58 protein-coding genes (2 of these 58 cut by a window edge) are annotated in these 56,351 nt (G+C 71.1%); 43 read left to right on the top strand and 15 right to left on the bottom strand.

Going from position 1 to position 56,351, the window contains the following annotated elements; all coding sequences use genetic code 11:
- The 11 genes from murD to ACWD0J_RS01925 form a co-directional block, all read left to right on the top strand.
- A protein-coding gene (gene murD / locus ACWD0J_RS01875) for a UDP-N-acetylmuramoyl-L-alanine--D-glutamate ligase (RefSeq protein WP_451493736.1) crosses the window boundary here: on the top strand, positions 1-262 show its 3' end. 1,163 nt of this gene lie to the left of the window's left edge; the window shows 262 of its 1,425 coding nt (coding positions 1,164-1,425); its start codon lies beyond the left edge, outside the window; it ends in the stop codon at positions 260-262.
- A 91-nt stretch (positions 263-353) separates the two neighbouring features.
- On the top strand, positions 354-1,709 hold the full coding sequence (ftsW, locus tag ACWD0J_RS01880) for a putative lipid II flippase FtsW (RefSeq protein ID WP_451493737.1): 1,356 nt from the start codon (positions 354-356) through the stop codon (positions 1,707-1,709).
- A gap of 6 nt (positions 1,710-1,715) precedes the next feature.
- Positions 1,716-2,813, top strand: a complete 1,098-nt coding sequence (gene murG, locus ACWD0J_RS01885; protein ID WP_451493738.1) for an undecaprenyldiphospho-muramoylpentapeptide beta-N-acetylglucosaminyltransferase — start codon at positions 1,716-1,718, stop codon at positions 2,811-2,813.
- 118 nt (positions 2,814-2,931) lie between these two features.
- Complete coding sequence (gene ftsQ, locus ACWD0J_RS01890) at positions 2,932-3,726, top strand: cell division protein FtsQ (RefSeq protein ID WP_451493739.1); 795 nt, start codon at positions 2,932-2,934, stop codon at positions 3,724-3,726.
- Positions 3,727-4,009: 283 nt separating this feature from the next.
- On the top strand, positions 4,010-5,206 hold the full coding sequence (ftsZ, locus tag ACWD0J_RS01895) for a cell division protein FtsZ (RefSeq protein ID WP_451493740.1): 1,197 nt from the start codon (positions 4,010-4,012) through the stop codon (positions 5,204-5,206).
- Positions 5,203-5,940 carry a peptidoglycan editing factor PgeF gene (gene pgeF, locus ACWD0J_RS01900; protein WP_451493741.1) on the top strand — a complete coding sequence of 246 codons (738 nt, stop codon included), beginning with the start codon at positions 5,203-5,205 and terminating at the stop codon, positions 5,938-5,940. The genes ftsZ and pgeF overlap by 4 nt, the downstream gene beginning before the upstream one ends.
- Positions 5,941-5,946: 6 nt before the next feature.
- On the top strand, positions 5,947-6,666 hold the full coding sequence (locus ACWD0J_RS01905) for a YggS family pyridoxal phosphate-dependent enzyme (protein ID WP_451493742.1): 720 nt from the start codon (positions 5,947-5,949) through the stop codon (positions 6,664-6,666).
- A gap of 129 nt (positions 6,667-6,795) precedes the next feature.
- Positions 6,796-7,455 (top strand): cell division protein SepF, encoded by a 660-nt coding sequence (locus ACWD0J_RS01910; protein ID WP_451493743.1) that lies wholly within the window; start codon positions 6,796-6,798, stop codon positions 7,453-7,455.
- Between the two features lie 71 nt (positions 7,456-7,526).
- Positions 7,527-7,811, top strand: a complete 285-nt coding sequence (locus ACWD0J_RS01915; RefSeq protein WP_362662074.1) for a YggT family protein — start codon at positions 7,527-7,529, stop codon at positions 7,809-7,811.
- Between the two features lie 46 nt (positions 7,812-7,857).
- Complete coding sequence (locus ACWD0J_RS01920) at positions 7,858-9,081, top strand: DivIVA domain-containing protein (RefSeq protein WP_451493744.1); 1,224 nt, start codon at positions 7,858-7,860, stop codon at positions 9,079-9,081.
- 270 nt (positions 9,082-9,351) lie between these two features.
- Entirely contained in the window at positions 9,352-9,558 is a 207-nt protein-coding gene (locus ACWD0J_RS01925) for a hypothetical protein (RefSeq protein WP_451493745.1), read from the top strand.
- 60 nt (positions 9,559-9,618) lie between these two features.
- Here ACWD0J_RS01925 and ileS read toward each other — a convergent pair whose 3' ends face one another.
- Positions 9,619-12,756: an isoleucine--tRNA ligase gene (gene ileS / locus ACWD0J_RS01930; RefSeq protein WP_451493746.1), complete on the bottom strand. Its 3,138-nt coding sequence runs from the start codon at positions 12,754-12,756 to the stop codon at positions 9,619-9,621.
- A 605-nt stretch (positions 12,757-13,361) separates the two neighbouring features.
- On the opposite strand from ileS, the gene ACWD0J_RS01935 reads away from it, so the two are divergent.
- The 5 genes from ACWD0J_RS01935 (at position 13,362) to ACWD0J_RS01955 (ending at position 18,354) form a co-directional block, all read left to right on the top strand.
- Positions 13,362-14,519, top strand: a complete 1,158-nt coding sequence (locus ACWD0J_RS01935; protein ID WP_451493747.1) for a TraR/DksA family transcriptional regulator — start codon at positions 13,362-13,364, stop codon at positions 14,517-14,519.
- Positions 14,520-14,589: 70 nt separating this feature from the next.
- Positions 14,590-15,201, top strand: a complete 612-nt coding sequence (gene lspA, locus ACWD0J_RS01940) for a signal peptidase II (protein WP_451493748.1) — start codon at positions 14,590-14,592, stop codon at positions 15,199-15,201.
- A 63-nt stretch (positions 15,202-15,264) separates the two neighbouring features.
- Positions 15,265-16,209 (top strand): RluA family pseudouridine synthase, encoded by a 945-nt coding sequence (locus ACWD0J_RS01945; RefSeq protein WP_451493749.1) that lies wholly within the window; start codon positions 15,265-15,267, stop codon positions 16,207-16,209.
- Positions 16,206-16,673 (top strand): GNAT family N-acetyltransferase, encoded by a 468-nt coding sequence (locus ACWD0J_RS01950; protein ID WP_451493750.1) that lies wholly within the window; start codon positions 16,206-16,208, stop codon positions 16,671-16,673. Before ACWD0J_RS01945 ends, ACWD0J_RS01950 begins: the two co-directional genes overlap by 4 nt.
- A gap of 94 nt (positions 16,674-16,767) precedes the next feature.
- The gene (locus ACWD0J_RS01955; RefSeq protein ID WP_451493751.1) at positions 16,768-18,354 is read left to right on the top strand and encodes a Na+/H+ antiporter; all 1,587 of its coding nucleotides are present in this window, start codon (positions 16,768-16,770) and stop codon (positions 18,352-18,354) included.
- A gap of 121 nt (positions 18,355-18,475) precedes the next feature.
- Here ACWD0J_RS01955 and ACWD0J_RS01960 read toward each other — a convergent pair whose 3' ends face one another.
- Complete coding sequence (locus ACWD0J_RS01960) at positions 18,476-19,612, bottom strand: mechanosensitive ion channel family protein (RefSeq protein ID WP_451493752.1); 1,137 nt, start codon at positions 19,610-19,612, stop codon at positions 18,476-18,478.
- Positions 19,613-19,731: 119 nt separating this feature from the next.
- On the opposite strand from ACWD0J_RS01960, the gene ACWD0J_RS01965 reads away from it, so the two are divergent.
- Positions 19,732-20,301: a dienelactone hydrolase family protein gene (locus ACWD0J_RS01965; protein WP_451493753.1), complete on the top strand. Its 570-nt coding sequence runs from the start codon at positions 19,732-19,734 to the stop codon at positions 20,299-20,301.
- A 19-nt stretch (positions 20,302-20,320) separates the two neighbouring features.
- On the opposite strand, the gene ACWD0J_RS01970 is transcribed toward ACWD0J_RS01965, so the two are convergent.
- From ACWD0J_RS01970 to ACWD0J_RS01990, 5 genes are all read right to left on the bottom strand, one after another.
- Entirely contained in the window at positions 20,321-22,003 is a 1,683-nt protein-coding gene (locus ACWD0J_RS01970; RefSeq protein WP_451493754.1) for an alkaline phosphatase D family protein, read from the bottom strand.
- 187 nt (positions 22,004-22,190) lie between these two features.
- On the bottom strand, positions 22,191-22,544 hold the full coding sequence (locus ACWD0J_RS01975) for a hypothetical protein (RefSeq protein WP_451493755.1): 354 nt from the start codon (positions 22,542-22,544) through the stop codon (positions 22,191-22,193).
- Positions 22,545-22,762: 218 nt separating this feature from the next.
- Positions 22,763-23,584: a DsbA family protein gene (locus tag ACWD0J_RS01980; protein WP_451493756.1), complete on the bottom strand. Its 822-nt coding sequence runs from the start codon at positions 23,582-23,584 to the stop codon at positions 22,763-22,765.
- Between the two features lie 95 nt (positions 23,585-23,679).
- Positions 23,680-24,375 carry a hypothetical protein gene (locus ACWD0J_RS01985; protein WP_451493757.1) on the bottom strand — a complete coding sequence of 232 codons (696 nt, stop codon included), beginning with the start codon at positions 24,373-24,375 and terminating at the stop codon, positions 23,680-23,682.
- Between the two features lie 68 nt (positions 24,376-24,443).
- Positions 24,444-25,793, bottom strand: coding sequence for a DUF2252 domain-containing protein (locus ACWD0J_RS01990; protein WP_451493758.1), 1,350 nt, complete (start codon positions 25,791-25,793; stop codon positions 24,444-24,446).
- Between the two features lie 170 nt (positions 25,794-25,963).
- On the opposite strand from ACWD0J_RS01990, the gene dnaE reads away from it, so the two are divergent.
- Complete coding sequence (gene dnaE, locus ACWD0J_RS01995; protein ID WP_451493759.1) at positions 25,964-29,503, top strand: DNA polymerase III subunit alpha; 3,540 nt, start codon at positions 25,964-25,966, stop codon at positions 29,501-29,503.
- Between the two features lie 113 nt (positions 29,504-29,616).
- Here the strand turns inward: dnaE and ACWD0J_RS02000 are convergent, their stop codons facing one another.
- Positions 29,617-29,778, bottom strand: a complete 162-nt coding sequence (locus ACWD0J_RS02000; protein ID WP_451493760.1) for a hypothetical protein — start codon at positions 29,776-29,778, stop codon at positions 29,617-29,619.
- Between the two features lie 241 nt (positions 29,779-30,019).
- Here ACWD0J_RS02000 and ACWD0J_RS02005 point away from each other — a divergent pair, with 241 nt between their 5' ends.
- The 4 genes from ACWD0J_RS02005 to ACWD0J_RS02020 all read left to right on the top strand — a co-directional run bounded on the left by ACWD0J_RS02005 (position 30,020) and on the right by ACWD0J_RS02020 (position 33,981).
- Complete coding sequence (locus tag ACWD0J_RS02005) at positions 30,020-31,240, top strand: NYN domain-containing protein (protein WP_451493761.1); 1,221 nt, start codon at positions 30,020-30,022, stop codon at positions 31,238-31,240.
- Positions 31,241-31,363: 123 nt separating this feature from the next.
- Positions 31,364-32,338, top strand: a complete 975-nt coding sequence (locus ACWD0J_RS02010) for an ABC transporter ATP-binding protein (protein WP_451493852.1) — start codon at positions 31,364-31,366, stop codon at positions 32,336-32,338.
- 82 nt (positions 32,339-32,420) lie between these two features.
- Positions 32,421-33,242 (top strand): ABC transporter permease, encoded by an 822-nt coding sequence (locus ACWD0J_RS02015; protein WP_451493762.1) that lies wholly within the window; start codon positions 32,421-32,423, stop codon positions 33,240-33,242.
- Positions 33,243-33,276: 34 nt separating this feature from the next.
- Positions 33,277-33,981 carry an AAA family ATPase gene (locus tag ACWD0J_RS02020; RefSeq protein ID WP_451493763.1) on the top strand — a complete coding sequence of 235 codons (705 nt, stop codon included), beginning with the start codon at positions 33,277-33,279 and terminating at the stop codon, positions 33,979-33,981.
- A 146-nt stretch (positions 33,982-34,127) separates the two neighbouring features.
- Here the strand turns inward: ACWD0J_RS02020 and ybaK are convergent, their stop codons facing one another.
- The 4 genes from ybaK to ACWD0J_RS02040 all read right to left on the bottom strand — a co-directional run bounded on the left by ybaK (position 34,128) and on the right by ACWD0J_RS02040 (position 38,141).
- Entirely contained in the window at positions 34,128-34,631 is a 504-nt protein-coding gene (gene ybaK / locus ACWD0J_RS02025) for a Cys-tRNA(Pro) deacylase (protein ID WP_451493764.1), read from the bottom strand.
- 37 nt (positions 34,632-34,668) lie between these two features.
- Complete coding sequence (locus ACWD0J_RS02030; protein ID WP_451493765.1) at positions 34,669-35,409, bottom strand: LON peptidase substrate-binding domain-containing protein; 741 nt, start codon at positions 35,407-35,409, stop codon at positions 34,669-34,671.
- Between the two features lie 11 nt (positions 35,410-35,420).
- Positions 35,421-36,443, bottom strand: coding sequence for a hypothetical protein (locus ACWD0J_RS02035; protein ID WP_451493766.1), 1,023 nt, complete (start codon positions 36,441-36,443; stop codon positions 35,421-35,423).
- Positions 36,444-36,563: 120 nt separating this feature from the next.
- Positions 36,564-38,141 carry an oxidoreductase gene (locus tag ACWD0J_RS02040; protein WP_451493767.1) on the bottom strand — a complete coding sequence of 526 codons (1,578 nt, stop codon included), beginning with the start codon at positions 38,139-38,141 and terminating at the stop codon, positions 36,564-36,566.
- A 172-nt stretch (positions 38,142-38,313) separates the two neighbouring features.
- On the opposite strand from ACWD0J_RS02040, the gene hisD reads away from it, so the two are divergent.
- The 10 genes from hisD (at position 38,314) to ACWD0J_RS02090 (ending at position 45,988) form a co-directional block, all read left to right on the top strand.
- Positions 38,314-39,639 carry a histidinol dehydrogenase gene (hisD, locus tag ACWD0J_RS02045; protein ID WP_451493768.1) on the top strand — a complete coding sequence of 442 codons (1,326 nt, stop codon included), beginning with the start codon at positions 38,314-38,316 and terminating at the stop codon, positions 39,637-39,639.
- Complete coding sequence (locus ACWD0J_RS02050) at positions 39,636-40,742, top strand: histidinol-phosphate transaminase (RefSeq protein WP_451493769.1); 1,107 nt, start codon at positions 39,636-39,638, stop codon at positions 40,740-40,742. Before hisD ends, ACWD0J_RS02050 begins: the two co-directional genes overlap by 4 nt.
- The gene (hisB, locus tag ACWD0J_RS02055; RefSeq protein ID WP_451493770.1) at positions 40,739-41,332 is read left to right on the top strand and encodes an imidazoleglycerol-phosphate dehydratase HisB; all 594 of its coding nucleotides are present in this window, start codon (positions 40,739-40,741) and stop codon (positions 41,330-41,332) included. The genes ACWD0J_RS02050 and hisB overlap by 4 nt, the downstream gene beginning before the upstream one ends.
- Positions 41,329-41,493, top strand: a complete 165-nt coding sequence (locus ACWD0J_RS02060; protein WP_451493771.1) for a hypothetical protein — start codon at positions 41,329-41,331, stop codon at positions 41,491-41,493. The genes hisB and ACWD0J_RS02060 overlap by 4 nt, the downstream gene beginning before the upstream one ends.
- Positions 41,484-42,134: an imidazole glycerol phosphate synthase subunit HisH gene (hisH, locus tag ACWD0J_RS02065; RefSeq protein ID WP_451493772.1), complete on the top strand. Its 651-nt coding sequence runs from the start codon at positions 41,484-41,486 to the stop codon at positions 42,132-42,134. Before ACWD0J_RS02060 ends, hisH begins: the two co-directional genes overlap by 10 nt.
- The gene (priA, locus tag ACWD0J_RS02070; RefSeq protein ID WP_451493773.1) at positions 42,134-42,862 is read left to right on the top strand and encodes a bifunctional 1-(5-phosphoribosyl)-5-((5-phosphoribosylamino)methylideneamino)imidazole-4-carboxamide isomerase/phosphoribosylanthranilate isomerase PriA; all 729 of its coding nucleotides are present in this window, start codon (positions 42,134-42,136) and stop codon (positions 42,860-42,862) included. The genes hisH and priA overlap by 1 nt, the downstream gene beginning before the upstream one ends.
- The gene (locus ACWD0J_RS02075; RefSeq protein WP_451493774.1) at positions 42,859-43,257 is read left to right on the top strand and encodes a RidA family protein; all 399 of its coding nucleotides are present in this window, start codon (positions 42,859-42,861) and stop codon (positions 43,255-43,257) included. Before priA ends, ACWD0J_RS02075 begins: the two co-directional genes overlap by 4 nt.
- Positions 43,254-44,009, top strand: a complete 756-nt coding sequence (gene hisF, locus ACWD0J_RS02080) for an imidazole glycerol phosphate synthase subunit HisF (protein WP_451493775.1) — start codon at positions 43,254-43,256, stop codon at positions 44,007-44,009. The genes ACWD0J_RS02075 and hisF overlap by 4 nt, the downstream gene beginning before the upstream one ends.
- A gap of 120 nt (positions 44,010-44,129) precedes the next feature.
- Positions 44,130-44,717 carry an ArsR/SmtB family transcription factor gene (locus ACWD0J_RS02085; protein ID WP_451493776.1) on the top strand — a complete coding sequence of 196 codons (588 nt, stop codon included), beginning with the start codon at positions 44,130-44,132 and terminating at the stop codon, positions 44,715-44,717.
- Between the two features lie 14 nt (positions 44,718-44,731).
- Positions 44,732-45,988, top strand: a complete 1,257-nt coding sequence (locus tag ACWD0J_RS02090; RefSeq protein ID WP_451493777.1) for an MFS transporter — start codon at positions 44,732-44,734, stop codon at positions 45,986-45,988.
- 7 nt (positions 45,989-45,995) lie between these two features.
- On the opposite strand, the gene ACWD0J_RS02095 is transcribed toward ACWD0J_RS02090, so the two are convergent.
- Both ACWD0J_RS02095 and ACWD0J_RS02100 read right to left on the bottom strand, forming a co-directional pair.
- On the bottom strand, positions 45,996-46,394 hold the full coding sequence (locus ACWD0J_RS02095; RefSeq protein ID WP_451493778.1) for a VOC family protein: 399 nt from the start codon (positions 46,392-46,394) through the stop codon (positions 45,996-45,998).
- A 10-nt stretch (positions 46,395-46,404) separates the two neighbouring features.
- Positions 46,405-47,040, bottom strand: a complete 636-nt coding sequence (locus ACWD0J_RS02100) for a TIGR03085 family metal-binding protein (protein ID WP_451493779.1) — start codon at positions 47,038-47,040, stop codon at positions 46,405-46,407.
- Between the two features lie 83 nt (positions 47,041-47,123).
- Here ACWD0J_RS02100 and hisI point away from each other — a divergent pair, with 83 nt between their 5' ends.
- From hisI to lgt, 11 genes are all read left to right on the top strand, one after another.
- Positions 47,124-47,516, top strand: coding sequence for a phosphoribosyl-AMP cyclohydrolase (gene hisI / locus ACWD0J_RS02105; RefSeq protein ID WP_451493780.1), 393 nt, complete (start codon positions 47,124-47,126; stop codon positions 47,514-47,516).
- A gap of 11 nt (positions 47,517-47,527) precedes the next feature.
- The gene (locus ACWD0J_RS02110; protein WP_451493781.1) at positions 47,528-49,006 is read left to right on the top strand and encodes an anthranilate synthase component I; all 1,479 of its coding nucleotides are present in this window, start codon (positions 47,528-47,530) and stop codon (positions 49,004-49,006) included.
- Between the two features lie 70 nt (positions 49,007-49,076).
- Positions 49,077-49,715: a TIGR02234 family membrane protein gene (locus ACWD0J_RS02115; RefSeq protein ID WP_451493782.1), complete on the top strand. Its 639-nt coding sequence runs from the start codon at positions 49,077-49,079 to the stop codon at positions 49,713-49,715.
- A gap of 101 nt (positions 49,716-49,816) precedes the next feature.
- Entirely contained in the window at positions 49,817-50,068 is a 252-nt protein-coding gene (locus tag ACWD0J_RS02120) for an HGxxPAAW family protein (RefSeq protein ID WP_451493783.1), read from the top strand.
- Positions 50,069-50,150: 82 nt separating this feature from the next.
- A complete protein-coding gene (locus ACWD0J_RS02125) occupies positions 50,151-50,591 on the top strand; it encodes a DUF2752 domain-containing protein (RefSeq protein ID WP_451493784.1) in 441 nt (146 codons plus the stop codon).
- Between the two features lie 176 nt (positions 50,592-50,767).
- Entirely contained in the window at positions 50,768-51,577 is an 810-nt protein-coding gene (gene trpC / locus ACWD0J_RS02130; RefSeq protein WP_451493785.1) for an indole-3-glycerol phosphate synthase TrpC, read from the top strand.
- 23 nt (positions 51,578-51,600) lie between these two features.
- A complete protein-coding gene (trpM, locus tag ACWD0J_RS02135; RefSeq protein WP_451493786.1) occupies positions 51,601-51,774 on the top strand; it encodes a tryptophan biosynthesis modulator TrpM in 174 nt (57 codons plus the stop codon).
- 104 nt (positions 51,775-51,878) lie between these two features.
- Entirely contained in the window at positions 51,879-53,165 is a 1,287-nt protein-coding gene (gene trpB, locus ACWD0J_RS02140; RefSeq protein WP_451493787.1) for a tryptophan synthase subunit beta, read from the top strand.
- Complete coding sequence (gene trpA / locus ACWD0J_RS02145) at positions 53,162-53,980, top strand: tryptophan synthase subunit alpha (RefSeq protein ID WP_451493788.1); 819 nt, start codon at positions 53,162-53,164, stop codon at positions 53,978-53,980. The genes trpB and trpA overlap by 4 nt, the downstream gene beginning before the upstream one ends.
- 98 nt (positions 53,981-54,078) lie before the next feature.
- Positions 54,079-54,855 carry a thioredoxin domain-containing protein gene (locus ACWD0J_RS02150; RefSeq protein ID WP_451493789.1) on the top strand — a complete coding sequence of 259 codons (777 nt, stop codon included), beginning with the start codon at positions 54,079-54,081 and terminating at the stop codon, positions 54,853-54,855.
- A 93-nt stretch (positions 54,856-54,948) separates the two neighbouring features.
- Positions 54,949-55,938 (top strand): prolipoprotein diacylglyceryl transferase, encoded by a 990-nt coding sequence (lgt, locus tag ACWD0J_RS02155; RefSeq protein ID WP_451493790.1) that lies wholly within the window; start codon positions 54,949-54,951, stop codon positions 55,936-55,938.
- 115 nt (positions 55,939-56,053) lie between these two features.
- Here lgt and ACWD0J_RS02160 read toward each other — a convergent pair whose 3' ends face one another.
- Positions 56,054-56,351 carry the final stretch of an HpcH/HpaI aldolase/citrate lyase family protein gene (locus tag ACWD0J_RS02160; RefSeq protein WP_451493791.1) on the bottom strand. The gene runs 533 nt beyond the window's last position, so the window shows 298 of its 831 coding nt (coding positions 534-831); its start codon lies beyond the right edge, outside the window; the stop codon is at positions 56,054-56,056.

Consider the following 56,351-nt stretch of genomic DNA (forward strand, 5'->3'; position numbering starts at 1 on the left):
CGGGGCCGTCCTGATCGGCGCGGACCGCGCCCTCATCCGGGAAGCCCTTGCGCGACACGCCCCGGAAGTACCCGTCGTCGACCTCGACCGGACCGACACTGGGGCGATGCTCCAGGCAGTCCGGGAGGCGAAGCGGCTCGCGGCCGAGGGTGACACGGTACTGCTGGCCCCGGCCTGTGCCTCCATGGACATGTTCGCCAACTACAACAAGCGCGGTGACGCGTTCGCGGAGGCGGTTCGCGAACTCGGCGCGGGCACCTGACGGCGGGCCTCGGCCACGGCGGGTGCATCGGGACCCTTGGAGGGACGCGTGACTCGGATGTGGCCCGGGCTCGACCGGGCGGGAGACGCCGATGCCCGGTAGCCGTACCGGGCGGCCGCCCGTGCAGCGGGCCGTCCGGCGCCCCGCGACCGCTCGCGCACCGCGCGAGAACCCCGTCCTGCGCCTGTACACGCGCGCCCGCCGCGCCTGGGACCGGCCGCTGACCGCCTACTACCTGATCCTCGGCGGCGCTTCGCTGATCACCGTGCTCGGTCTGGTCATGGTCTACTCGGCCTCCCAGATCACGGCGTTGCAGATGTCCCTGCCGGGCTCCTACTTCTTCCGCAAGCAGCTCCTCGCGGCCGTCATCGGCGGGGTGCTGCTGCTGGCCGCCTCCCGGATGCCGGTGAAGCTGCACCGGGCGCTCGCCTATCCGATCCTGGCCGGTGCCGTCTTCCTGATGGCCCTGGTGCAGATCCCGGGGATAGGGATGTCGGTCAACGGCAACCAGAACTGGATCGCGCTCGGCGGCTCCTTCCAGATCCAGCCCAGCGAGTTCGGCAAGCTCGCGCTGGTGCTGTGGGGCGCCGACCTGCTCGCCCGCAAGCAGGACAAGAGGCTGCTGACCCAGTGGAAGCACATGCTGGTGCCGCTGGTGCCGGTCGCCTTCATGCTGCTCGGGCTGATCATGCTGGGCGGCGACATGGGCACGGCCATCATCCTGACGGCGATCCTGTTCGGCCTGCTGTGGCTGGTGGGGGCGCCGACCCGGCTGTTCGCCGGGGTGCTGTCGATCGCCGCGATCCTCGGGGTGATCCTCATCAGGACCAGCCCGAACCGCATGGCCCGGCTGCAGTGCATCGGCGCCACCGAGCCCAAGTCCGGGGTGGCCGACTGCTGGCAGGCCGTGCACGGCATCTACGCCCTCGCCTCCGGCGGACTCTTCGGTTCCGGGCTCGGTGCGAGTGTGGAGAAATGGGGTCAACTCCCGGAAGCCCACACGGACTTCATCTTCGCCGTGACCGGTGAGGAACTGGGCCTCGCGGGCACGCTGTCGGTACTCGCCCTCTTCGCGGCTCTAGGCTATGCGGGTATCCGCGTGGCCGGACGCACGGAGGACCCCTTCGTGAGGTATGCCGCGGGAGGTGTGACCACCTGGATCACCGCTCAGGCGGTGATCAACATCGGTGCGGTGCTCGGCCTGCTGCCGATCGCCGGCGTCCCCCTCCCGCTGTTCTCCTACGGGGGCTCCGCCCTGCTGCCGACCATGTTCGCCATCGGGTTGCTGATCGCCTTCGCGCGTGAGGATCCCGCTGCGCGGATGGCGCTTTCTCTGCGGCAACCCCGCTTTGGTAGAAAGCGGGCGGGAGGCCCTGTGCGGGGGCCTCGGAGATGGAACACGATGAGACGGCGTGCCTCGGCGGCGCGTTCGTCCGGAGAGCGGTGAATTTCGGTGCATGTCGTACTCGCCGGTGGGGGGACCGCCGGCCACATCGAGCCCGCGCTCGCCCTCGCGGACGCCCTGCGCAGGCAGGACCCGACCGTGGGAATCACGGCCCTGGGCACGGAGCGCGGCCTGGAGACCCGTCTCGTACCGGAGCGGGGCTACGACCTCGCGCTGATCCCCGCGGTACCACTGCCACGCAAGCCCACCCCCGAGCTGATCACCGTCCCGGGCCGGCTGCGCGGCACGATCAAGGCGGCCGAGCAGATCCTGGAGCGCACCAAGGCGGACGCCGTCGTCGGCTTCGGCGGCTACGTGGCCCTGCCGGGCTACCTCGCGGCCAAGCGCCTCGGCGTGCCGATCATCATCCACGAGGCCAACGCCCGTCCCGGCCTCGCCAACAAGATCGGCTCGCGGTACGCCGCCAAGGTCGCGGTGTCCACGCCGGACAGCAAGCTGCGGGACGCCCGCTACATCGGCATCCCGCTGCGCCGCTCCATCGCCACCCTGGACCGGGCCGCCATGCGTCCGCAGGCGCGCGCCGCCTTCGGGCTCGACCCGAACCTGCCGACGCTGCTGGTCTCCGGCGGCTCGCAGGGCGCGCGCCGGCTCAACGAGGTGGTCCAGCAGGTCGCTCCCTACCTCCAGCAGGCCGGGATCCAGATCCTGCACGCCGTCGGCCCGAAGAACGAACTGCCGCACGTGCAGCAGATGCCGGGGATGCCCCCCTACATCCCGGTACCGTACGTGGACCGGATGGACCTCGCGTACGCCGCGGCCGACATGATGCTCTGCCGCGCGGGCGCGATGACCGTCGCCGAACTCTCCGCCGTCGGGCTCCCGGCCGCCTACGTCCCGCTGCCCATCGGCAACGGCGAACAGCGGCTCAACGCCCAGCCGGTGGTCAAGGCCGGCGGCGGACTGCTCGTCGACGACGCGGAACTGACGCCCCAGTGGGTGCAGCAGAACGTGCTGCCCGTCCTCGCCGACCCGCACCGGCTGTACGAGATGTCCCGCGCCGCCGCCGAGTTCGGCCGCCGGGACGCCGACGACCTGCTCGTCGGCATGGTGTACGAGGCGATCGCCGCCCACCGTGCACACCGCTAGGAAACGCATCGGCGGGTGAGCCGAAGGGGCGCGCCGGTGTCGAGAGGCCGAGCACGGACGGGCTCTCGGCACCGGCTGACGCGCCCGGAGGTGAACCGGGCCAGGAAAAGGAGTGCGCGTGGCCGGATCGACGACCGCCGAGCGCGGTGAACGCCGGCAGGAGTCGTCCGGCCCGCCGCCTGCCCGGCGGTTCACGCCGCCCCGACTTCGTACGATCATCATCCTCGCCGTCGCGCTGGTGCTCCTGGCGGCGGGTTCCGTCTGGCTGCTGTACGGCTCGCCATGGCTGCGTGTGGAGCGCGTATCCGTTTCCGGCACCCGGGTCCTGACGCCCGCACAGGTGCGCGAGGCGGCCGACGTACCGGTCGGATCGCCGTTGATTTCCGTCGACACCGATGTGATGGAGGCGCGACTGCGCCGGAAATTGCCCCGAATTGACGCGGTTGACGTAGCGCGTTCCTGGCCGCACGGAATCGGGCTGAAAGTGGCCGAGCGTACTCCCGTCCTGCTGGTGCAAAAGGGCCGAAAGTTTGTCGAAGTGGACGAGGAGGGAGTCCGATTCGCCACGGTTTCGCGAGCCCCGAAAGGTGTCCCCGCACTGGAATTGACGCTCTCCCAGCCGGGTCCGCGCGCCGCGAGCCTGCGCCGCTTCGGCGAGGACCGGCTGGTGCGCGAGGCGGTCCGGGTGGCCGGTGCGATTCCGGCCGCCGTCGCCCGTGTCACCCGCACCGTCAAGGTGCGTTCGTACGACGACATCTCGCTCGAGTTGAGCGGTGGTCGTACTGTCGCGTGGGGAAGCGGCGAGAAGGGGAGCGCGAAGGCCCGTACACTCACGGCTCTCATGAAAGCCTCCCCCGATGCGCGGCACTTCGACGTCAGTGTTCCCACGGCGCCTGCGTCATCAGGGAGTTGACGCACATCTGCGCAGGCCAGCACCCTGGTTGGGCAGCGCTATGGCTGATCACATAGGGTGAAAAGAAAAACGGGAGGTTCGGCGTGTTCGTTGAACGTGCGCCACTTGTCGACTTAGTGTCCTGTTCAGAAGACTCCAGGGAACAGACACACTGGTAACCCTAAACTTCAGGGTTAGGGTTCGGGTCGGCGTTCAGGACCGTCCCATTCGGCATCTGTCGTCGGACCGCGGGTTCACACCCGCGAGGCGGCGGCAACGTAATTCGAGGCGAGAGGCCTTCGACGTGGCAGCACCGCAGAACTACCTCGCAGTCATCAAGGTCATCGGTGTCGGCGGCGGTGGTGTCAATGCCATCAACCGGATGATCGAAGTCGGTCTCAAGGGCGTCGAGTTCATCGCGATCAACACCGACGCACAGGCACTGTTGATGAGCGACGCCGACGTCAAGCTCGACGTCGGCCGCGAACTCACCCGCGGACTCGGAGCCGGAGCCAATCCGGCTGTCGGCCGCAAGGCCGCCGAGGACCACCGTGAGGAGATCGAGGAGGTCCTCAAGGGGGCCGACATGGTCTTCGTGACGGCCGGTGAGGGCGGCGGCACCGGCACCGGCGGCGCCCCCGTCGTGGCCAACATCGCCCGCTCGCTGGGCGCCCTCACCATCGGCGTGGTCACGCGCCCGTTCACCTTCGAGGGCCGGCGCCGGGCGAACCAGGCCGAGGACGGCATCGCCGAACTCCGCGAAGAGGTCGACACCCTCATCGTCATCCCGAACGACCGGCTGCTGTCCATCTCGGACCGCCAGGTCTCGGTCCTCGACGCCTTCAAGTCGGCGGACCAGGTCCTGCTCTCCGGTGTTCAGGGCATCACCGACCTCATCACCACCCCCGGCCTGATCAACCTCGACTTCGCCGACGTCAAGTCGGTCATGTCCGAGGCGGGTTCCGCCCTCATGGGCATCGGCTCGGCCCGCGGCGACGACCGCGCGGTGGCCGCCGCCGAGATGGCGATCTCCTCGCCGCTGCTGGAAGCGTCCATCGACGGCGCCCGGGGCGTGCTGCTCTCCATCTCCGGCGGCTCCGACCTCGGCCTGTTCGAGATCAACGAGGCCGCCCAGCTGGTCAGCGAGGCGGCCCACCCCGAGGCCAACATCATCTTCGGCGCCGTCATCGACGACGCCCTCGGTGACGAGGTCCGGGTCACGGTGATCGCGGCCGGCTTCGACGGCGGTCAGCCGCCGTCCAAGCGGGACAACGTCCTCGGCTCGGCCTCGTCCTCGGCCCGGCGCGAGGAGCCCACCCCGGTGCGGCAGCCCGAGAGCCGCCCGAGCTTCGGCTCGCTCGGCAGCGTCACCCCGAAGGAGGAGCCGGAGCCCGCACCGGAGCCGGTGGCCGACATCCCGGTCTCCCCGCCGGTCCCGCCGTCCCGGGCCTACACGGACAGCGCGGCCGAGGAACTGGACGTGCCGGACTTCCTGAAGTGATAGGACAGCGCTCCGCAACGAGCACCGTGAACGGCGCGCACTTCGCCTTCACCGACAGGTGGGGCGGGGTGAGCGCCGTTCCGTACGAGGAGCTCAACCTCGGCGGAGCGGTCGGCGACGACCCCGGCGCCGTACGGACCAACCGCGAACTGGCCGCCACCTCCCTCGGCCTGGACCCCGCTCGGGTGGTCTGGATGAACCAGGTGCACGGCAGCGACGTCGCCGAGGTCGACGGACCGTGGACCGCCGGGCTCACGCCGGAGGTGGACGGTCTGGTGACCGCCACCCGCGGCCTCGCGCTGGCCGTCCTGACCGCGGACTGCGTGCCGCTCCTGCTGGCCGACCCGGTCGCCGGAGTGGTGGCCGCCGCTCACGCGGGACGGCCCGGCCTGGTCAAGGGGATCGTGCCCGCCGCCGTCGAGGCGATGGAGTCACTCGGCGCCGATCCCTCCCGGATCACCGCCCGCACCGGACCCGCCGTCTGCGGCCGGTGCTATGAAGTGCCGGAGGAGATGCGCGCCGAGGTCGCCGCGGTCGAACCCGCCGCGCACGCCGAGACCGGCTGGGGCACGCCCGCGGTCGATGTCACTGCCGGAGTGCACGCGCAACTGGAGCGGCTCGGGGTGCGCGACCGGGAGCAGTCGCCGGTGTGCACCCGGGAGTCGAAGGACCACTTCTCGTACCGCCGCGACCGGACCACGGGTCGGCTCGCGGGCTATGTCTGGCTGGACTGATGGGGCATGACGGACCGTAAGGGCGAACTCGCCACGAACCTGGCGAAGGTGGAGGCGCGTATCGCCGCCGCGTGCGCTTCCGCCGGGCGGAAGCGCGAAGAAGTGACCCTGATCGTGGTCACCAAGACGTATCCCGCGGACGATGTGCGGATCCTGGCGGAGCTCGGGGTGCGGCACGTGGCCGAGAACCGGGATCAGGACGCGGCACCCAAGGCCGCCGCCTGCGCGGATCTGCCCCTTTCCTGGCATTTTGTCGGCCAGTTGCAGACCAACAAGGTGCGCTCTGTGGTCGGTTACGCGGATCTCGTGCAGTCTGTCGATCGTTCCAAGCTGGTGACGGCGCTGTCCAAGGAGGCCGTGCGGGCCGGGCGCGAGGTGGGCTGCCTGATCCAGGTCGCCCTCGACGCGGGAGAGAACGAACGAGGAGAGCGAGGTGGCGTGGCACCCGGCGGCATCGCGGAACTGGCCGGTCTCGTCGCCGGCGCTCCGGGTCTGCGGCTCGACGGACTGATGACCGTCGCTCCGCTCACCGGCGAGTACGCGGGTCGCCAACAGGCGGCGTTCGAGCGGTTGATGGATTTGTCGACTGACCTGCGCCGAGCTCATCCGGCTGCGAACATGGTCTCGGCAGGGATGAGTGCGGACCTCGAACAGGCCGTGGCGGCCGGAGCGACACATGTACGCGTCGGCACTGCGGTACTCGGAGTCCGCCCCAGGCTCGGGTAACGTCGCCAGGAAGTCGGACCACAGCAGAAAATATGGTCATTACCGCTGGACAGCGGGCATAACGACCTCGTGGATCGCGGGCACTTGGCAGTAGTCAGTCGATCCACCACAGAGCGGAGGACTCAGAGAATGGCCGGCGCGATGCGCAAGATGGCGGTCTACCTCGGCCTCGTGGAGGACGATGGGTACGACGGCCGCGGTTTTGACCCCGATGACGACTTCGAACCCGAACTGGACCCTGAGCCCGAGCGGGACCGCCGACGGCATGAGCCGTCGCACCAGTCGCATGGATCACATCAGTCTCATCAGGCACTTCAGTCTGAAAGGGACGAATCGGTACGAGTGGTGCAGTCCCCGGTGGCGCGCGACCCGGTGCCCCGATCCACTTCGCTAGCCGCGGAATCCGGGCGTCCGGCGCGCATCGCGCCCGTGGCATCCATCACACAAGAACGCGCAAGCCTGGAGAAGAACGCACCGGTGATCATGCCCAAGGTCGTGTCGGAACGAGAGCCTTACCGGATCACCACGCTCCACCCTCGGACCTACAACGAGGCCCGTACCATCGGGGAACACTTCCGTGAGGGCACCCCGGTGATCATGAATCTGACTGAGATGGATGACACAGACGCCAAGCGACTTGTCGACTTTGCGGCCGGTTTGGTGTTTGGTCTTCACGGCAGCATCGAGCGGGTGACGCAGAAGGTGTTCCTGTTGTCGCCTGCTAACGTCGATGTCACGGCGGAGGACAAGGCCCGCATCGCAGAGGGCGGGTTCTTCAACCAGAGCTGAGACGCAGGACCGGAAACAGCAGGACAAGCAGTACCCGGCAGCATGGAACAGGGGAGAGGGAAGCACAGCAAATGAGCGTGGTTCTGGATGTCGTCTACATCGCGCTGATGTGTTTCCTCATCGTGCTCATCTTCCGGTTGGTCATGGACTACGTCTTCCAGTTCGCCCGCTCGTGGCAACCCGGCAAGGCGATGGTGGTCGTTCTGGAGGCCACCTACACTGTCACTGATCCACCGCTCAAGCTTCTGCGGCGGGTCATCCCGCCGTTGCGTCTCGGGGGCGTGGCGCTCGACCTGTCCTTCTTCGTACTGATGATCATCGTCTACATCCTGATCTCCGTCGTGAGCCGGCTGTGAACGATACGGTCTTGCCGAATGCCGACGACTACGTTGAGGTGAAGAGATGCCGTTGACCCCCGAGGACGTGCGGAACAAGCAGTTCACGACCGTCCGCCTCCGAGAAGGCTATGACGAGGACGAGGTCGATGCCTTCCTCGACGAGGTCGAAGCCGAACTGACCCGCCTGCTCCGCGAGAACGAGGACCTGCGCGCCAAGTTGGCCGCCGCCACGCGCGCTGCTGCCCAGAATCAGCAGAACATGCGCAAGCCTCCCGAACAGCAACAGGACCAGCAGCAGGGGATGCCCCAGCAGGGGCAGGGGATGCCTCAGCAGGGTATGCCCCAGCAGGGCATGCGCGGTCCCGGCGCTCCGGTGCCCGCCGGCATATCTGGCCCGCCGCAGCAGCAGATGGGTGGCCCCATGGGCGGCCCGCCCCAGCTGCCGAGCGGTGCGCCGCAGCTGCCCGCCGGCCCCAACGGCGGCCAGGGCGGCCCGCAGGGTCAGGGTCCGATGGGCCAGGGGCCCATGGGTCAGGGTCCGATGGGCCAGGGTTCCATGCAGGGTTCGATGCAGGGCTCGATGGGCCAGGGTTCCATGGGTGGTCAGCCCCCCATGCAGCAGCAGATGGGCGGCCCGATGGGTGGCCCCATGGGCGGTCCGATGGGCGGCCCCGGGCAGGGCCCCGGCGGCGACAGCGCCGCCCGTGTCCTCTCGCTGGCCCAGCAGACCGCCGACCAGGCGATCGCCGAGGCCCGTTCCGAGGCCAACAAGATCGTCGGCGAGGCGCGTTCGCGTGCCGAGGGTCTTGAGCGTGACGCCCGTGCCAAGGCCGACGCCCTGGAGCGGGACGCGCAGGAGAAGCACCGCGTCGCGATGGGCTCGCTGGAGTCCGCTCGCGCCACGCTGGAGCGCAAGGTCGAGGACCTGCGCGGCTTCGAGCGCGAGTACCGCACCCGGCTGAAGTCCTACCTGGAGTCGCAGCTGCGTCAGCTGGAGACCCAGGCCGACGACTCGCTGGCCCCGCCGCGCACTCCGGCGACCGCGTCCCTGCCGCCGTCCCCGGCGCCGTCCATGGCTCCGGCCGGTGCGAGCGCCCCGTCGTACGGCGGTGGCAACCAGGGCATGGGCGGTGGCCCTTCGCAGGGCGGTCCGTCCTACGGCGGACAGCAGCAGATGTCTCCGGCGATGACCCAGCCGATGGCGCCGGTACGGCCGCAGGGCCCGTCGCCGATGGGGCAGGCTCCCTCGCCGATGCGTGGCTTCCTCATCGACGAGGACGACAACTGACGGCCTCTAGTACGCCTTAGGCGTCGGCAGCGTTCAGGGCGAGGCCCCGGATTTTTGATCCGGGGCCTCGCCCTTTTCGCGCGCCGATCGCGGTGTCAGCGGGCGGTAGCGGCGTGCGCGGTAGGGGCGAGGGACAGGTGCGGGAGTACCGGCAGGCGGACCCGGAGACGCTGCGGCGTCGGCAGGTGTGGGCGGGCGTGGGCGGGCGAGGCCGGTACGCGACTGGTGGCGGCGGGGCTGCTGGTGGAGGCGGGGACCAGAGGCGCGGTCGTGAGCTTCGGCGCGGTGGGGACGGCCGATTCCGGTGACGACGACGCTGGCGGGATCTGTGTGGACTGGCTCGCGGGGCCGGTGCTGCGGGTGGCGTCGGGGGGCGCCGCGCATGGTCAGGGCCGGGGGCTTCACGCCGGGGAGAGTCCGGGTGACCTTGACCTGATGGCCGGGTCGCTGTATGTCGTACGGCTGCGTGATCGCTGAGGAGGGCCCGGCCCCCTCGGGGAGACCGGGCCCTCCTGCTGCCGTGTGCTTACGCCTTGCTCACGCCTTGCGCAGGCGGAAGGTGAGGGACAGGCCCTCGTCGGTGAACGGTCCGCCGTAGGAGTCGTCCGCCTCGCCCTGGGCGAAGTCCGTGGCGAGGACCTCGTCGGCGATCAGCTCGGTGTGCTCGCTGAGTGCCGCGATCACCGCCGGGTCCGTCGCCGTCCAGCGCAGGGCGATGCGGTCGGCGACGTCCAGGCCGCTGTTCTTGCGGGCCTCCTGGATCAGCCGGATCGCGTCACGGGCCAGGCCCGCCTGACGGAGTTCCTCCGTGATCTCCAGGTCCAGCGCCACCGTGGCGCCCGAGTCGGACGCCACCGACCAGCCCTCGCGCGGGGTCTCCGTGATGATCACCTCGTCCGGGGCGAGGGTGACCGTCTCGCCGTCGACCTCCACGGACGCCGTGCCCTCGCGCAGGGCCAGCGACAGTGCCGCCGCGTCCGCGTTCGCGATGGCCTTCGCCACGTCCTGGACGCGCTTGCCGAACCGCTTGCCCAGGGCGCGGAAGTTGGCCTTCGCGGTGGTGTCGACCAGGCTGCCGCCGACCTCGCTCAGCGAGGCCAGCGCCTCGACGTTCAGTTCCTCGGTGATCTGCGTGTGCAGTTCGGGGTCGAGGGAGGCGAAACCGGTCGCGGCCACCAGGGCGCGCTTCAGCGGCTGACGCGTCTTCACACCCGACTCCGCGCGGGTGGCACGGCCCAGTTCCACGAGCCGCCGGACCAGGACCATCTGCTTCGACAGCTCCGGGTCGATCGCGGACAGGTCGGCCTCCGGCCAGGAGGACAGGTGCACCGACTCCGGGGCGCCCGCGGTGACCGGGACCACCAGGTCCTGCCAGACCCGCTCGGTGATGAACGGGGTCAGCGGGGCCATCAGCTTGGTGACCGTCTCCACGACCTCGTGCAGCGTGCGCAGCGCGGCCTTGTCGCCCTGCCAGAAGCGGCGACGCGAGCGGCGGACGTACCAGTTGGACAGGTCGTCGACGAACGCCGACAGGAGCTTGCCGGCGCGCTGGGTGTCGTAGGACTCCAGGGACTGCGTGACCTGGTCGGTGAGCGCGTGCAGTTCGGACAGCAGCCAGCGGTCCAGGAGCGGGCGGTCGGCCGGAGCCGGGTCCGCCTCGGAGGGCGCCCAGCCCGCCGTACGGGCGTACAGGGCCTGGAAAGCGACGGTGTTCCAGTACGTGAGGAGGGTCTTGCGCACCACTTCCTGGATCGTGCCGTGGCCCACCCGGCGGGCCGCCCAGGGGGAGCCGCCGGCCGCCATGAACCAGCGGACCGCGTCCGCGCCGTGCTGGTCCATGAGCGGGATCGGCTGGAGGATGTTGCCCAGGTGCTTGGACATCTTGCGGCCGTCCTCGGCGAGGATGTGGCCGAGGCAGACGACGTTCTCGTACGACGACTTGTCGAAGACCAGGGTGCCGACCGCCATCAGCGTGTAGAACCAGCCGCGGGTCTGGTCGATGGCCTCGCAGACGAACTGCGCCGGGTAGCGGGACTCGAACAGGTCCTTGTTCTTGTACGGGTAGCCCCACTGCGCGAACGGCATCGAACCCGAGTCGTACCAGGCGTCGATGACCTCCGGCACGCGTGTGGCCGTCTTCTCGCAACTCGGGCAGGCGAAGGTGACGTCGTCGATGTACGGGCGGTGCGGGTCCAGGTTCGACTGGTCGGTGCCGGTCAGCTCGGTGAGCTCCGCGCGGGAGCCGACGACGGTGAGGTGGTCGTCCTCGCAGCGCCAGATCGGCAGCGGGGTGCCCCAGTAGCGGTTGCGGGACAGCGCCCAGTCGATGTTGTTGTTCAGCCAGTCTCCGTACCGGCCGTGCTTGACCGTGTCCGGGAACCAGTTGGTGTTCTCGTTCTCCTGGAGGAGGCGGTCCTTGATGGCGGTGGTGCGGATGTACCAGGACGGCTGTGCGTAGTAGAGGAGCGCGGTGTGGCAGCGCCAGCAGTGCGGGTAGCTGTGCTCGTACGGGATGTGCCGGAAGAGGAGGCCGCGCTGCTGGAGGTCCTCGGTCAGCTTCTCGTCCGCCTTCTTGAAGAAGACGCCGCCGACCAGCGGGACGTCCTCCTCGAAGGTGCCGTCCGGGCGGACCGGGTTCACGACCGGCAGGCCGTACGCACGGCAGACCTTGAGGTCGTCCTCACCGAAGGCGGGGGACTGGTGGACCAGACCCGTGCCGTCCTCGGTCGTGACGTACTCGGCGTTCACGACGAAGTGGGCCTCGGCCGGGAACTCGACGAGCTCGAACGGTCGTTGATACGTCCAGCGCTCCATCTCGGCGCCGGTGAAGGTCTCGCCGGTGGTCTCCCAGCCCTCGCCGAGCGCCTTGGCGACGAGCGGCTCGGCGACGACCAGCTTCTCCGCACCGTCCGTGGCGACGACGTAGGTGACCTCGGGGTGCGCGGCGACCGCCGTGTTGGACACCAGGGTCCAGGGGGTCGTCGTCCACACCAGGAGCGCGGCCTGGCCGGCGAGCGGACCGGAGGTGAGCGGGAAACGGACGTACACGGACGGGTCCACGACCGTCTCGTAGCCCTGCGCCAGCTCGTGGTCGGACAGGCCGGTGCCGCAGCGCGGGCACCAGGGGGCGACGCGGTGGTCCTGGACCAGCAGCCCCTTGTCGAAGATCTCCTTGAGCGACCACCAGACGGACTCGATGTACTCGGGGTCCATGGTGCGGTAGGGGTCGTTCAGGTCGGCCCAGTAGCCCATGCGGGTCGTGAGCTCTTCGAAGGCGTCGGTGTGCCGGGTCACGGACTCGCGGCACCTGGCGTTGAACTCGGCGATGCCGTACGCCTCGATGTCCTGCTTGCCGGAGAAGCCGAGCTCCTTCTCCACCGCCAGCTCCACCGGCAGGCCGTGGCAGTCCCAGCCCGCCTTGCGGGCCACGTGGTACCCGCGCATGGTGCGGAAGCGGGGGAAGACGTCCTTGAAGACGCGGGCCTCGATGTGGTGGGCGCCCGGCATGCCGTTGGCGGTGGGCGGGCCCTCGTAGAACACCCACTCGGGGCGGCCCTCGGACTGCTCCAGGCTCTTGGCGAAGATCTTCTGCTCGCGCCAGAAATCGAGCACCGCGTGTTCGAGCGCGGGCAGGTCGACCTGGGCGGGCACCTGGCGGTACGTCGGCGTTGTCATCAGCGGGCTTCCTCCGGCGGACTTGCTGCCTTCCGTCCGGAGGGACGAGAGCTGTGTCATGCCCTGCGCCGTTTTCGGCGCGCTCCCGCGGTACCACCCTCCTTGGCCCGCCGGTGCGCCGTACGCACTGGTGAGCCCCCTCATTGGGGTCGCGATGCCGGTTCTACCGGCCGCTGCCGTTCGGCTGCGGCTTTCTTCCGGCGGCTCCGGGGTGATCTTCACGTCGCGCTCGCCCCCGGGCTTCCACCGTCCCCGGGTCGCTCTGGGCTGCGTACGCCGCTACTCGTCCCCATCCACGCTTTTCGCTCCGCCCAGTGTACGGCGCCTCAAGGACAGCGGCCGACCGGTTTTCCGGCGGCCGGGCGGCGGGCGTCAGGCGGCGCCCGAGTGACCCGAATGGCGAGGTGCGTCTGTTCGGACCCCTGGGACGGCTCGCGCGGCGGATTACCGGGCGGGGAGCTGGGCACAACGCATGCAGGTTTGCCGCGCGGCATCCGCGAGGCGGGCGAATCGGGCGGTGTGCCCCGTTGCCGCGGGCCTGGAGTCGATTTATCGTCCCAGCACGATTCGCGTGCAAGATCACAATATGTGAAGGGGCCGCGGCCATGGTGGCGAAGAAGACCGCCGTACAGCAGTCGGCGTCCGGGTCCACGGGTGCCTCCGGCGGTGCGGCCAAGGACGTCGGGGGGAAGAAGAGCGCACAGGGGGGTGCTGCCGAGCGGGCGGCCGGAGCCGTGAAGGCGGTGGGCACGGCGGCGAAGAAGGCGGTCGGCAAGAAGACCGTCGCGAAGAAGGCGACCGCCAAGAGCAGGGAGAGGGGGGCGGAGAAGTCCGCGGCGAAGAAGGCGGCGACGAAGAAGCCGGCACCGGGGAAGACGGCCGCCGCGAAGAAGGGCGCGGTGAAGAAGAGCACCGTGACAACGGCGGGGAAGAAGTCCGCTGCGAAGAAGGTCACCGCGAAGAAGGTCACCGCTTCGAAGGCGACCCCTTCCGCGCAGGCGGCGGAGGAAGAAGGAGCGGAGAGACCGCCGGCCAGGGAGACGGCAGCCGGGAAGAAGCAGGCGGCGGCGGAGAAGGCCGTGACCAAGAAGACCGCGGCCATCAAGGCGGCGGCCGAGAAGCAGACCGCTGCCCGCGAGGGCACCTCCACGCGGAGCGCTCCCACGAAGAGCGCCTCCACGAAGAGCGTAGCCAGGACGGCTGCGGGCAAGAAGAGCACGGCCAAGAAGAGCACGGCCAAGAAGGCGGGCGCGGCGCAGGCCGCGAAGCAGACGGGAGCCACGACGGTGGTTGCGAAGAAGACCCCTGGCACGGCCACGGCGGGGAAGACCGCCGTACCCAAGGCGCGCATCGCCGCGGCGGAGCCCGGCGAGCTCGCGGTACGTCCCGGCGAGGACCCGTGGACCCCGGAAGAGGCCGCGGAGGCACGCGCCGGACTCCAGTCCGAGGCGACGCGGCTGAGCGACGAGATCACCGCCTCCGAGCAGTCCCTCGTGGGCCTGATGCGCGACTCCGGGGACGGTGCCGGCGACGACCAGGCGGACACCGGCACGAAGAACATCACGCGTGAGCACGAGATGGCCCTCGCGGCCAACGCGCGCGAGATGCTCGTCCAGACCGAGCGCGCCCTGGAGCGGCTCGACGCGGGCACCTACGGCCTGTGCGAGAACTGCGGCAACCCGATCGGCAAGGCGCGCATGCAGGCCTTCCCGCGGGCCACGCTGTGCGTCGAGTGCAAGCAGAAGCAGGAACGCCGGTACTGACCAGTACCGAGGTGCCGGTGGGCGTGCCGTACCCTCGTCCTCAGTCAGGTACCTAGGTCGAGGGACTCACGTGGCAGAGGCGGAGCGCATCATCGGTACGCCGGACTCCCCGGAAGGGGCGGGGGCCGAGCCGGAGCGGTCGTCCGGTCCGGATTCCGGTCCGGACGGGCAGGAGAGCGCGGGCACGCGGCCCAGGGGCAAGCGGCGCATCGCGGTCCTGTTCGCGGTGGCCGCCGTCGCGTACGCCCTCGACCTGGTCAGCAAGATGATCGTGGTCGCCAGGCTGGAACACCACGCGCCCGTCGAGATCATCGGGGACTGGCTGAGGTTCGAGGCCATCCGCAACGCGGGTGCCGCCTTCGGCTTCGGCGAGGCCTTCACCGTGATCTTCACGGTGATCGCGGCGGCCGTGATCGTGGTGATCGCCCGGCTCGCGCGCAAGCTCTACAGCGTGCCCTGGGCGATCGCGCTCGGCCTGCTGCTCGGTGGCGCGCTCGGCAACCTCACCGACCGGATCTTCCGTTCGCCGGGCGTGTTCAAGGGCGCGGTCGTCGACTTCATCGCGCCCAAGCACTTCGCCGTCTTCAACCTGGCCGACTCGGCGATCGTGTGCGGCGGCATCCTGATCGTGCTGCTGTCGTTCAAGGGCCTCGACCCGGACGGGACCGTCCACAAGGACTGAGCCCGGCGGGGTTGTCCACAGGCTCCGTGCGGGGGTGCCCGGCCCGTCCGGCATACTCGACGGGTGAGCACCATTCCCGAGATCCGAGCCCTGCCCGTGCCCGACGGCCTGGAGGGCGAGCGCGTCGACGCCGCCATCTCCCGCATGTTCGGCTTCTCCCGTACGAAGGCCGCCGAGCTCGCCGCGGCGGGAAAGGTCACGGTCGACGGCTCGGTGGTCGGTAAGTCCGAGCGGGTGCACGGCGGGGCCTGGCTCGAGGTCGAGATGCCGCAGGCACCCGCGCCGGTGCAGGTGGTCGCCGAGCCGGTCGAGGGCATGGAGATCGTGCACGACGACGATGACGTGGTCGTGATCGTCAAGCCGGTCGGTGTCGCCGCCCACCCCTCGCCCGGCTGGACCGGGCCGACCGTCATCGGCGGGCTGGCCGCCGCCGGGTACCGCATCTCGACCTCGGGCGCCGCCGAGCGCCAGGGCATCGTGCACCGCCTGGACGTGGGCACCTCCGGCCTGATGGTCGTGGCCAAGTCGGAGTACGCGTACACCTCGCTCAAGCGCCAGTTCAAGGAGCGCACGGTCGACAAGCGCTACCACGCGCTCGTCCAGGGCCACCCCGACCCGACCAGCGGCACCATCGACGCGCCCATCGGCCGTCATCCCCAGCACGACTACAAGTGGGCGGTCACCGCCGAGGGCAAGCCCTCCGTCACCCACTACGACCTCATCGAGGCGTTCCGCGCGGCCTCCCTGCTCGACGTGAAGCTGGAGACGGGGCGCACCCACCAGATCCGCGTCCACATGGCCGCCCACCGCCACCCCTGTGTCGGCGACCTGACCTACGGCGCCGACCCGACGCTCGCCAAGCGGCTGGGGCTGACCCGCCAGTGGCTGCACGCCGTCCGGCTCGGCTTCGAGCACCCCGGGGACGGGCAGTGGGCGGAGTTCGCCTGCGACTACTCCCAGGACCTGCAGCAGGCCCTGGACCAGGTCCGCGAGGAGACCTACGCGTGAGCCCGTCGTACGTGCTGCGGGTCGCCGAGGACCCCGCCGACCGGGAAGCCTGCTTCGCGGTGCGCAAGGAGGTCTTCGTCGGTGAGCAGGGCGTGCCCGAGGACATCGAGTACGACGCGTACGACGCCGGCGCCCTGCACGTTCTGGCGATGCGGGAGGACGGCGTACCGCTCGGGACCGGGCGGCTGCTGTACGGCGAGGCCGCGGCGGCCAGGACCGACGGCGACCCGGCGGTGGGATCACTCGGCCGGCTGGCGGTGACGAAGGCCGCGCGCGGGCTCGGCGTGGGCGCCGCCCTGGTCCGGGCCGTCGAGGACGCGGCACGCGCGCGTGGGCTCACGGCGGTGGACCTGCACGCGCAGACCCACGCGTTGGGGTTCTACGAGCGGCTGGGGTACGTGGCGTACGGTCCGGAGTTCCTGGACGCGGGGATCCCGCACCGGGCCATGCGGCGGGTTCTGTAACCGGCCGGGAGCTGCGGATCGGCCGGTGGCCTTGGTGGCGTGGCAGGCTTGAGGTCCGCTGTGTGACCGCCGAGACGACCCCGGAGCACTGACCGTGGATCAGTTGGCCCTGCTGTTCGCGCTGTTGCTCGGCGCCGTGGTGAGTGTCCCGGTCGGGGAGCGGCTGCGGCTGCCGGCGCCGGTGCTGATGACGCTCTTCGGGATCGTCCTGGCGCTGGCCGACTTCGTGCCGAACGTCGACATCCCGCCGGACCTCATCCTGCCCCTGCTGTTGCCGCCGCTGCTGTACGCCGCCGTCCGGCGCACGTCCTGGCGGCAGTTCACGGCCAACGTACGGCCGATTCTCCTGCTGGCCGTGGCGCTGGTGTTCGTCACCACCGTGTGCGTGGCCGTCGTCGCGAACGCGATCGTGCCGGGGCTGCCGATCGCCGCCGCCGTCGCGCTCGGCGCGCTGGTCGCGCCGCCCGACCCGGTCGCCGCGACCGCCGTCGCCGGGCAACTCGGGCTGCCGCGCCGCCTGGTGTCCATCCTGGAGGGCGAGGGACTCTTCAACGACGTCACGGCCATCGTCCTGTACCACGTGGCGATCGCCGCGGCCGTGAGCGGGACCTTCTCGCCGTGGGAGGCCGGACTGGACCTGGTGCTGTCCGCCGTCGTCGCGGTGGCGGTCGGACTGGCGCTGGGCTGGGGCGCCAACCGGCTGATGGCCCTGCTCGACGACGCCACCTTGCAGATCGGGCTCACGCTGCTGGTGCCGTACGCCGCCTACGTGCTGGCGGAGGAGTTCCACGGCTCCGGGGTGCTGGCCGTGCTCACTACCGCGCTGTTCCTCGCCGAGTACGCCACCGACGCGGACGACGTGCTGACCCGGCTGGCCGGGCACACCTTCTGGAACATCGTCGACACGCTGGTCACGGGCGTGGCGTTCGGGCTGATCGGGCTGGAGCTGCACAACGCGATCCGGACGGCGTCCGGGCGGTGGGGCGAGATGCTCGGGTGGGCGGCGGCGATCGTGGGTGTGGTCGTGTTCGTGCGGTTGCTGTGGTTGCTGCCGGCGACCTGGCTGACCCGGCGACTGCATGCGAAGCGGGACTACGACGAGGACATCCCGACCAGTTGGCGGGAGACCGTCGTCATGTGGTGGTCGGGGATGCGCGGGGTCGCGTCGGTCGCGCTGGCGCTGGCGATTCCCCTGAAGACCGATGACGGATCCGCCTTTCCCGGGAGGGACGAGATCGTGTTCATCGCGTTCGGGGTCATCATGGCGACGCTCGTCCTCCAGGGGCTGACGCTGCCGTGGCTGGTGAAGCGGCTCGGGGTGCGGGCGGACACGGACCGGGAGAAGGCGTTCGAGAAGGCGTTGGCGGTGCGGGCGGCGAAGGCGGCGAAGCGGCGGCTGAGGGAGATCGAGGCCGTGGAGGAGCTGCCGGATGAGCTGGCCGAGCAGATGATGCGGCGGGCCTTCGAGATCGGCGTGCGGATCAGTCCGGACATGGCGGAGGACGAGCGGCGGGAGGCGCATCAGCAGCGGGTGCGGAGGGTGAAGCGGGTGCGGCGGATCCAGGGGGAGATGCTGAGTGCGGCGCGGCATGAGGTGCTGGCGGCGCGGAGTGAACCCGGGGCGGACCCGGAGGTGGTGGACCGGGTGCTGCGGCATCTCGATGTGCGTAGCTTGAAGTGATTGCCCCGTGGGCGTGGGCGTGGGCGTCGTGCCGGTGTCGGTGTCCGGATCGGTGTCGGCATCGGTGCGGCGGCGGCCACGGGTCCGGGTCCCCCCGTCGGCCCGCGGCCGCCGCCCCGGATCAGCGGCCCGTCAGCGGTGGTTCGTGGGCGCGGCGCGGGCCCACGCCGTCACGGTGCCGGTGCGGACCGCCGTTGCCGTTGCTGGTGCCGTTGCTGCGGCTGCGGGGGAGGGCCGCGTCCGCCGTGTTGACGCGGGGAAGGGCGTACGGGTGTTCCTCGGAGAGCCAGCGGATCATGCGCTCGCGGACCGTGACCCGTACCGTCCAGATGTCGTCCGCGTCCTTGGCGGTCACCAGGGCCCGTACCTGCATGGTGTTCGGGGTGGTGTCCGTCACGTCCAGGCCGTAGGCGCGGCCGTCCCAGGCCGGGCACTCGCGCAGGATGTCGCGGAGCTTCTCGCGCATCGCGTCCATGGGGGCCATGTGGTCGAGGTGCCAGTAGATGATGCCGGTCATCTGCGGAGTGCCGCGTGACCAGTTCTCGAACGGCTTGGACGTGAAGTACGAGACGGGCATCGTGATCCGGCGTTCGTCCCAGGTCCGGACGGTCAGGAAGGTCAGCGTGATCTCCTCGACCGTGCCCCACTCGCCGTCCACCACGACCGTGTCACCGATGCGCACCATGTCGCCGAACGCGATCTGCAGCCCCGCGAACATGTTGCTGAGCGTCGACTGGGCGGCCACACCGGCGACGATGCCGAGGATGCCGGCCGAGGCCAGCAGGGAGGCGCCCGCCGCGCGCATCGCCGGGAACGTCAGCAGCATCGCCGCCACCGCCACCACTCCGACGACCGCGGCGACCACCCGCATGATCAGCGTCACCTGGGTGCGTACCCGGCGTACCCGGGCCGGGTCGCGGTGGGCGCGCGCGTAGCGGCTGTACGACGTCTCCACGATCGCGGCGGCGATCCGGATCACCAGCCAGGCGGCGGCTCCGATGAGGACGAGCGAGAGCGTCCGCCCGATCGCGACCTCGTGCCGCTCCAGCAGCTGGGCCTCGTCGTAGGCCCCTCTCAGCATGGCCGCGCACAGAACGAGCTGGTAGGGGATGCGGCCCCGGCGCAGCAGGCCCCACATCGGGGTTTCGTGATGTCGTCCGTCGGCCTTGCGCAGCAGCAGGTCGGTGGCCCAGCCGATGAGCAGCGTGAGCAGGACCGACCCGCCGACCACGATCAGTGGGCGGAGTATGTTCTCCATGCCTCCGAACGTAACCGGACCCGGGCGTTCATGAACATGTGACTTCCGACGCCCTGTGGGTAGGGCGGTGCTCCCGCGCCGGGATCGGTGGTGTCGTACCCGGCTGGCACCATGGCCTCATGAACATCATGCTTTTCCATTCGACCTACGGCCCGAGGCCTGCCGTGGGCGCTGCGGCGGACCGGTTGCGCGCCGCCGGGCACGAGGTGTGGACGCCGGACCTCTTCGAGGGGCGCACGTTCGACACGGTCGAGGAGGGCATGGCCTTCAACCAGGAGACCGGCAAGGACGAGTTGCTCAGGCGGGCCGTCCTGGCCGCCGCGCCCTACTCGGAACGCGGGCTGGTGTACGCCGGTTTCTCGCTCGGCGCCTCCGTCGCGCAGACCCTCGCCCTGGGCGACGAGAAGGCCCGCGGTCTGCTGCTTCTGCACGGCACGTCGGACCTCGCGCCGAACGTGTCCGTGGACGGCCTGCCGGTCCAGCTGCACGTCGCCGAGCCGGACCCCTTCGAGACCGACGACTGGCTGAGCGCCTGGTATCTCCAGATGCGCAGAGCGGGCGCCGACGTCGAGATCTACCGGTACGCCGGGGCCGGCCACCTGTACACCGACCCCGCACTGCCCGACTACGACGAGGAGGCCGCCGAGGCCACCTGGCGGGTGGTCCTCGGCTTCCTCGACAGCCTGTAGCCGGGCCGGTCGCCGGCGGCTACACGGGGTCGTACGTCCGCTCCACCTTCTGCGTGCCGGAGCGCGTGCGGTACGAACGGGCCCAGGAGGAGGTCGCGCCGGGCTTGGTGCGGTCGGACAGGACGTAGTAGTCCATCTGCGCCCGGTCGGCGGTGATGTCCAGGACGCCGTAGCCGTGGCGGTCGGTGTCGACCCAGTGGACGTGCCGGTTGGCGGCCTTGATGACCGGCGCGGCGATCGCGGAGATCGTGCCCTCGGGTGCCTTCACGAGGTCGTCGAGGTTGTCGGAGGTCACCGACGTGACGACGAACTCGGTGGCGGCCGAGGCGGACAGCGGGTAGGTACCGGCGTTCACCGGCACGTCGTTGGCCCACGCCATGTGGATGTCGCCGGTCAGGAACACGGTGTTGCGGATGGCGTTCGCGCGCAGGTGGGCCAGCAGTTCCCGGCGGTCGTCCGTGTAGCCGTCCCACTGGTCGGTGTTCAGGGCGAGGCCCTCCTTCGGCAGGCCCAGCAGCTCGGCGAGCGGCTCCAGGAGATCCGCGGTGAGCGACCCGATCGCGAACGGCGAGATCATCACCGAGTTGCCGACCAGCCGCCAGCTGGTGTCGGAGGACTTCAGCCCCGCCTTCAGCCAGTCGAGCTGGGCGCGGCCGGTGAGCGTACGGTCCGGGTCGTCGACCGAGCCGTTGCCGACGGCGGCCTGCTGCGAGCGGAAGGACCGCAGGTCGAGCAGCGAGAGGTCGGCGAGCTTGCCGAAGCGCAGCCGCCGGTAAGTGGTGCCCGCGACCGCCGTGCGCACCGGCATCCACTCGAAGTAGGCCTGTTTCGCGGCGGCCTGGCGGGCGGACCAGGCGCCCTCGGCGCCCTCGGTGTGGTTCTCCGCGCCGCCCGACCAGGCGTCGTTGGCGAACTCGTGGTCGTCCCAGATCGCGATCACCGGGGCGGCGGCGTGCAGGGCCCGCAGGTCGGGGTCGGTCTTGTAACGGCCGTGCCGGACACGGTAGTCGGCGAGCGTGAGGATCTCGTGGGCGGGCGCGTGCGGCCGTACGACGGTGTCGCGGGTGCCGTACTCACCGGTGCCGTACTCGTAGACGTAGTCGCCCAGGTGCAGCCAGGCGTCCAGGTCGCCGCGGGCCGCGAGATGGCGGTACGCCGAGAAGTGGCCGGCTTCCCAGTTGGCGCAGGAGACCACCCCGAAGCGGAGGCCGGCGACGCTCGCGTCGTGGGCGGGCGCGGTGCGGGTGCGGGCGACGGGGGAGTCGGTGCCCCCGGCGGAGAAGCGGAACCAGTAGTCGGTGGCGGGCGCCAGGCCGCGCACGTCCGCCTTCACGGTGTGGTCGAAGGCGGCGGTGGCGGTGACCGAGCCCTTGGCGACGATGCTGGTCAGCGCCTTGTCGGTGGCGACGACCCAGTCGACCGGGGTGTCCGGGCCGAGCCCGGAGCCGGGTATCGCCTCGGCGGTGGGTGTCACCCGGGTCCACAGCAGGATGCCGTCGGGCAGCGGGTCACCGGAGGCGAGGCCGTGCAGGAAGGCCGGTGTCTCGGCGGCGGCACGGGCCGGGAGCGCGGCGCCGAGCGGGCCGGCCAGCACAGCGGTCGCCGCCGCGGCCTTGACGACCGTACGGCGGCGCGGAGAAAGGGAGTCGGGGCGCTGGGACGGGACGTCGGCGCTCGGTGATGATCTGTATCGACTGGTCACGGACAAGCAGATTACTGATCAGTACGTCAGAGAGCGGGCGAATCGGAAAGAAGTTCGCCCGCTCTTCGGCTGCGCGTCGGGCGCCGACCTCCGAGGCCCGGAGCGGCGGGTGTCGCGGCCGGCCTCCCGCCGCGACGCCCGCCGTCCCCCGCCCGCGAACTGACGGGCTGTCAGGAAAAAGGCCGAGTCAGCAGATGTTTACCGACCCGGACGACAGGGACAGGTTCTCGGAGAAGATCCAGCCCTTGGTCTGGCCGCTTCCCACACGCCCGTAGACCCAGAAGTTCCCGGACGTGTTGTAGACCCCGCACCAAGCGTGGAACGCGGTGCCAGGCACCACGGACTGGGTCTGCGCGCACGACGCGAACGGGCCGTTCCGTAAATGCCCCACCACGACTTTGAGCTCGCCATTGGAATTGTTGGTGCCGGTGCTCCCGCAGTCATAGGTGGCCGCGCTGGCCGACGTGACCCCACCTGCGGTGATGCCCCCGATTGCCGCCGTCGTGGCGGCAATCGACACCAGGGCTTTCTTGAATTTCATCTTTCCTCCTGCAACTCGTTCTGCGTCGGTGCGGCGTGAACGTTACCTCGCTCGAGCGCTGGATGTAAACGGCATGTTTTCGGATTCACCTTTGGCTTGATCGTTTCGGCTCCCAAGGTGAATGTGGGGGATTTGGTGCTTTGTGAACTTCCCAGATGAAGTGCCGAGAAAAACGGAATGCCCCGGACCGGTTCCACGGTCCGGGGCATTCCGGGTGATCAGCCCTTGAGTGCTGAAGCGATTGCGGTTTCGAAGTCGGCCACGGTCATGGGGACACCGCCGTTGCTGCCGTTGACGAGCTTGCCGTCCATCACGAGCGACGGAGTTCCCTGGATGCTGAACTTCTCGCTGTCCGTGTCGAACTTCTCGCTCATGAGGAGCGCCCACTTGTCGTAGGTGCCGTTCTTCACGGCGGTCTGGAATTTCGTGTTGTTCTTCAGAGCGGAGACCGTGTCCGCCACCTCGATCAGGTAGGAGTCGTCCTTGAACTTGTCGTCGGTCTCCTCGGGGTGGTACTTCGCCGAGTACAGCGCGGTCTTGTACGCGAGGAAGGCCTCGGGACTGACGTCGAGGGCGGCGCCGAGAGCGCTCACCGCGTTCTTCGAGCCCTCGCCGCCGAGCTTGTCGTCGAGGAAGGTGGCGCCCACGTACTGGACCTTGTACTTGCCGTCCTCGACGTCCTTGTCGACGGTCGGTCCGACGATCTGCTCGAACTGGGCGCAGATGGGGCAGCGCGGGTCCTCGTACATCGTGAGGGTCTTCTTGGCGCTGTCCTTGCCGATGGTGACGGTCGTGCCGTTCTCGCCGCCGGTGTTGGCCGGCTTGACGAGCTTGTCGTCCTTCACGGCCTCCCAGTGGCCGGGCTTGTTGCCCTGCATGACCGCGTAACCGATGCCGCCGGCTATCGCCAGGACGCCGACGAGGGAGCAGGTGGCGATGGTCTGCCGCTTGATCTTGGCCCGTTTGGCCTCGCGCTCACGCTCGGCGCGCAGCCGCTCGCGGGCCGCCGTCTTAGCCACCTGGCTGTTGCGCTTGCTCATGTTGGTGATCTCCGTGGGGACGCGCACACGTCGTGTGCAAGATGCGTATAAGGGGTGGGCGGGCAATGCTCAGCTGCCGTTCACGCGCGCACAGTTCACGCGAAGGCGGGCGAGTACGGCGGTCCACGCCGTCCCAGGGAGTGCGTGAGAAAGCGGAGGTGCACGGCGGCCGGACGGCGGACCGGGCGTGGCAGGCGGCGGGCCGGCGGGCTCGGACGCCCGGTCACCAGGGCCGTGAACGCCAGCAGCAGCGGCCGGAACGTGGTCGCGGTCACCGCCCGCACCAGCTGGGCCAGCGCCCGCTCACCGCGGCGCAGCCAGGCGGCGGCGAGGAGGCCGACGCCGACGTGCGCGCCGAGCAGCAGCCAGGCGGTCGCCGGGTCGGCGTGGGCGAGCAGCCCCGCGACCCGGTCGGGGCCGGCGCCCGTCACCCGGGCCAGCGGGGCGCCCACGCCGGTGCCGTCACCGCACAGCAGGTCGAAGCCGACGGAGCGCAGGGGGCCGGTGACCGGGCCGCCGGCCGCGCCGTAGCAGACGTGCTGGCCGGCGGTGAACACGGTGTCGGCGGCCAGCTCCAGCGGGATCAGCAGGGCGGCGATCCGGCCGAAGCCGCGCTCCCGGCCGGCCAGCGCGTAGGCGACGAGGAACACGACGGCGGCGATCACCGCCACCGTGTTCAGCGGCAGCGGCACCCGGGACAGCAGCACGTGCGACGCGCTGCTGAGCGTCACGACGAGTGCCGTGAACAGTGCCGCGCGAACGGCTCTGAGGTGAGTCCCGGATATGTCCATGGCGGAGGAGAGTCTGTCACGTGAGCCTGTAAGAGGCCCCTAAAGGATCCCTGTGCGTGGCCTCTCCGTCACAGACCCGGAATCCGGCCGTTGCGGAACAGGTCCACGAAGATCTGGTGGTCGGCACGCGCGCGTGCGCCGTAGCCGTGCGCGAAGTCGACCAGCAGGTCCGCCAGGCCGGCGCCGTCGTCGGAGTCCGCCGCGATCGCCGCGTCGATGGCCCGCTCGGTGGAGAACGGCACCAGGGACTCGCCGGACTGGTCGTCCGCCGCCGCGTGCATCGTGGCGGTGGCCCGGCCCAGGTCGGCGACGACCGCCGCGATCTCCTCCGGGTCGTCGATGTCGCCCCAGTCGAGGTCCACGGCGTACGGCGAGACCTCCGCGACCAGCTGGCCCGCGCCGTCCAGTTCCGTCCAGCCCAGCCACGGGTCGGCGTGCGCCTGGAGGGCGCGCTGGGAGATCACCGTGCGGTGGCCCTCGTGCTGGAAGTAGTCCCGGATCGCCGGGTCGGTGATGTGGCGGGAGACGGCCGGGGTCTGGGCCTGCTTGATGTAGATCACGACATCGTTCTCCAGGGCGTCGCTGTGGCCCTCCAGGAGGATGTTGTACGACGGCAGACCGGCCGACCCGATGCCGATGCCGCGGCGGCCGACGACGTCCTTCACGCGGTACGAGTCCGGGCGGGCCAGCGACGTCTCCGGCAGCGTCTCCAGGTAGCCGTCGAAGGCGGCGAGGACCTTGTAGCGGGTGGCCGCGTCCAGCTCGATGGAGCCGCCGCCCGCGGCGAACCGGCGCTCGAAGTCACGGATCTCCGTCATCGAGTCGAGCAGGCCGAAGCGGGTGAGGGAGCGGGCGACGCGCAGCGCGCCCAGCAGGGGGCCGTCGGCCGTGTCCAGGGTGAAGGGCGGCACCTCGTCGTTCTTGGCGCCGGTGGCCAGCGCGTGGATCCGCTCGCGGTACGCGCCCGCGTACACCCGCACCAGCTCGGTGATCTGGTCGTCGCTGAGCGCCTTGGCGTACGCGATGAGGGCGATGGAGGCGGAGAAGCGCTTGAGGTCCCAGGTGAAGGGGCCGACGTACGCCTCGTCGAAGTCGTTGACGTTGAAGATCAGGCGGCCCTGGGAGTCCATGTACGTGCCGAAGTTCTCGGCGTGCAGGTCGCCGTGGATCCACACGCGCGAGGTGCGCTCGTCCAGGTACGGGCCGCCCCGCTGCGGCCCGGAGCCGTCATGTGCCGTCAGGTCGTGGTAGAAGAGGCTCGCCGCACCCCGGTAGAAGGCGAAGGCCGAGGCCGCCATCTTGCGGAACTTCACGTGGAACGCGGCCGGGTCGGCGGCCAGGAGCTGGCCGAAGGCGGTGTCGAAGACGGCGAGGATCTCCTCGCCGCGGTGCTCGTCGTCGAGCTGCGGAACCGACATCGCGGGGTGCCTCCTGGTGCAGTGCGTGTACGACAGCGTCTCTGCCGTCTCCAACGCCCGAAGGTACGTGGGAGTGCCCGCGGAGTGTCAGTGGCGAGGCATAGACTTCGACGCTGTCCCCCCAGACTGCCCGCAGCCTGTCGTCGAGTGTTTCCCTTGGAGGCCGAGCCGTGTCAAAGCCGCCGTTCACGCACCTGCACGTCCACACCCAGTACTCGCTGCTGGACGGTGCCGCGCGGCTGAAGGACATGTTCGACGCGTGCAACGAGATGGGCATGACGCACATCGCGATGTCCGACCACGGCAACCTGCACGGCGCGTACGACTTCTTCCACTCGGCGCAGAAGGCCGGAGTCACCCCGATCATCGGGATCGAGGCGTATGTCGCCCCCGAGTCGCGGCGCAACAAGCGCAAGATCCAGTGGGGCCAGCCGCACCAGAAGCGCGACGACGTGTCCGGTTCCGGCGGTTACACCCACAAGACGATCTGGGCGGCCGACAAGACGGGCCTGCACAACCTCTTCAAGCTCTCCTCGGACGCGTACGCGGAGGGCTGGCTGCAGAAGTGGCCCCGGATGGACAAGGAGACCATCTCCCAGTGGTCCGAGGGGCTCATCGCCTCCACCGGCTGTCCCTCCGGCGAGCTCCAGACCCGGCTGCGCCTCGGCCAGTTCGACGAGGCGCTGAAGTCGGCGGCCGAGTACCAGGACATCTTCGGCAAGGACCGCTACTTCCTGGAGCTGATGGACCACGGCATCGAGATCGAACGCCGGGTGCGTGAGGGCCTGCTGGACATCGGCAAGAAGCTCGGCATCCCGCCGCTGGTCACCAACGACTCGCACTACACGTACGCGCACGAGGCGACCGCGCACGACGCGCTGCTGTGCATCCAGACCGGCAAGAACCTCTCGGACCCGGACCGCTTCCGCTTCGACGGGACCGGCTACTACCTGAAGTCCACGGAGGAGATGTACGCCATCGACTCCTCGGACGCCTGGCAGGAGGGCTGCGCCAACACCCTCCTGGTGGCCGAGCAGATCGACACGACAGGCATGTTCGAGGCGAAGAACCTCATGCCGAAGTTCGACATCCCCGAGGGCTACACCGAGGTCAGCTGGTTCAAGGAGGAGGTCCGCCGGGGCATGGAGCGCCGCTTCCCGGGCGGCATCCCCGAGGACCGCCAGAAGCAGGTCGAGTACGAGATGGACGTCATCATCCAGATGGGGTTCCCGGGCTACTTCCTCGTCGTCGCCGACTTCATCATGTGGGCCAAGAACAACGGCATCGCGGTCGGCCCCGGCCGAGGCTCCGCCGCCGGCTCGATCGTCGCGTACGCCATGGGCATCACCGACCTCGACCCGATCCCGCACGGTCTGATCTTCGAGCGGTTCCTCAACCCCGAGCGCGTCTCCATGCCCGACGTCGACATCGACTTCGACGAGCGTCGGCGCGTCGAGGTGATCAGGTACGTGACCGAGAAGTACGGCGCCGACAAGGTCGCCATGATCGGCACCTACGGCAAGATCAAGGCGAAGAACGCCATCAAGGACTCCGCGCGCGTCCTGGGCTACCCGTACGCGATGGGTGACCGCCTCACCAAGGCGATGCCCGCCGACGTCCTGGGCAAGGGCATCGACCTGAACGGCATCACCGACCCCTCGCACCCCCGCTACAGCGAGGCGGCCGAGATCCGCGCGATGTACGAGAACGAGCCGGACGTGAAGAAGGTCATCGACACCGCCAAGGGCGTCGAGGGCCTGGTCCGGCAGATGGGTGTGCACGCGGCCGGCGTGATCATGTCCAGCGAACCCATCGTCGACCACGCCCCCATCTGGGTGCGGCACACCGACGGCGTGACCATCACCCAGTGGGACTACCCGCAGTGCGAGTCGCTGGGCCTGCTGAAGATGGACTTCCTGGGCCTGCGCAACCTCACGATCATGGACGACGCCATCAAGATGGTGAAGGCCAACAAGGGCATCGACCTGGAGATGCTCGCGCTCCCGCTGGACGACCCCACGACCTTCGAACTGCTCTGCCGCGGTGACACCCTCGGTGTCTTCCAGTTCGACGGCGGCCCGATGCGCTCGCTGCTGCGCCAGATGCAGCCCGACAACTTCGAGGACATCTCCGCCGTCTCGGCCCTGTACCGGCCGGGTCCGATGGGCATGAACTCGCACATCAACTACGCGGAGCGCAAGAACGGCCGCCAGGAGATCACGCCGATCCACAAGGAGCTGGAGGAGCCGCTCGAAGAGGTCCTGGCGGTCACCTACGGCCTGATCGTCTACCAGGAGCAGGTCCAGAAGGCCGCCCAGATCATCGCCGGGTACTCACTCGGCGAGGCCGACATCCTGCGCCGCGTGATGGGCAAGAAGAAGCCCGACGAGCTGGCGAAGAACTTCACCATCTTCCAGGCCGGCGCCAAGAAGAACGGCTACAGCGACGAGGCCATCCAGGCCCTGTGGGACGTGCTGGTCCCCTTCGCCGGATACGCGTTCAACAAGGCCCACTCGGCCGCGTACGGACTGGTCTCGTACTGGACCGCGTACCTGAAGGCGAACTACCCCGCCGAGTACATGGCCGCGCTGCTCACCTCGGTCAAGGACGACAAGGACAAGTCGGCCGTCTACCTCAACGAGTGCCGGCGCATGGGCATCAAGGTGCTGCCGCCGAACGTCAACGAGTCCGAGTCGAACTTCGCCGCACAGGGCGACGACGTAATCCTCTTCGGCCTCTCGGCCGTCCGCAACGTCGGCACCAACGTCGTCGAGTCGATCATCAAGAGCCGCAAGACGAAGGGGAAGTACACCTCCTTCCCCGACTACCTCGACAAGGTCGAGGCGGTCGTCTGCAACAAGCGGACCACGGAATCGCTGATCAAGGCCGGCGCCTTCGACTCCATGGGGCACACCCGCAAGGGGCTCACCGCGCAGTACGAGCCGATGATCGACAACGTCGTCGCGGTCAAGCGCAAGGAGGCCGAGGGCCAGTTCGACCTCTTCGGCGGCATGGGCGAGGAACAGAGCACCGAGCCCGGCTTCGGCCTCGACGTGGAGTTCACCACCGAGGAGTGGGAGAAGACGTATCTGCTCGCGCAGGAGCGGGAGATGCTCGGCCTGTACGTCTCCGACCATCCGCTGTTCGGCCTGGAGCACGTGCTGTCCGACAAGGCGGACGCGGGCATCGCCCAGCTCACCGGAGGTGAGCACTCCGACGGGGCGGTGGTGACCATCGGCGGGATCATCTCCGGCCTGCAGCGCAAGATGACCAAGCAGGGCAACGCCTGGGCCATCGCCACCGTCGAGGACCTCGCCGGTTCCATCGAGTGCATGTTCTTCCCGGCGACCTACCAGCTGGTGTCCACCCAGCTCGTCGAGGACGCCGTGGTGTTCGTGAAGGGACGCCTCGACAAGCGGGAGGACGTGCCCCGCCTGGTCGCCATGGAACTCCAGGTGCCCGACCTGTCGAACGCGGGCACCAACGCGCCCGTGATCCTCACCATCCCGGCCACCCGGGTCACCCCGCCGATGGTCAGCCGCCTCGGCGAGATCCTCAGCCACCACAAGGGCGAGAGCGAGGTCCGGATCAAGCTCCAGGGCCCGCGCAAGACGACCGTGCTGCGCCTGGACCGGCACCGGGTGAAGCCCGACCCGGCGCTCTTCGGCGACCTGAAGGTGCTGCTGGGTCCGTCCTGCCTGGCGGGCTGACGGCGGGCTGACAGCAGGATCACGGCGGGATCTTGACGTGCGCGAGGGGCGCATCCGGTACCGGATGCGCCCCTCGGTGTGTGCCTGGGCTGCGACGGCCCGTCACGCAGAGGTCAGTTGTGACCGAAGCGCTTCCCACGGCCCTTGCGGGCCATGTCGCCGGGAGTCACCTGGGTGGAGCGCTGCTCGTCCTGGGGCTCCATCGACGGCTGCTGGGCGGTCTGCGGAGCGCGCTCGGCCGGCTGCTTGCGGTCACGGTTCTTGTTCTTGGCCATGGTGATCTGCCTCCTGTGGGGGATCTCGGGCCTGTCTTTCGGTTCAGCCCTGGGCCGCGACCAGATTCACATAGGCTGACAAAGAACGCATGTCGGATCATTACCGTCTGTGACAGGGTTCGTCGGCGTGCGCCGCCCCGAAACGCCACGCCGAAGATCGAGTTCCGGCCGTTAACCCCCGCGCGGTCGGGCAGACTCGAAGCAAGCCCGAAGCAAGCCTCCCGGGAAGAAGGTGAGTCGTGTGGACCGCTGCATCGTCCTGGTGGACGCCGGGTATCTGCTGGGGGCCGCCGCCAGTCTCCTCGCCGGGGAACCGTCGCGATCCCGGATCACCGTCGACCACAGCGCCCTCATCCAAGGGCTGCGTGAACGCGCCGAGTTCGACACGGAACGGCCGCTGCTGCGCATCTACTGGTTCGACGGCGCCCCCGACCGCGTCCCGCAGCCCGAGCACCGCAGGCTGCGCGTGATGCCCCGGGTCACCGTCCGGCTCGGCGCCCTGACCCGCAGCGACGGACGCTGGGCCCAGAAGGGCGTGGACGCCGCCATGCACGCCGAACTGACCGAACTGGCCCGCAACCGCGCCTGCTCCGACGTCGTCCTGGTCACCGGCGACGGGGACCTGCTGCCGGGCATGATGGCCGCCAAGGAGCACGGAGTCGCCGTCCACCTGTGGGCCGTGCAGGCCGCCGACGGGGACTACAACCAGTCCGAGGACCTGGTCGCCGAGGCCGACGAGCGGCGGGTGCTCGACCGCGCGTGGATCACCAAGGCCGTACGCCCCAAGGAGTTCGGCGGGATCTGCGCGCCGCCGCCCGTGCCGCGCCCCGAGATCGCCGCGATCCTGTCGGCCCCGCTGCCCGAGTCCGCGCCCACCCGGTCGGACGAGCGGTCCGCCGAGGCGGACGAGCACACCACGGCGGCCGACGCCTCGCCGAACGGCACGCAGGAGCGGGTGCCCGCGCCCAAGGGCGTGCCCACCCCGAAGGACCTGGCAGCGCTGCGTGCCCCGGGCGTCCAGCCCGCCCCGCCGCCCACGACCGCGACCCTGCGCTGGTCCTCCGACAAAGGCTGGGTCGACCGGCCCGGTGGCGCCGCCGAGCCTCCCGAGGCCGCCTCGATGCCGACGCTCGCCCAGGTGACCACGGCCGAGCAGCGGTGGGCCGACCGGGAGGAGGACATCACCACGGTCGGCGGGGATCCGTTCGAGGTGGGGCAGGTCTTCGCACGCCGGTGGACGGAGCGGCTCGGAGACCAGGGCCAGCTGCGGAAGCTGTCCGGTATGTATCCCCGCATTCCGCACCGTATCGACGGGGAACTGCTGCGGTACGCCGCCCGCTTCGGGCTGCTCGCGCACAAGGACGACCAGATCGACGAGCACGACCGGTATGCGATCCGGGCCGGGTTCTGGCGGGAGATCGACGTGCGCACGACGGCCGAACACGCCCCCGCGGCCGACTGAGATCGTTACCGCTGGAATTCCCGTCACGGACCGACCCGGCAGCGGACCGGGGCCGCGGACCCCGTAGGCTCGTCCCTTGTGAGTACGCGCGCGGCACAGGCACTTCGACACAGCGGTGATGTCGTGTGCGCGGTGCGCGGACTGACCAAGACCTATCCGGCGGTACGCGGCCGGCGCGGCGTTCCCGCGACGCCCCAGGTGACGGCCACCGACGACGTACGCCTGGACATCAGACGCGGTGAGATCTTCGGGCTGCTCGGGCCGAACGGCGCCGGGAAGACCACCCTCGTACGGCAGCTGACCGGGCTGATGCGGCCCGACCGCGGGAGCGTGGAGATCCTCGGGCACGACATCGTGCGCCATCCGGAGCGGGCCTCGCGGATCCTCGCCTACCTGGGGCAGGAGTCCACCGCCCTCGACGACCTCACCGTGTCGCTCGCCGCCGAGACCACCGGCCGGCTGCGCGGCCTGGAGCGGGGACAGGCGCGGGCCGAGCGGGACGCCGTACTGGACGAGCTGGGCCTGACGCCGCTCGCCGGGCGGCCGATCAAGAAGCTGTCCGGCGGACAGCGCCGTCTGGCCTGCTTCGCCGCCGCGCTGGTGGGGCGGCGGCCGCTGCTGGTGCTCGACGAGCCGACCAGCGGCATGGACCCCGTGGCGCGGCGCGCGGTGTGGGGTGCCGTCGACCGGCGTCGGGCCGAGCACGGGGCGACCGTCCTGCTCGTCACCCACAACGTCATCGAGGCCGAGACCGTCCTCGACCGGGTCGCCGTCCTGGACCGGGGGCGGGTGATCGCCTGCGACAGCCCCACCGGTCTCAAGGAGCAGGTCGCCGACGAGGTGCGGGTCGACCTGGTGTGGCGCGAGACGGCTCCGCTGCACGTGCCCGAGGTGGCCGCGCTGCGGGACCGGGCCGTGGAGTCCGGGCGCCGCTGGACCCTGCGGCTCGCCCCGGACGAGGCCCGCGCGGTCGTCGCGACCGTCACCGGCGGGGCCGCCTTCGCCGCACTGGACGACTTCACGCTCGCCACACCGAGCCTGGAGGACGTGTACCTGGCGCTGGGCGGCGCGGCACAGCAGGGACTGGTGAAGGCGTGAGCACGTTGAGTACACGGACCGCCGTATCCGTACCGGACGGGGCGATGGCCGGAGTGAAACCGAGCGAGGGGAGCCGCACGAGGTGAGTGTCGTACCCGCCGAGGTTCTGCCGGGCAGCGCCCTGGCCGTGGAGGAGCCGGTCCGGGAGGCCGCCGAGCTCGGGCCGCGCGCGCGGCTGTGGCCGGCGCTGGCGGCCGTGTACCGGGCGCAGCTGTCCCGGGCGCGGGTCGCGCGCATCCCGCTGCTGTTCGTGGCGACCTTCCAGTCGATCGGGATCATGATCCTGATGCGCGGAGTCGTGGACGGCGGAGGCGAGGCGCAGGCGGTGGTGGCCGGCTCGTCCGTCCTGGTGGTCGCCTTCGTCGCGCTGAACCTGCTGGCGCAGTACTTCGGCCAGCTGCGGGCCGGCGGCGGGCTCGACCACTACGCCACGCTGCCGGTGCCGCCGGCGGCGGTGGTGCTGGGCGCGGCGGGCGCGTACGCCTCCTTCACCGTGCCGGGGACCGTGGTGACCGCGGTCTTCGGGTCCGTGCTGTTCGGGCTTCCCCTGACGCACCTGTGGGTGCTGGTGGCCGTCATCCCCCTCGCGGGCGCCGCGCTCGCCGGCCTCGGGGCCGCGCTCGGGCTGCTCGCGCCGCGTCCGGAACTGGCCACGCTGCTGGGACAGCTCGGCATGTCGGCGGCGCTGCTGCTGGGCGTGCTGCCGGCGGACCGGATGCCCGAGGCGGTGCGGTTCACACGGGATCTGCTGCCCTCGACGTACGGCGTGGAGGCCTTCGCACGGACCTTCGAGCCGGACCCCGACTGGGCCTTCGTCCTCGGTGATCTCGCCGTCTGCGCCGGTGTCGGCGTGGTGTCTCTGGCGGTCGCCACCTGGGCGTACCGCCGGGCGGCCGTCCGGTGACGCGCCGCACAGCCGCGCCTGGCACGATGTCAGGGTGACCGCACCGTTGACTCCTCCTCCGCCGCCCCATGAACAGCCCGCGCACAGTGCGTGGCAGGGGTCGTCTCCCGGGTACGTGGCTCCTGCGCCGGATGCGTCGTACGGCGCGGACGGTACGTACGGACAGGACGGTCCCGGGATGAAGACCGAAGTGCGGGAGGCCGCCGTGGTCACGGTGGCGGTGGCGGTCGCCGGGGTGCTGCTGGGCGTGCTGTGGTGGTGGCTGGCGCCGCACGTCCCGCTGGTGGGTGACGTGGTCGGCAAGAGCTGGGTCGTCTACCTGGAGGACACCGAGGGCGAGCAGGCGGTCGGTGTCGATGGAACGTTCACTCTGCTGGGGCTGGCCTTCGGGGCGCTGAGCGCGCTCACCGTCTTTTTGCTGCGGCGGCGCGGGGGAGTGCCGCTGGTGGTGGCGTTGGGCGTCGGCGGGCTGCTGGCGTCGTGGCTGGCCTGGCGGCTCGGGGTGTGGCTCGGGCCCGCGCAGGACGTGGTCGCCCACGCGAAGTCCGTGGGCAAGGGAGTCACCTTCTCCGCGCCGCTGGAGCTGAACGCCAAGGGGGCGCTGCTGGCCTGGCCGCTGGCGGCGCTGGTGGTGCACCTCGGGCTGACGGCCCTGTTCGGGCCGCGGGACCCGGAGCAGCCGGCCCCCGGTCAGCAGGACCCCGTCCCGAAGGATCCGTACGGGGCCCCACTGGCGTGACGTATGCCGGGCCCTGGCGTCACGCCCGGCCTAGGCCGGGCGCCTGCCGTGGTTGGAGCGGGCCTTCCTGACGCGCCACCTGCGTTTCCGCGTTCTCTTCGACATGTCCCTCGTGCTTAACGGAGGAACGGACCGCCGTCGAGGGGTCACGCACGCCCGATGGGCGCCAGCACCGCGTCCGTGAGCTTCGCCAGGTCGTCCGGGGAGAGCTCGACCTCCAGGCCGCGGCGGCCCGCCGAGACGCAGATGGTGGCGTGCGCTGAGGCCGACGCGTCGAGCACGGTCGGCAGTTTCCTGCGCTGGCCGAGCGGGGAGATGCCGCCGCGCACATAGCCCGTGGTGCGTTCGGCGAGAGCCGGGTCGGCCATCGTGGCGCGCTTGCCGCCGGCCGCCGACGCCAGTGCCTTGAGGTCCAGCCGGCCCGCCACCGGGACCACCGCGACCGTCAGGGCCCCGTCCACGTCGGCCACCAGCGTCTTGAAGACCCGCTCCGGCGAGACGTCCATCGCCTCGGCCGCCTCCTCCCCGTAGGACGGGTGGGAGGGGTCGTGATCGTAGGAGTGGACCGTGTGCGGCACTCCCGCCGCGATCAGGGCCGCCGTCGCGGGCGTGCCGCCCGCCTGCTGCTTCTGCTTCGCCTTCTTCGCCATCGCGGCCTGATCCCGCCTGTTCCCCGGAACTCGTACGTCAGTTGAGGCTCGTCGGCCCGCGCGTCAGCTCGGACGCGGGCAACGACGGCAGACTACGGATGATCGACGTCTCCGAGCGAAGGAGTTTCAGTTCCTCGCGCAGCCGGGCCGCGGTGTCCGGGGCCTGGAGCAGGCGCTGCTTCGTCGGAGTGTCCAGCATCATCGCGGCGGCCACCAGGTACGAGACCACGGACGGCTCGTCCGGCAGTTCCGCACCGGTGGACAGGGACCGCTCCCGGGCGCCCGCCAGACGCTTCTGGTACTGACGGAAGGACCGCAGCACACCCTCGGCCAGCGCCCCGGCCTCCTCGCCCGGCTCCTCCGGCAGCTCCTCCAGCTCCGCGGTCAGGAACGGGCCGGAGGCGTCCACGGACCGCAGGCGCACCCGGCTGGTACCCGTCGCCAGGACCTCGAAGGTGCCGTCGGGCCGCTCCCGGATCGTCGCGGCGTCCGCGACGCAGCCGATGCCGTGGAACGCCTTGACCGGGTCCTCGCCGAAGCCGGCCGTCGGCCCGCGCTCGGGCACGGCCGTCGGGTCCGGCATGCCGGGTGCGGTCTGCGCCACCTCGTGGCCGTCGCGGATCGTCACGACGGCGAACCGGCGTGGTTCGTCCTCGGGGGTCTTCAGCAGCTCGCGCATCATGGCGCGATAGCGCTCCTCGAAGATGTTGAGGGGAAGCACGAGCCCCGGGAACAACACCGAGTTCAGGGGGAAGAGCGGGAGCCGCACGGTGGTCACGACGCAAGAGCCTAATGGTCGCCGGAGCGGGCACGTCCGCCGTGCTCACTCCGTGGATGGCGGGGAGCGGTCCTGCGGCGGATCTCGTCACGGATCTCCAGGAACCGGCCGAGGGGGTCGTCCGAGAACCGGTCCCAGGGAAAGGAGGTGGCGTACGGGCCGATGCGGCGCAGTTGCTCCCCGGCGTCCGGCCAGCGTTCCAGCCGTACCAGGACGTACATCAGCTTGTTGCGGACCTCGGCCGGCCAGGGGTCGGCCGCCGGGAAACGGGCCGAGAGCGCGATGGCCCGGTCGGCGGCGGCGTCCAGCCGCTCGCGCGGTATGTCGCGGCCGTGGCCGTCGGTCAGGTACGAGAAGGCCGCCCGGGCCGGCAGCGCTTGGACGAGCGAGCCGGCCGGAGCGTCCTGCGCGGCCCGCTCGGCGAAGTCGAAGCACGCGTGGTGGGAGCCCTGCCCGGAGGCGGCGAGGTAGCGCAGGGCCGCCACATGGCAGCCGTAGTGGTGCGGGGCCCGGCGGACCGCGGCCTCCCACAGCTCCCCGAAATACCGGTGCCCGGCGTTCGAGCCGCGCGCGTGGTCCAGCGCGATCCGCCACGGCACCGGATCGCTCAGGTCGCCGTGCCCGGCGGCGGTGATCAGGGGGCTCACCTCGCGCAGCAGTTCTGCCCGCGCCGGTGACGGCCAGGCGCGCTCCACCGCGAGCTGGGCGCCCAGCAGCAGGGCGTCCGGGTCGTGCGGGGCGGCCGTGCGCCAGTCCTCGTACCACTCGTCGCGCGAGCGGGCGAAGGCCGCGAGTCTTCGCGCGTAGCGGTCGCGGTTCTCCCAGTCGGCGCTCGTGCGGGTGGCGGCGAGCAGGGCGGCGGCCGGCCCGTACACGCCCGCTCCGGCCGCGACCAGCGCGGGGCCGAGCCGGTCGTCGGGCGCGTCGAGGAACACCTCGTCGTCGGCGGGCGGTCCGCAGGCCGCGCACGAGGTGTTCCGGGGTGCCCGGGGGCCGCGGATGAACGGGGGCAGGAGAGCCATGGTGTCGACCATTGAAAGGCGCGGGTGATCGCTGCGCCAGCGTCATCGGGCAAGTCATGGAAAGTTGTACGCGCTACGGTCAAGGGACGGCAAAAAGGTGACCGTTCAACAACTCTGGTCACACGCGCACCATCAGCTACGCCGCAGCAGGCGCGTCGCCCCGGCCGCCACCGTCGTCGCCAGGACCCAGCCCAGCAGGACGATCACCGCGGCCAGCCACTGCCAGCCGCCGCTCAGCTGCCAGAACCCGACCTGGCCCAGATCGATGACCGGCAGCAGCAGATCGAGGGCGAACAGGGTGGGGTCCCACGGCGGATGCTCGCCCCGTTTGAGGGGCGGATGGTCGGCGTGCGCGAAGGCCACCGAACTCGCCGCCCACAGCACCGCCATCCATACGGCCGCCCGGCCCGGCCGGTACCCGTAGGCGACCGTCCAGTCCTGGGCGTACCCCCAGAGCTTGGCCGCGACCGGCAGGCTCTCCCGGCGGCGGCGCTGCTTGGCGAGCAGCACCTCGCGCGCGTCCTCGTCCTCACCGCCGGCCCGCAGCACCGAGGCGAGTCGTTCGTACGGCTCCGGGTTGTACTCGGCGGTCGCCGCCGCCACCCAGTCCAGCCGTTCGTCCAGCGGGAACGGCCCGCGCGGCACCAGGTTCTCGTAGCTGAACCCGCCCATGTGCAGCCGCCCGGGACCCGGCCAGGCGTCCGCCCGGTCCATCAGGTTGCCGACCCGCGCCCCCGACAGCACGACCGTGCCCCGCGCCGGCCGGTCCCCGAGGAAGCGCAGTTCGGGCGTCTGCACGCGGCGCAGCGACAGCTCCTGCTCGTCGGTCATGGTGAACCGGGCCCGCTCCAGGTCGACCGCGTCCCCGAACCGCCCGTCGTCCAGCCGCACCCCGCCCTGGCACTCGAACCGCTGGACGCGTGTCCCGCGCGCGGGTGTCGTGCCGCTCAGCAGGATGCTGCCGACGCCCGCCGGGGTCAGGTACAGCGAGCGCTCCACGGTCAGCTGGGGGGCGTTCAGGGCGAGCCGTGCGTACGGGTTGACGAGCCGGGCGCCGCGCAGGCTCAGCGAGACGCCGATCTTGGCGCTGCGCAGGCTCAGTTCACCGTGCGACTCCAGCATCTCGGCCTGGAGGTCCTGGCCGACGGTCAGGCCGTCCGCGGCGACCGAGCGGCCGTTGCGGTCGCGGTGCACGATCGCCTGGTTGAGCAGCAGGTCCGTGCCGATCTGCGCGTCGGTGAGCCGGATGCCGCGGTGGAAGCGGCAGCGCGGCAGGTGCAGGTCGCCCTCGGTCTGCACCCGGGCCGCCTCCAGCCGTGGCACCGAGCAGTCCACCATCCGTACGGTGGTGAAGCGGGCCTCCGGCAGCAGGACGTCCTGCTCGAAGCGGCAGGCCCGCATCTCGACGTACGGCACCACCGTGCCGCCCGCGAGGTCCAGGGAGCCGCGGATCCGCACGCCGACGAGTTTCAGGGAGGACACCCGGCCGGCGAGCGCGGGCGGCCCGTCCAGGAGCAGCCAGCACACGATGCGGGCCCGCACGGTCCGCCCGGGGCCCCAGGGATGCCCGCCGTGCGGATCGTCGACGGCGGTGTCGCCGCTGCTCAGGTCGTAGACGCTGCCGTTGCGGAAGGCCTGCCACATGCCGGCCTCGGTGGCGGTCAGATCGTCCGGCAGGTCCCTGTCCCGGATGCCGGCCCCCTCGGTCACAGGTGCTTCCCTCCTCCCCGGGCGCTCATGGGTTTCGTACACCTGTTCATGCCCGCTGAGTGACGTGCTGAACACTCAACGTGAAGGGCGTCTTCCCGGCTCTCCGGGCGTTCTGTATCAGCCATTGATACGCGGGAACGACGCCCGATCCCGGTCTGAGAGAATTGACGGCGTGATCTCCCGAATCGATCTGCGCGGCGACGCCCTTCCCGAGGGCCCCGCCCTGCGCGACCTGCTGCCCCGAGCCGAGTTCGACGTTCAGGCCGCCCTGGAGAAGGTGCGTCCGATCTGCGAGGCCGTGCATCATCGGGGCGACGCGGCGCTGATCGACTTCGCCGAGAAGTTCGACGGGGTACGGCTGGAATCGGTGCGGGTCCCGGCCGAGGCGCTGACCCGGGCTCTCGACGAGCTGGACCCGGCCGTGCGCGCGGCCCTGGAGGAGTCCATCCGCCGCGCCCGTCTCGTCCACCGCGAGCAGCGGCGCTCCACCCGCACCACCCAGGTCGTGCCCGGCGGGTCGGTGACCGAGAAGTGGGTGCCGGTCGACCGGGTCGGGCTGTACGCGCCCGGCGGGCGGTCCGTCTACCCGTCCTCCGTGATCATGAACGTGGTGCCCGCGCAGGAGGCCGGCGTCGCGTCCGTCGCGCTCGCCTCCCCGGCGCAGGCCGACTTCGGCGGCCTGCCGCACCCGACGATCCTCGCCGCGTGCGCGCTGCTCGGCGTCGACGAGGTGTACGCGGCCGGTGGCGCCACCGCCGTCGCGATGTTCGCGTACGGCACCGAGTCCTGCCCGCCCGCCAACATGGTCACCGGACCCGGCAACATCTGGGTCGCCGCCGCCAAGCGCTACTTCACCGGCAAGATCGGCATCGACGCCGAGGCCGGGCCGACCGAGATCGCGGTCCTCGCCGACGACACGGCCGACCCGGTGCACGTCGCCGCCGACCTGATCAGCCAGGCCGAGCACGACCCGCTGGCCGCCGCCGTCCTGGTCACCGACTCCGTCGCCCTCGCGGACGCGGTGGAGAAGGAACTGGAGCCGCAGGCCGCGGCCACCCGGCACGTCGAGGACCGGATCCGCCCGGCGCTGGCCGGCCGGCAGTCCGCGATCGTGCTGGTCGACGGCGTCGACGAGGGCCTGCGAGTGGTCGACGCGTACGGCGCCGAGCACCTGGAGATCCAGACGGCCGACGCCGCCGCGGTGGCCGACCGGGTCCGCAACGCCGGCGCGATCTTCATCGGCCCCTGGGCGCCGGTCTCGCTCGGCGACTACGCGGCCGGGTCCAACCACGTCCTGCCCACCGGCGGCTGCGCCTGCCACTCCTCGGGCCTGTCCGTCCAGTCCTTCCTGCGCGGCATCCACATCGTCGACTACACGAAGGACGCGCTGGCCGACGTGGCGCATCACGTGGTGACGCTGGCGGAGGCGGAGGATCTGCCCGCGCACGGCGCGGCGATCAAGGCACGGTTCGGGTGGAAGGTACCGGCGAGCAAGTGAGCTTCGGAATCGACGATCTCCCCGTACGGGACGAGCTGCGCGGCAAGTCCCCCTATGGCGCGCCCCAGTTGGACGTCCCGGTACGGCTGAACACCAACGAGAACCCCTACCCGCTGCCCGAGCCCCTGGTCGAGCGGATCACCGAGCGTGTCCGTGCGGCGGCCCGGAACCTCAACCGCTACCCCGACCGGGACGCGGTCGAGCTGCGCACACGGCTCGCCGAGTATCTGACGGACACGTCCGGTCACGAGGTCGGCCCGGCCAACGTCTGGGCGGCCAACGGCTCCAACGAGGTCATCCAGCAGCTGCTGCAGACCTTCGGCGGACCGGGCCGTACGGCGATCGGCTTCGAGCCGTCGTACTCCATGCACGGCCTCATCGCGCGCGGCACCGGCACGGGCTGGATCTCCGGCCCGCGCCACGAGGACTTCACCATCGACCTCGCCGCCGCCGAGAAGGCCCTCGCCGAGCACCGGCCGGACGTCGTGTTCGTGACCACCCCCAACAACCCCACGGGCACCGCCGTCCCGCCCGAGACCGTCCTCGCCCTGTACGAGGCCGCGCAGGCCGCGAAGGCCTCGATGGTGGTGGTCGACGAGGCCTACATCGAGTTCAGCCACGGCGGCTCGCTGCTGCCACTGATCGAGGGCCGGCCGAACCTGGTCCTCTCGCGGACGATGTCGAAGGCGTTCGGCGCGGCGGGACTGCGCCTCGGCTACCTCGCCGCCCACCCGGCGGTCGTGGACGCCGTCCAGCTCGTCCGGCTGCCGTACCACCTGTCGGCGATCACCCAGGCGACCGCCCTGGCCGCCCTGGAACACACCGGCACGCTGCTGGGTTACGTCGAGCAGCTGAAGGCGGAGCGGGACCGGCTGGTCACCGAACTGGTGGCGATCGGCTACGACGTCACCGCGTCGGACGCCAACTTCGTCCAGTTCGGCCGGTTCGCCGACGCGCACGCGATGTGGCGGAAGATCCTCGACCGGGGCGTCCTGGTCCGGGACAACGGGGTACCCGGCTGGCTGCGGGTGACCACCGGGACCCCCGAAGAGAACGACGCGTTCCTCGACGCGGTCCGTGAGTTGAAGAAGGAGAGCGCATGAGCCGCGTAGGCCGCGTTGAGCGGGTGACGAAGGAGACCTCGGTCCTCGTCGAGATCGATCTCGACGGTTCCGGCAAGGTCGAGGTGGCGACAGGGGTCGGCTTCTACGACCACATGCTCGACCAGCTCGGACGGCACGGTCTGTTCGACCTGACCGTGAAGACCGAGGGTGACCTGCACATCGACTCGCACCACACCATCGAGGACACCGCCCTCGCGCTGGGCGCCGCCTTCAAGCAGGCACTCGGCGACAAGGTCGGGATCTACCGCTTCGGCAACTGCACGGTCCCGCTGGACGAGTCCCTGGCCCAGGTCACCGTGGACCTGTCCGGCCGCCCCTACCTCGTGCACACCGAGCCCGAGAAGATGGCGCCGATGATCGGCGAGTACGACACCACGATGACCCGGCACATCCTGGAGTCCTTCGTCGCCCAGGCCCAGATCGCGCTGCACGTGCACGTGCCCTACGGGCGCAACGCCCACCACATCGTGGAGTGCCAGTTCAAGGCGCTGGCCCGGGCCCTGCGGTACGCCTGTGAGCGCGACCCGCGCGCGGCCGGCATCCTCCCGTCCACGAAGGGCGCGCTGTGACGGGCCTTGCGACCCTGCTGATCGTCGTCGGCCTCTTCCTGGCCGGCGGGATCTACTCCTTCGTCAAGCAGCAGATGCCGAAGAGTCTCATCGTGCTGCTCTCGATCGGCGCCGCGATGTGTCTCGTCGCGGGCGTCATGAGGCTGGAGGTGTGGAATTGAGCACCGGTGCGAAGAAGGTCGTCGTCTTCGACTACGGCTTCGGAAACGTCCGTTCCGCCGAGCGTGCCCTCGCGCGCGCGGGAGCCGACGTCGAGATCACGCGTGACTTCGACACGGCGATGAACGCGGACGGTCTGCTGGTGCCGGGTGTCGGTGCCTTCGCCGCCTGCATGAAGGGCCTGCGGGAGGCGCGCGGGGACTGGATCATCGACCGCCGGCTGTCCGGCGGCCGCCCGGTCATGGGCATCTGCGTCGGCATGCAGATCCTCTTCGCGCGCGGCATCGAGCACGGCGTGGAGACCGAAGGGCTCGACGAGTGGCCCGGCGCGGTCGCGCCGCTGGAGGCCGACGTCGTCCCCCACATGGGCTGGAACACCGTCGACGCGCCGGCCGGCTCCCAGCTGTTCGCGGGCCTGGACGCGGACGCGCGCTTCTACTTCGTGCACTCCTACGCCGTCCACGACTGGAGCCTTCAGACCGCGAACCCCGCGCTGCGCGCCCCGCTGGTCACCTGGTCGACGCACGGCAAGCCCTTCGTGGCCGCCGTGGAGAACGGCGCCCTGTGGGCCACGCAGTTCCACCCCGAGAAGTCCGGCGACGCCGGAGCGCAGCTGCTGAACAACTGGATCGGAACCCTCTGATGGCTTCGAAGCTCGAACTCCTCCCCGCCGTCGACGTCCGTGACGGCCAGGCCGTCCGGCTCGTGCACGGCGAGTCCGGTACGGAGACCTCGTACGGCTCGCCCCTTCAGGCGGCCCTCGCCTGGCAGGCGGCGGGCGCCGAGTGGCTGCACCTGGTCGACCTGGACGCGGCGTTCGGCACCGGCGACAACCGGGCCCTGGTCGGTGAGGTCACCCGGGCGATGGACATCAAGGTGGAGCTGTCCGGCGGTATCCGGGACGACGCCACGCTGGCCGCCGCCCTGGCCACCGGCTGCACCCGGGTGAACCTCGGCACGGCCGCCCTGGAGACCCCGGAGTGGGTCGCCAAGGTGATCGCGGAGCACGGCGACAAGATCGCGGTCGGTCTCGACGTCCGCGGTACCACCCTGCGCGGGCGCGGCTGGACCCGTGACGGCGGCGACCTCTACGAGACGCTGGAGCGCCTCGACAAGGAGGGCTGCGCGCGGTACGTGGTGACCGACATCGCCAAGGACGGCACGCTCCAGGGGCCGAACCTGGAGCTGTTGAGGAACGTCTGCGGGGCCACCGGCCGTCCGGTGGTGGCCTCCGGTGGCGTGTCGTCCCTGGACGACCTGCGGGCCCTCGCCGAGCTGGTGCCCTTCGGTGTCGAGGGCGCGATCGTCGGCAAGGCCCTGTACGCGAAGGCGTTCACCCTGGAAGAGGCCCTGGAGGCGGTGGCCAAGTGAGCGATCTGCGACGCGTGAGCACCGGCGCGCCCTGGGAGGAGACCTTCGGGTACTCCCGTGCGGTGGAACTGCCGAACGGCCTGGTGCTGGTCTCCGGCTGCACGTCCATCGTGGACGGCGAGATCGCCGCGGGCGCCCCCTACGAGCAGACGATCAACGCCTTCGGCGTCGCGTTCGCGGCGCTCGGGGAGCTGGGACTCGGCCGCGAGGACGTCGTACGGACCCGCATGTACCTCACCCACGCCCGGGACGTGGACGACGTCGGGCGCGCCCACAAGGAGCTGTTCGACTCCGTCCGGCCCGCCGCGTCGATGCTCATCGTCTCCGGCTTCGTGGACCCCAGCCTGGTCGTCGAGGTCGAGGTGGAGGCGTACCGGGGGGCGGAGAAGTCATGACCCTGGCGGTCCGAGTCATCCCCTGCCTGGACGTGGACAACGGCCGGGTCGTCAAGGGCGTCAACTTCCAGAACCTGCGCGACGCGGGCGACCCCGTCGAGATGGCCAAGGTGTACGACGCCGAGGGCGCCGACGAGCTGACGTTCCTGGACATCACCGCCTCGTCGGGCAACCGCGAGACGACGTACGACGTGGTGCGCCGCACCGCCGAGCAGGTGTTCATCCCGCTGACGGTCGGCGGCGGTGTCCGCCTGGCCGAGGACGTGGACAAGCTGCTGCGGGCGGGCGCGGACAAGGTGGGCGTCAACACGGCCGCGATCGCCCGGCCGGACCTGATCCGCGAGATCGCCGAGCGGTTCGGCCGGCAGGTGCTGGTCCTGTCGGTGGACGCCCGCCGCACCGCGTCGGGCTCCTTCGAGGTGACCACCCACGGCGGCCGCAAGGGCACCGGCATCGACGCCGTCGAGTGGGCGCACCGGGCCGCCGAGCTGGGCGCGGGGGAGATCCTGCTCAACTCGATGGACGCGGACGGCACGAAGGACGGCTACGACCTGGAGATGATCGCGGCGGTCCGCAAGCACGTGAGCGTCCCGGTGATCGCCTCCGGCGGCGCGGGCCGGCTGGCCGACTTCCCGCCGGCCGTCGCGGCGGGCGCGGACGCCGTGCTCGCGGCGTCCGTCTTCCACTTCGGCGATCTGCGGATCGGTCAGGTCAAGGAGACGTTGCGGGAGGCGGGGCACGCGGTGAGGTGACACCGCGCCGCGCCGAACCCCGGTCGTCCGACGGCGGCCGGGGTTTCTTGCCGAAAGACACGAAAGAGAAGTTGCGCAAAATATATTGCGCAACTTTCCCTGTGTATCTACGGTGGCGTCATGCCAGCGCAGGAGAACCGCCGGATCACGGATCTCGGCACCCTCAAGGCCCTCGCCCACCCGCTCCGGATCCGGCTGTATCGGCTGCTGTACGTCGCCCGCACCGCCACCGCCTCCCAGCTCGCCGAGCAGGTCGACGAGGCCGTCTCCCTGGTCAGCTACCACCTGCGCAAGCTCGCCGACCACGGCCTGATCGAGGCGGCGGATCCGCAGAGCGGGGACGGACGCGAGCGCTGGTGGCAGCCCGCCTCGGACGGCCTCAGCATCCACGACGAGGACTTCCGGGACGCCCCGGAGAAGGCCGCCGCGCACACGGCGGCCTCCCGGCTCTTCTACGAGCAGCGCAGCGAGCTCTACCGACGCCACCTCGACGAGCGCCCCCACTGGGGTGCCGACTGGAACAGCGCGTCCCTCGACTCCGAGTACCTGGCACGGCTGACGGCGGACGAACTCGCCGAGCTGTCCAAGGAGGTGCACGTCCTGCTGAAGAAGTACGACGAGTTGGGCCGGGCCGCCGAAGCCGCCGGCGACACCGAAGGGCGCGAGAACGTCGCGCTGCACCTGTACGGTTTCCCGTTCCGCGTCTGAGGAAGGCCGCGTCCGTGTCCACCACCGCGCCCGTCATACCCGGGCGGGCCGCCGCCGAGCGCCCCGCCCACCGCGACGGCAACGTCCTGCGCTGGCTCACCGCCTACACGTCCTCGATGGTCGGCGACAACGTGTACTACCTCGCCCTGTCCTGGGCGGCCGTCCAGGCCGGGACGCCCGCGCAGGCGGGCCTGGTGATGACGGCGAGCGCCGTGCCGCGGGCGCTGCTGATGCTGGGCGGGGGAGTGATCGCCGACCGGTTCGGACCGCGCCGGGTGGTCATCGGCAGCGACGTCGTGCGCTGCGCGGCCGTCCTCGCCGTGGCCGTCCTGCTCTTCGTCACCGACCCCGGGCTGTGGCCGCTGGCCGCGCTGGCCGTGGTGTTCGGCACCGTCGACGCCGTGTTCCTGCCGGCGCTGGGCGCCCTCCCCGCGCGCGTGACGAGCCACGGCCAGCTCGCGCGCGTGCAGGGCATGCGCGGCCTCGGGATCCGGTTCGCGAGCGTGGTCGGAGGGCCGCTCGGCGGTCTCGGGGTGGCGCTCGGCGGCGCGGCGGCCGCCTTCGGGCTGGCCGCGCTCCTGATCGCCGTGTCGGTGCCGCTCCTGGTCTCCGTACGGATGCGGGCACTGCCCGCCGACGACAAGGCGACGGACGCCGCAGCCACCGCCTGGCGCGAGCTGGTGGCGGGCCTGCGGTACATCCGCCGCCACCGCGTCCTCGCCCCGCTGATGGTCGCCATCACCCTGGGAGACCTCGGCTTCGTCGGCCCGCTCAACGTGGGCCTGGTCCTGCTCGCCGACGAGCGCGGCTGGGGCGCCACCGGGATGGGCTGGGTGCTCGCCGGGTTCGGCGCCGGCGCCGGCACCGCCTCCCTGCTGCTGACCGTGCGGGGGCGGCTGCCGTACGCCGGGCACCTGGTGGCGTACGCGATCCTGGCGGGCTCGGTCGCGATCGGCGCCCTCGCCTACGCGCCCGGGGTCGGCGTGGCCGTCGGCACGGCCCTGCTCGTCGGGCTGCTCGCCGGACTCAGCGGCGCCCTGTGCGCCGCCCTGCTGCAGACCCACTCCGACCCCGCCTACCTCGGCCGCGTCACCGCCGTCGCGAGTCTGGCGAGCCTCGGTCTGGCCCCGCTGAGCATGCCGCTGTCGGCCGCGGCGATCGGCGCCTGGGGCACCGGCCCGGTCTTCGTGGTCAGCGCGGCGGTCTGCGGGCTCGGCGGGGTGGTCGCCCTGTGCGTCCCCGCCCTGCGCCGCGCCGAACTGCCCCGCTGACGCGGGCTCATCCCTTCGGCTGCGCCAGCTGCACCAGGTTGCCCACCGTGTCGTCCAGGACGGCGGTGAGGTACGGGCCCTCGTCCCGCGGGCCCTGGGTGAACTCGACCCCGAGCATCCGCAGCCGCTCGTACTCCTCCCCGACGTCGTCGACGGAGAACACGATGCACGGCAGCCCCGCCTCCCGCACCGCCGTGCGGTACGGCTCCGCGATGGGCCCCTGGCCGGGCTCCAGCAGCAGCTGGAGGTCCTGCTGGGCCCCTTCGGGAGCGCCCACGGTGACGAACTGCGTGCCGTCGCCGAGATCCATGTGGACGCGGGTCTCGAAGCCGAGGACTTCCGTGTAGAAGGCGTGGGCCCTGGCCACGTCGTCGACGTACACGCTGGTCATGGCGACCTTGATCACGGTCCGTTCCTCAGATTCCGAGCTGCTTGGCCTCGTGCAGCCGGGTGATGGCGTCCTTGTCGCCGTCCACCTCGACCCTGGCCGCGCTCTGCCGGCCGTAGGTGAACAGCAGCAGCTCCGACGGCTCGCCGGTCACCGTCACCACCGGCGTGCCGCGGTGGGCGACGGCCGTCTGGCCGTCCGGGCGGCGCAGCACCAGTCCCGTCGGGATCCCACGGCCCATCAGGCGGGCGGTGCGTTCCAGGCGCGACCACAGGGCGTCCTGGAAGACCGGGTCGAGCTCACGGGGCGCCCAGTCGGGGCGGGCCCGGCGGACGTCCTCGGTGTGGACGTAGAACTCGACGATGTTCGAGGCCTCGTCGATCTGCTTGAGGGAGAAGGGCGAGAAACGCGGCGGGCCGGTCCGGATCAGCTGGATCAGCTCCTCGTACGGCTTGGCCGCGAACTCCTCCATCACCTTGTCCAGGCGGGAGGCGAGCTGCTTGATCAGCATGCCGCCGGCGGCGTCGGGACGGCGTTCGCGCACCACCACGTGCGCGGCGAGGTCACGGGTCGTCCAGCCCTCGCACAGGGTCGGGGCCTCGGGGCCCTCGGCCTCCAACAGATCGGCCAGGAGAAGTCGTTCACGCTTGGCGAAAGTCGACATGACAGCCAGCCTACGGCCGTCCCGCGGGTCCGCACAGTGGACGCACCCCTGGACTGTCACAGGGGCGCGGCACAATGGCTCCCATGACCAGCACGCCCGCGCCCAGCAACCTTGATCCCGAGATCGCCGCGCGCCTCAAGCGCAGCGCCGACGGACTCCTGCCCGCCATCGCCCAGCAGTACGACACCGGAGAGGTGCTGATGCTCGGCTGGATGGACGACGAGGCGCTGCACCGCACGCTCACCACCGGCCGCTGCACCTACTGGTCCCGCAGCCGCCGGGAGTACTGGGTCAAGGGTGACACCTCCGGCCACGTCCAGTGGGTCAGGTCCGTCGCCCTCGACTGCGACGCCGACACCGTGCTGGTCCAGGTCGACCAGGCCGGCGCCGCCTGCCACACCGGCGCGCGCACCTGCTTCGACGCCGACGTACTGCTCAAGGACGCCGGTTCCGGCGTCCCGGGCGCGGATCAGTAAGGTCACCCGCCATGGATCTCGAGACGTTCCGCAAGCTGGCCGGCGACCGCCGGGTCATCCCTGTCACCCGCAAGCTCCTCGCCGACGGCGACACCCCGGTCGCGCTCTACCGCAAGCTCGCCGCCGAGCGCCCCGGCACGTTCCTGCTGGAGTCCGCGGAGAACGGCCGTTCGTGGTCCCGGTACTCCTTCGTGGGCGTCCGCAGCGCCGCCACCCTCACCGCGCGCGAGGGGCAGGCCCACTGGCTCGGCACCCCGCCCGCCGGCGTCCCCGTCGACGGGGACCCCCTCCTCGCCCTGCGCGCCACCATCGACGCCCTGCACACCCCGCACCAGGACGGCCTGCCGCCCTTCACCGGCGGCATGGTGGGCTACCTCGGCTACGACATCGTGCGCCGCCTGGAGAAGATCGGCCCCGGCGAGCGGGACGACCTGCGGCTGCCCGAGCTGACCATGCTCCTCACCAGCGACCTCGCGGTGATGGACCACTGGGAGGGCTCGGTCCTGCTGATCGCCAACGCGATCAACCACAACGACCTCGACACCGGGGTCGACGAGGCGTACGCCGACGCGGTGGCCCGCCTGGACGCCATGGAGGCGGACCTCTCGCGCGCGGTGGCCCAGCCGCCCGCCGTCCTGCCGCCCTCCGAACTGCCCGGGTACACCGCGCTGTGGGGCGGCCCCGACTTCCAGGAGGCCGTCGAGGACATCAAGGAGCGCATCCGCGCGGGCGAGGCCTTCCAGGTCGTCCCCTCCCAGCGCTTCGAGACGCCGTGCACGGCGAGCGCGCTGGACGTCTACCGGGTCCTCAGGGCGACCAACCCGTCCCCGTACATGTACCTGTTCCGCTTCGACGGCTTCGACGTCGTCGGTTCCTCCCCCGAGGCCCTGGTCAAGGTCGAGGACGGGCACGCCATGGTCCACCCCATCGCCGGCACCCGGCACCGCGGGGCCACCCCGCAGGAGGACCAGGCCCTCGCCGACGAACTGCTCGCCGACCCCAAGGAGCGCGCCGAGCACCTCATGCTCGTCGACCTCGGGCGCAACGACCTGGGGCGGGTCTGCGAGCCGGGCTCGGTCGAGGTCGTCGACTTCATGTCCGTCGAGCGGTACTCGCACGTCATGCACATCGTCTCGACGGTCACCGGAAAGGTGGCGGCCGGCCGTACGGCGTTCGACGTCCTCACGGCCTGCTTCCCGGCGGGCACCCTCTCCGGCGCCCCCAAGCCCCGCGCGATGCAGATCATCGACGAGCTGGAGCCCTCCCGGCGCGGCCTGTACGGCGGCTGCGTGGGCTACCTGGACTTCGCCGGCGACTCCGACACCGCCATCGCCATCCGCACGGCGCTGCTGCGCGACGGCACCGCGTACGTGCAGGCGGGTGCCGGCATCGTGGCCGACTCCGACCCGGCCGCCGAGGACCAGGAGTGCCGCAACAAGGCGGCGGCGGTCCTGCGCGCGGTCCACACCGCCAACCGGCTGGGCGCATAGGCCGCTTCCCCGGGAATGGGGCGCTTGTCACGGAGCCCCGGGTGACCGTTCGCCCGGGGTTCAGGCGATAGTGGAGTACGTGACTCCCGCACCTCGCCCCCGTTCCGATGCCGCAGGCCCCGCCCGGGCCGGCCGCCGAAGCCTCGCCGTCGCCCTGACGTGCGGTGCGCTCGGCGCGGCCGTGGCGCTGCTCGCCACTCGCCAGCAGTGGTCGCGGGGCACCGCGACGGTGGCCGGCGGCGCCTTCCCGCTGACCGCCAGCGGCAGCGATGTCACCGGTGTCCCCGCGGCCCTCGCCATAGTGGGCCTCGCCGCGCTCGTCGCCGTGTTCGCCGTCCGCCGCACCGGCCGCTTCGCCGTCTCCGCCCTGCTCGCGCTCTCCGGCGCCGGCATCACCGCGGCGGCCCTGCTCGGTGCCTCCGACAGCTCCGCGCTCGACGAGAAGGCCGCGCAGGCTTCCGGCGACACCTCGGCCACCGTCGACTCGCTCACCCACACCGCCTGGCCGTACGTCGCGGCCGCCGGCGGCCTGCTGATCCTCGTCGCCGGACTGCTCGCCCTGCGCTACGGCCGCCTGTGGCCCGCCATGTCCGGCCGCTACGAACGCGCCGGCGCCCCCCGCCCGCGCCGCAGGACCACTCCCGACCCCGACCGGCCCGAGGAACTGTGGAAGGCCCTGGACCGGGGCGAGGACCCCACGGGGGCCTAGGGGGCGACCCCCGGCCACCACCCGCGCGCGGGTGCGGGACAATGGACCCCGAGCGTCCGGCTCGGACACGTACACAGCATCACAGCAACGAGGAGCAAGTCATGGCGGGCAGCAGCCACGGTCACACCCCGGCCGCCTGGACCGGTGTCATCATCGCCTTCATCGGCTTCTGCGTGGCCGGCGCCTTCATGGTGATGGCCCAGCCGGTGGGCTTCTGGGCCGGCATGGCGATCGTGGTCCTCGGCGGCGTGGTCGGCTGGATCATGAGCAAGATGGGCCTGGGCATGCCGAAGGACGTCCACCCGGTGCACGAGAGCGCGGAGCGGCGCGAGCCGGCGGGCGTCGAGAGCTGACACCCGAACGCACCCCGCGGGGGCGGCCCGGCGAACGTGCCGGGGCCGCCCCTCACGCACGCGCGGGGCCGCGCGGGGCACAATGCGGGACGTGAACGCCGACAGTCGCGGGGGCACCCCGTACACCGCCGTGGCGGCACGGCTGGCCGTTCCCGCGGGCGTCCTCGCGGCGGTCGGCGGGGCCTTCGCGTACGTGGGGACCGTGGACCCCAACCAGCCCGGCCACTACCCCGTCTGCCCGCTGCTGCGCCTCACCGGCCTGTACTGCCCCGGCTGCGGCGGCCTGCGCAGCGCGCACGCCGTCGTCCACGGGGACGTGCTGACGGCACTCCAGGACAACGCGGCGGCCGTCGTGGGCTATCTGGGGTTCGCCGTGCTGTGGACCGTCTGGGTGGTCCACGCGGTGCGCGGCCGTCCGCTGCGGATCGATCCCTCACCGGTGCTGCTGTGGACACTGGGCGTGTCGCTGCTGGTCTTCACGGTTGTCCGGAACCTGCCGGTCGGTGGCTGGCTCCGTCCTTGATCAACTTGCGGACGTCCATGTAGTGGGACCCGTGTCAACCGGATGCGAGGCCTACGCCTTCCTCCGGATACCATCGCAATGACCACAGGTTTTCTTCCCGGTCCCGCCCGGTGGGCGGGCCGGCGGCGGAAGCCGAACCGCTTGAACAGTCAACCGTCTGGAAGGGGGCCGCTCGCGTGAGTGTGCTCGACGAGATCATCGACGGAGTCCGTGCCGACCTCGCGGAGCGGCAGGCGCGCGTCAGCCTCGACGAGCTCAAGGAGCGCGCGGCGAAGGCACCCGCAGCCAAGGACGGGGTGGCCGCGCTGCGCGGCGACGGCGTCAAGGTGATCTGCGAGGTCAAGCGCTCCAGCCCGTCCAAGGGCGCGCTGGCCGCGATCGCCGACCCGGCCGGACTCGCCGCCGACTACGAGGCGGGCGGCGCCGCCGTCATCTCCGTCCTCACCGAACAGCGCCGCTTCGGCGGCTCGCTGGCCGACCTCGAAGCGGTCCGCGCGCGGGTGGACATCCCCGTGCTGCGCAAGGACTTCATCGTCACCTCGTACCAGCTGTGGGAGGCCCGGGCGTACGGCGCCGACCTCGCGCTGCTGATCGTCGCGGCCCTCGACCAGTCCGCTCTGGAGTCGCTCATCGAGCGCGCGGTGTCCATCGGACTCACCCCGCTCGTCGAGGTGCACGACGAGGACGAGGTCGAGCGCGCGGTGGACGCGGGCGCGAAGGTGATCGGCGTCAACGCGCGCAACCTGAAGACGCTGGACGTCGACCGCGGCACGTTCGAGCGGGTCGCCCCCGAGATCCCCGCTCACATCGTCAAGATCGCCGAGTCCGGCGTCCGCGGCCCGCACGACCTCATCGCCTACGCCAACGCCGGCGCCGACGCGGTCCTGGTCGGCGAGTCCCTGGTCACCGGCCGCGACCCGAAGACGGCGGTCTCCGACCTGGTCGCCGCGGGCGAGCACCCCGCGCTGCGCCACGGACGCGGCTGACCCCCCCGGTAGGCTGAGCGGCGATGAACACGACGATCACCCTGGCGGCCAGGGACCCGTACGCCCGCCTCGCGCGCGGCTGCCGGCCCCGCGGCTGCCGCGCGCCCGCCCGCAGGGTGCACGGCCGCCGGGTGCGATACGTCATCGGTGACGAGCCGGGCCAGGTCAACGGGCGGCGATGGCAGCGCCCCTTCTAGGGGCGGGAACTGCGCGACAGACCACGGACGGCCCCCGGCCGCCCGGCGGACCCCGCCCCCCACGGCGCTCAGTGTCTTTCCCACACTCACCGTGAGGTTCCAGCATGCCCAGCGAGTTCTTCATCCCGGATCCCGAAGGCCAACTCCCCAGCGCCGAAGGCTACTTCGGCGCGTTCGGCGGCAAGTTCATCCCGGAGGCGCTGGTCGCCGCCGTGGACGAGGTCGCCGTCGAGTACGACAAGGCCAAGTCCGACCCCGAGTTCGCCCGTGAGCTCGACGACCTGCTCGTCCACTACACCGGCCGGCCCAGCTCCCTGACCGAGGTGCCGCGGTTCGCCGAACACGCCGGTGGCGCCCGGGTGTTCCTCAAGCGCGAAGACCTCAACCACACCGGTTCGCACAAGATCAACAACGTGCTCGGCCAGGCCCTGCTCACCAGGCGCATGGGCAAGACCCGCGTGATCGCCGAGACCGGCGCCGGCCAGCACGGTGTCGCGACGGCCACCGCCTGCGCGCTGTTCGGCCTCGAATGCACCATCTACATGGGCGAGATCGACACCCAGCGCCAGGCACTGAACGTGGCCCGGATGCGCATGCTCGGCGCCGAGGTCATCGCCGTGAAGTCCGGCAGCCGCACGCTGAAGGACGCCATCAACGAGGCCTTCCGCGACTGGGTCGCCAACGTCGACCGCACGCACTACCTGTTCGGGACCGTGGCCGGGCCCCACCCCTTCCCCGCCATGGTGCGCGACTTCCACCGCGTCATCGGCGTCGAGGCGCGGCGCCAGATCCTGGAGCGCGCGGGCCGCCTGCCCGACGCCGCCATCGCCTGCGTGGGCGGCGGCTCCAACGCCATCGGCCTGTTCCACGCCTTCATCCCCGACGCGGACGTCCGCCTCATCGGCTGCGAGCCCGCCGGGCACGGCGTCGAGACCGGCGAGCACGCGGCCACGCTCACCGCCGGCGAGCCGGGCATCCTGCACGGGTCGCGCTCCTACGTCCTCCAGGACGAGGAGGGCCAGATCACCGAGCCGTACTCGATCTCGGCCGGTCTGGACTATCCGGGCATCGGCCCCGAGCACGCCTACCTCAAGGACAGCGGCCGGGGCGAGTACCGCGCGGTCACCGACGACGCGGCCATGCAGGCACTGCGTCTGCTGTCGCGCACCGAGGGCATCATCCCGGCCATCGAGAGCGCGCACGCGCTGGCCGGCGCCCTGGAGGTCGGCAAGGAGCTGGGCAAGGACGGGCTGATCGTGGTCAACCTGTCCGGCCGCGGCGACAAGGACATGGACACCGCCGCCCGCTACTTCGACCTCTACGACACCGACGCCGAGGTCGCGGCCGACGCGGACACCGGCACCGCCGAGATCGAGGGGGACGCCAAGTGAGCGGGAACATCCAGCTGTTGACGGACACCCTCGCCGCCGCGAGGGCGGAGGGCCGCTCCGCGCTCATCGCCTACCTCCCGGCCGGGTTCCCGACCGTGGACGGCGGCATCGAGGCGGTCAAGGCCGTCTTCGACGGCGGCGCCGACATCGTCGAGGTCGGTCTGCCGCACAGCGACCCGGTCCTGGACGGCCCGGTCATCCAGACCGCCGACGACATCGCCCTGCGCGGCGGCGTCAAGATCGCGGACGTCATGCGCACGGTCAGGGAGGCCCACGAGGCCACCGGGAAGCCGGTGCTCGTGATGACGTACTGGAATCCGATCGACCGCTACGGCGTCGAGCGCTTCACCGCCGAGCTGGCCGAGGCGGGCGGGGCGGGCTGCATCCTGCCCGACCTGCCCGTGCAGGAGTCGGCGCTGTGGAGGGAGCACGCGGACAAGCACGGCCTCGCGACCGTCTTCGTCGTGGCGCCCAGCAGCAAGGACGCGCGGCTCGCCGAGATCACCGCGGCGGGCAGCGGCTTCGTCTACGCCGCCTCGCTGATGGGCGTCACCGGTACCCGCAGGTCGGTCGGCGCGCAGGCGCAGGACCTGGTCGAGCGCACCCGGGCCACCGGCACCGACCTCGCCGTCTGCGTCGGGCTCGGAGTTTCCGACGCCTCCCAGGCCGCGGAGGTGGCCGGCTTCGCCGACGGCGTCATCGTCGGCTCGGCCTTCGTCAAGCGGATGCTGGACGCGCCGGACGACGCGGCCGGTGTCGAGGCGGTCCGTGCCCTCGCCGGGGAACTCGCGCGAGGCGTGCGAGGCAAGGCGTAACAGGCGTAACAAGGCGGGACATGTCGTACGGGTCACTCGAACGGGTGGACCTGGGGCCGGGGAGGCGCGGTGCGCCTCCCCGGTTCGTTCTGCGGGATGTGAGCGAGAAGAATCGAGAGGCAAAGCGCACCGCCCGGGAGCGGCTGGCGGAAGAGCGCGAGAAGCAGAAGTCCGCGGAGAAGCGGCGCCGGGTGCTGATCGTGGGCGCGAGCGTGGTCTGCGTCCTGGGTCTCGCGGCGGTGATCGGCGTCGTCGCGGCCAACGCGGGCAAGGACGACGGCAGCGAGTCCGCGGGCCCGGTCGTGGTGCCCTCGGGGGCGCAGGGCAAGGACGGCCTCGCCCTCCCGGTCGGCAAGGAGAGCGCCAAGTCGACGCTCACGGTCTGGGAGGACTTCCGCTGCCCGGCCTGCAAGTCCTTCGAGACGGCCTACCGGCCGGTGATCCACGAGCTGACGGACTCCGGTCGGCTGAAGGTGGACTATCACCTGGCGACGATCATCGACGGCAACATGGGCGGCACCGGCTCCCGCAAGGCGGCCAACGCGGCGGCCTGCGCCCAGGACGCCGGCAAGTTCACCGCCTACCACGACGTGCTCTACGACAACCAGCCCCCCGAGACCGACGACGCCTTCGCCGAGAACAGCAGGCTCGTCGAACTCGCGGCCAAGGTCGACGGACTCGACACCCCCGCGTTCCGTACCTGCGTCGAGAAGGGCACGCACAACAGCTGGGTCGAGAAGTCCTCGGCGGCCTTCCGCACCGGCGGCTTCAGCGGCACGCCGACGGTGATCCTCAACGGCAAGAACATCTACCAGGACCAGACGATGACCCCGGCGAAGCTGAAGCAACTGGTCCAGGAGGCCGATCAGGGATGAGCGGAGCGGGGGGAGCACGCACCAGCCCGTTATGGAGCCGTAGCCGGGCCGCCTGCCGTGGGCCCGGCCCGGCACGGTAGCGTCGACCTTGCCATGGAACTTGCCTTCATTCCCAGCCCGTCGCGCGGGGTGCTGCACCTCGGCCCCATTCCGCTGCGCGGCTACGCGTTCTGCATCATCATCGGCGTCTTCGTCGCCGTCTGGATCGGCAACAGGCGCTGGGTCGCCCGGGGCGGGCAGGCCGGCACGGTGGCCGACATCGCGGTCTGGGCCGTCCCGTTCGGACTGCTCGGCGGTCGGCTCTACCACGTGATCACGGACTACGAGCTGTACTTCAGCGAGGGCCGTGACTGGGTGGACGCCTTCAAGATCTGGGAGGGCGGCCTCGGTATCTGGGGCGCGATCGCCGTCGGCGCGGTGGGTGCCTGGATCGGCTGCCGCCGGCGCGGCATCCCGCTGCCCGCGTACGCCGACGCCATCGCGCCCGGCATCGCGGTCGCCCAGGCCATCGGGCGCTGGGGCAACTGGTTCAACCAGGAGCTGTACGGCAAGCCCACCGACCTGCCCTGGGCGCTGGAGATCACCTCGTCGGCGGACGGGCGGGTGCCGGGCACCTACCACCCGACGTTCCTCTACGAGTCGCTGTGGTGTCTCGGCGTCGCGGCCCTGGTGATCTGGGCGGACCGCCGGTTCAAGCTCGGACACGGGCGGGCGTTCGCGCTGTACGTCGCCGCGTACTGCGCGGGCCGCGCCTGGATCGAGTACCTGCGCATCGACGACGCCCACCACATCCTGGGCGTGCGGCTCAACGTCTGGACCGCGCTGATCGTGTTCCTGCTCGCGCTCACGTACATCGTGGTGTCGTGGCGGAAGCGGCCGGGGCAGGAGGCGGTGGTCGAGCCGGGTGCCTCCGATGCTCCCTCCGGCGCCGAGGCGGAGACCGACGGCCCGCGTGACGCCGACGCCGACGGCTCGGACGGGACCGAGCCGAAGAGCGACGGGGAGACGGAGGCCGACGCGGACGCGGACGCCTCCGGCGACACGAAGAAGAAGGACGCGGCCGAGTCCGCGAAGAAGACCTGACGGCCGGAGGTACACGGCCGTTCGTACACGGCCGTTCGCACACGGTCGGCCGTACGTACGTGACGAGGGCGCCCTGGGATCTCCGGGCGCCCTTCGTCCTGTGCGGTCAGCACACCTAGCGCCGGCGGGCCAGTGACAGGGTGCGGTGTGCCGCTGTCACCACCGCCGCGTCGACGAACCCGCCGTCCGGCAACGCCTGGGCGCCCGGTTCACTCGTCGCCGCCTTGACGATCGCCTCCGCCCGCTCGGTCTCCTCCTCCGTGGGCAGGTAGGCCCGCTCGATCACCGGGAGCTGGCGGGGGTGGAGGGCGGCGCGGCCGAGGAAGCCCAGGGCGCGGCCGTGGGCGCAGGAGGCCGCGAGGCCCTCCAGATCACGGATGTCGGGGTGGACCGACTGGGCCGGCGGGGCCAGT

This window comes from Streptomyces sp. NPDC003011 (assembly GCF_053591515.1).

What these genes read in the sequence shown, in the direction of transcription:
- ftsW (WP_451493737.1), top strand. Translation starts at nt 354, where the DNA reads ATGCCCGGTAGCCGTACCGGGCGGCCGCCCGTGCAGCGGGCCGTCCGG.
- ACWD0J_RS01905 (WP_451493742.1), top strand. Translation starts at nt 5,947, where the DNA reads ATGACGGACCGTAAGGGCGAACTCGCCACGAACCTGGCGAAGGTGGAG.
- ACWD0J_RS01910 (WP_451493743.1), top strand. Translation starts at nt 6,796, where the DNA reads ATGGCCGGCGCGATGCGCAAGATGGCGGTCTACCTCGGCCTCGTGGAG.
- ACWD0J_RS01915 (WP_362662074.1), top strand. Translation starts at nt 7,527, where the DNA reads ATGAGCGTGGTTCTGGATGTCGTCTACATCGCGCTGATGTGTTTCCTC.
- ACWD0J_RS01920 (WP_451493744.1), top strand. Translation starts at nt 7,858, where the DNA reads ATGCCGTTGACCCCCGAGGACGTGCGGAACAAGCAGTTCACGACCGTC.
- ileS (WP_451493746.1), bottom strand. Translation starts at nt 12,756, where the DNA reads ATGACAACGCCGACGTACCGCCAGGTGCCCGCCCAGGTCGACCTGCCC.
- ACWD0J_RS01935 (WP_451493747.1), top strand. Translation starts at nt 13,362, where the DNA reads ATGGTGGCGAAGAAGACCGCCGTACAGCAGTCGGCGTCCGGGTCCACG.
- ACWD0J_RS01960 (WP_451493752.1), bottom strand. Translation starts at nt 19,612, where the DNA reads ATGGAGAACATACTCCGCCCACTGATCGTGGTCGGCGGGTCGGTCCTG.
- ACWD0J_RS01965 (WP_451493753.1), top strand. Translation starts at nt 19,732, where the DNA reads ATGAACATCATGCTTTTCCATTCGACCTACGGCCCGAGGCCTGCCGTG.
- ACWD0J_RS01975 (WP_451493755.1), bottom strand. Translation starts at nt 22,544, where the DNA reads ATGAAATTCAAGAAAGCCCTGGTGTCGATTGCCGCCACGACGGCGGCA.
- ACWD0J_RS01980 (WP_451493756.1), bottom strand. Translation starts at nt 23,584, where the DNA reads ATGAGCAAGCGCAACAGCCAGGTGGCTAAGACGGCGGCCCGCGAGCGG.
- ACWD0J_RS01985 (WP_451493757.1), bottom strand. Translation starts at nt 24,375, where the DNA reads ATGGACATATCCGGGACTCACCTCAGAGCCGTTCGCGCGGCACTGTTC.
- ACWD0J_RS01990 (WP_451493758.1), bottom strand. Translation starts at nt 25,793, where the DNA reads ATGTCGGTTCCGCAGCTCGACGACGAGCACCGCGGCGAGGAGATCCTC.
- ACWD0J_RS02000 (WP_451493760.1), bottom strand. Translation starts at nt 29,778, where the DNA reads ATGGCCAAGAACAAGAACCGTGACCGCAAGCAGCCGGCCGAGCGCGCT.
- ybaK (WP_451493764.1), bottom strand. Translation starts at nt 34,631, where the DNA reads ATGGCGAAGAAGGCGAAGCAGAAGCAGCAGGCGGGCGGCACGCCCGCG.
- ACWD0J_RS02035 (WP_451493766.1), bottom strand. Translation starts at nt 36,443, where the DNA reads ATGGTCGACACCATGGCTCTCCTGCCCCCGTTCATCCGCGGCCCCCGG.
- hisB (WP_451493770.1), top strand. Translation starts at nt 40,739, where the DNA reads ATGAGCCGCGTAGGCCGCGTTGAGCGGGTGACGAAGGAGACCTCGGTC.
- priA (WP_451493773.1), top strand. Translation starts at nt 42,134, where the DNA reads ATGGCTTCGAAGCTCGAACTCCTCCCCGCCGTCGACGTCCGTGACGGC.
- hisF (WP_451493775.1), top strand. Translation starts at nt 43,254, where the DNA reads ATGACCCTGGCGGTCCGAGTCATCCCCTGCCTGGACGTGGACAACGGC.
- ACWD0J_RS02085 (WP_451493776.1), top strand. Translation starts at nt 44,130, where the DNA reads ATGCCAGCGCAGGAGAACCGCCGGATCACGGATCTCGGCACCCTCAAG.
- ACWD0J_RS02100 (WP_451493779.1), bottom strand. Translation starts at nt 47,040, where the DNA reads ATGTCGACTTTCGCCAAGCGTGAACGACTTCTCCTGGCCGATCTGTTG.
- hisI (WP_451493780.1), top strand. Translation starts at nt 47,124, where the DNA reads ATGACCAGCACGCCCGCGCCCAGCAACCTTGATCCCGAGATCGCCGCG.
- ACWD0J_RS02110 (WP_451493781.1), top strand. Translation starts at nt 47,528, where the DNA reads ATGGATCTCGAGACGTTCCGCAAGCTGGCCGGCGACCGCCGGGTCATC.
- ACWD0J_RS02120 (WP_451493783.1), top strand. Translation starts at nt 49,817, where the DNA reads ATGGCGGGCAGCAGCCACGGTCACACCCCGGCCGCCTGGACCGGTGTC.
- ACWD0J_RS02125 (WP_451493784.1), top strand. Translation starts at nt 50,151, where the DNA reads ATGCGGGACGTGAACGCCGACAGTCGCGGGGGCACCCCGTACACCGCC.
- trpM (WP_451493786.1), top strand. Translation starts at nt 51,601, where the DNA reads ATGAACACGACGATCACCCTGGCGGCCAGGGACCCGTACGCCCGCCTC.
- trpB (WP_451493787.1), top strand. Translation starts at nt 51,879, where the DNA reads ATGCCCAGCGAGTTCTTCATCCCGGATCCCGAAGGCCAACTCCCCAGC.
- lgt (WP_451493790.1), top strand. Translation starts at nt 54,949, where the DNA reads ATGGAACTTGCCTTCATTCCCAGCCCGTCGCGCGGGGTGCTGCACCTC.